Below are 56,446 nucleotides of genomic sequence, written 5' to 3'. Positions count from 1 at the left end.
GACGATCCCGCCGGGCACGTCGAGGGCCCGCCCCCAGGGGCGCAGCAGGGCGTCGCCGAGGTCGAGGACGGCGGGGCGGAAGACGCGCCGGTCGATGGTGGGGTCGCTGGTGGTGGTCACCCGCTCTTCCTATCGTCCGCTCGCCCGGGGCCGCCAACGATTAATCCGGTTCGGCGCCGGGCGGAGTGCACGCGCGCCGACGGACGGGGTGACCGCGCGGCGCAGGGCGCCGGGCCCCCGCGCCGAGCGGTCATGACGGCGGTTCAGATCCGGGCCAGGTAGCCGTTCTCCACCAGCCAGAGGACGTTCAGCCTGGCCGGGCCGGCGGGCAGCAGGGCCGCGTCGAGCTGGTACTGCAGGCCCCAGCCGGGCTGGTCGAACCAGGGCGCGATCGGGCCGGCGTGCACCGTGAACGCCTTGACCACCTTGTAGTCGTGGTAGTTGCAGGCGGCCGGCGGATTGCCGTCCAGGCTCTGCGGCGGTATCGCACGGTTGGCGTAGGGCAGGCCCTCGGGGGCGAGGAAGGAGCCGTACTCGCTGCCGTAGCGGTCGATGTTCTGGTTGGGGTGGAGCGTGATGTCGAACTCGATCGGGCTGCCGTCGGGCAGGGTGACGTAGCCGTCGGCGGGCGGGTAGATCCAGCCGCCCTTGCCGCCGTTGGCAGTCGCGTCGTAGTAGTGCGCGAGGAAGGCCTGCTCGCTCGCGCCGCCGGTGCGCCGGTAGCCGGTCAGTTGGCGGCCGACGCGGCCGGTGGTCGGCAGGTCCTGCGGGCCGAGGCGGGCGTCGTCGTGGTGGAAGGCGGCGGAGCACTGGTCGGAGGGGGCGGCTGACGGGGCGGCCGCGGCGGCGGGGATGCTCGGGGCGAGCACGGCGGCGGCCGCGGCGAGGGGTGCGACGAGCAGGCGAAGGCGAAGGCGCACGGGGTCTCCGTCGGACGGGTCGGCGGTCGGGTGGGAGCCGCGGAGGGGTGTGCGGAGGGGCGTTCCGCTCACTCTTCGTGGCTGATTCGACACCAGGCAATCGGATCACCTGATCATTCGTCAACATGACCCTGGCAGCAGCCCGTTCACCTCGGCCGATTCGACCGAACCCGTGACACGACGACCGCCCACCCGCGAGGATGGGCGGTTCGGCGGCCCCGCCGTCAGCGCCCCGGCGCGACCCGCCCGAGCAGGTGGAGCAGCCGGTCGAGGGAGTCCTTGGAGTTGGGCTCGGTCAGGTTGACCATGAGCCGGAACGCCACCTTCAGCAGCGCCGGGCGGCCGAGTCCGGCGGCCCCGGCGGCACCGAGCAGCTTGGGCCGCCCGAGCAGGTCGGCGGCCAGGCGGCCGAGTGCGAAGTAACCGGCGTAGGCGGAGTGCAGCGTCCGCGGGTAGGCGCGCAGGGCCAGCTCCCGGCCGCGGTCGGTGCGGCGGGCCAGGGCCTGGACGATGGTCTCGGCGGCGTAGCGGCCGGATTCCATCGCGTAGGCGATGCCCTCGCCGGTCCCCGGGCTGACCGTGCCGCCCGCGTCGCCGACCAGCAACAGGCCGTCCGCGTAGTGGGGCCGGCGGTTGAGGCCCATCGGGAGGGCGGCACCGCGGATCGGCTCGGTGACGCCGTCGGGGCTGTAGCCGTACCCGGGCGGCAGCTCCTCGCACCAGCGGCGCAGCAGCTCCCGCCAGTCCACGTCGGTGCCGGCGGTGTCCAGGACGCCGAGGCCGACGTTGGCGGTGCCGTCGCCCATGCCGAACACCCAGGCGTAGCCGGGCAGCAGGCGCCGGGTCGGGTCGCTCGGGTCGCGCAGGTCGAGCCAGGCCTCCAGGTAGCGGTCCTCGTGGCGCGGGGTGGTGAAGTACGTCCGGTAGGCGACGCCCATCGCGCGGTCGGTGCGGCGGTAGCGCTTCATGGCGACGGACAGCCGGGTGGAGTTGCCGTCGGCGGCGACCACGACCGGGGCCCGGTAGGCGACGGGCCGGCGGTCCTCGCCCAGCCTGGCGGTGACTCCGGTGATCCGGCCGGTCCGCTCGTCGACCAGGGGGCCCGCGACATTGGCGCGTTCGATCACCCGGGCACCGTAGGAGGCGGCCTTCTGCGCGAGCAGGTGGTCGAAGTCGGCGCGGCGGCGCACCAGTCCGTACCCGGGGAAGGCGGAGAGCTCGGGCCAGTCGAACTCCATCGAGCGCCGGCCGGCGATCAGCCGCAGGCCCCGGTTGTGCAGCCAGCCGGCCTCCTCGGAGACGTCGATGCCGAGGTCGGTCAGCTGCTTGACGACGCGCGGGGTGAGGCCGTCGCCGCAGACCTTCTCGCGCGGGAAGGCGGACTTCTCCAGCAGCAGGACGTCCAGGCCGGTCCGCGCCAGGTGGGCGGCAGCGGTGGAGCCGGACGGGCCGGCGCCGACCACGATGACGTCGGCGCTCTCCTCGGCGGTCTGCTCGGGGCCGGGCATCGCACTCTCCCACGGGTCGGCTCGGCTGCACGTGCAGCGGAGTCAGCGGACTGGGCGGTTCCAGACGGACGATAGAGAAACCTGGCGCCCGCCCGCCGCCCCGACACGCAGGCCGCGCCCGGGGACCGGTCAATACCGGCCACGTCGGTGTCACGGGTTCACCCGCCGGATCGGGTCCAGGAGTTGACCGGCGCCGACCGCCTCACCGACTGGAGTGCACACGATTCCATGACAACGGGGTGATCGGATCGTTGTAACGAACTAGTCGGGACCAACCGACCAGAGCAACGCATTTCGGCCAAACCTCCCTTGCGTCACGTTTCTCTCTGCGGGAACTTTTGTGCCCCTCGCGTCGTACGGCACCGGCTCCGGCCGAACGGCCGACCAGAGGCTCCCTCCCACCGCGCAGGTGCGTCCCGGCCTGCCGTACCCGATGGAACACCCATGCACATCCGCTCCACCGCCGCGCGCTCCCTGGTGGCCGTCCCGACCGCCGCCGCCCTGATGCTGCTCGCCCCCGCCGCCGCGCACGCCGTCGCCGGTGGCGGCGGCAAGGGTGGTGCCCCCGGCAACAACGGCACCGTCAAGATCCACGACGCCGCCACCGGGCAGGAGGACGTCCGCAACGAGCCCAAGGTCTGCACCTTCTACCTGGACTCCTTCGGCTTCGACGCCAACCAGGACGTGGTCTGGGCGATCACCACCGTCGGCGGCGGCCCGCACGAGAAGCTCGTCGCGTACGGCGACATCCCGGTCGACGGCCACGGCCACGTCCGCACCGAGGACATCCACCTGCCGGACGGCCACTACAAGCTGTACTGGCAGTCCGTCGAGCTGGTCGACGGGGAGCTGCCCGAGGACACCAAGCTCAACAACCCCAAGCAGAAGGTCTTCAAGGTCGACTGCGGCGGCGAGACCCCGGCCCCGACCGGCAAGCCCTCGCCGACCGGGACGCCGACCCCGACCAAGACGCCCACCAAGGCCCCGACCGGCAGCCCGACCTCCGTGCCGACCACGCCGGCGCACAGCCCGTCCGCTCCGGCCACGCCCTCGGCCCCGGCCACGCCGACCGCCACCGCGAAGCCGTCGGAGACCCCGACCGCCACGCCCACCACCCCGGCGGCCACCGCCCCGGCGACCGGCGAGCCGACCGCCGCCCCCACCGACGTCCCGAGCGCGGGCCCGTCGACCCCGCCGACCGCCACCGTGCCGGTGCACATTTCGACCACCGACACCCCGGTCAACCCGGACGCGCCGCTGCCGCTGCCCAAGAAGGTCAGCGTCCCCACCCCGATCCCGGGCGCCCCCTCGGACGGCAAGAAGCTGGCCACCACCGGTAGCGACGGCACCCTGCTGTACGCGGGCGCCGGCACCGTCCTGCTGGCCGCCGGCGCGGGCGCGGTGGTCTTCGCCCGCCGTCGCCGCACCTCGGCCTGAGGCACCTCCGCCTGGGCGCGCCCGTCCCCGGGCATGCCTCAGGCGGGGCGCCGGATGCCGGGCACTCGGTGCCGATGCACCTGGTGCCGGGGGCAGCTGTTGCCCCGTGACACCGAGCCCGCCCGGGGCGCTGACCCCGCCCCGGGCACCCGCCGCGTCTGAGCCGCGGCACCACGGAGCCCCTGACCCCGCGAGCAGCCGCGGGGCCAGGGGCTCCGTGTCGTACGGCGGCGCCCGTGGCCCGCGCGGGCCACGGCCGACGGCGTCGCCGACGACGACGAGGGCCCCGGATCACGGGGGTGGGACCAGGGGCCCTCGATCTGATCGACGGCCGGCCCGCCGCCCGGGGTTCACCGCCGGCACCACGAATGCCACGGCGTTACGAACGCCACGGGCTCCACGGGCTCCACGGCCACGGTTCCGGAGGGCGGAAGCCCCCGGCCCCATGGGGGAACCGGCCAGGGGCTTCCGCCCTCCAGAACGGACGACCTGCCGCCGGCGGTTCACCGCCCGGTCCGCCCGCTCAACCGACGCCGACGCCGGCTCCGGCTCCGGCTCCCGCTCCGGCTCCGGCTCCGAAAGACCGGAAGCCCCTGGCCCACGGGGGAACGGGCCAGGAGCTTCCACCCCGGACTACGGCCGACCGGCCGTCACGGGTTCACCGCCAGCACCACGTACCCCGCCAGCACCGCCAGGTGCACCGCGCCCTGCAGCGGCGTCGCCCGGCGCGGGATCACGGTGAGGATGCCCACCACGACCGTCAGCGCCAGCAGCACCATGTGCGCCGGGCCGAGGCCCAGGACGAGCGGGCCGGACAGCCAGGCGGAGGCGATCGCGACCGCCGGGATGGTCAGGCCGATGCTGGCGAGCGCGGACCCCAGGGCCAGGTTGAGGCTGGTCTGCACCCGGTTGCGGACGGCCGCGCGCAGCGCCGCGATGGTCTCCGGCAACAGCACCATCATGGCGATCACCACGCCGACGACGGAGTGCGGGAGTCCGGCGTCGTCCACCGCCTTCTCGATGGTCGGCGAGACGCCCTTGGCCAGGCCCACCACCGAGACCAGCGCGACGGCGAGCAGCAGCAGACTGACCCCGGCGGCCCGGAGGGTGGGCGGGCTCGCGTGGTCCTCCTCGTCCAGCACCCGGCCCTCGGGGGTGACGGCCAGGAAGTAGTCCCGGTGCCGCACCGTCTGGGTGGTCACGAACAGTCCGTAGAGCACGAGCGAGGCGGTGGCCGCGTACGCCAGCTGGGTGGTCGAGAACTGCGGCCCCGGCGAGCTGGTGGTGAAGGTCGGCAGCACCAGGCTGAGGGTCGCGAGGGTGGCGATGCAGGCCAGTGCGGCGCCGGTGCCCTCGGCGTTGAACACGGCGGTGCGGTACTTGACCGCGGCGACCAGGATGGACAGGCCGAGGATCCCGTTGCAGGTGATCATCACGGCGGCGAACACGGTGTCCCGGGCCAGGGTGGCGGACTTGTCCCCGCCGTCGGCCATCAGCGTCACGATCAGCGCGACCTCGATCACGGTGACCGCCACCGCGAGCACCAGCGATCCGAACGGCTCCCCCGACCAGTGCGCGATGACCTCGGCGTGGTGCACGGCGGCCAGCACGGCGCCCACCAGGAAGCAGGCCACCACGCCCACCACCCAGCCGGGCAGGTCCTCGTGCCAGGTCAGGGCGAGGACGACGAACGACACCACCGGAACGACGACGGTCCATTGCACGGCAGCCGCGCGGAGCTTCGTGATCATGCCGCGAGGATCCCAGACCGCCGGCCGCTCGCCCGGGTGCCCGCGCCGGATGCGTATGGATGTGGCACAACTCGTCCCGGCCCGCGCCCTCACCCTCCGTAGTCGGCGAGGTAGCGGAGCACTTTGTCGACATGGGCGCGGACCCGGTCCGGGACTCCCCCGGCCGACTCCACCGTCTTGTCGCTGGTCCGGTAGGCGGCCGAGATCAGCGCGGGCAGGTCGCGGGTGAACCCGGCCCGTTTGAGCTGCTGGTCCAGCCAGCAGACGTAGTTGCCCATCGCGGCGATGGCGTCACCCGGGTCCAGGTAGGACTTGGGGCCGGCGTGGGTGGCCGCCTTGGCCCAGGCGTCGAAGACGGCGGGCGTCCACATGGCGATGCCGTACTCGCCGGTCTCCGGGCGGGCGGCGTTCGGGTCGAAGCCGCTCTCGGCCTTCAGCATCGCGGCCAGCAGCACCGGGGTGACCTCCCGCTCGGGGCAGCGGCGGGCGGCGTTCAGGATCATGTCCCGGTAGGCGACCGGGACGTCCGAGTCCGGCGGGATCGCGCCGGGCAGCGGCGGCGGGCCGCGGTGGGCGCCCGGGCCGGCGGGTTCCGGCCCCCCGGTCAGTGCGAGGACGGTGAACGCGCAGGCCAGCGCACCCGCACCGGCCCGCAGCGCGGCGCGGCGACGCCGGGCCGGACCGGCGGTCGCCCGGGCGACCAGCGCGGCGAGGTCGACGCGGGCCCGCTCCTCCCGCCCGGGGGCCAGGCAGGCGGCGACCACGGGCCGCCAGGGTGCGGGCAGCGCCTCGTCCAGCCGCAGCGGCGCGGCCCCGCGCGCGTACGCCTGGGCGGCCAGCGAGCGGGCCCGGGCGGTGGCGCCGAGGAAGGGGTGCAGCCCGCCGGTGAGCAGCTGGTGGGCGATCACCCCGAAGGCCCAGACGTCGGCACTGGGACGCACCGCGACCCCGCGCGCGCCGGTGCGCTGGGACCACCACTCGGGCGGGACGTGGTCGGGCGAGCCGAGCGGCGGGGCGTACGCGTGGGTGCCCTCCAGCTCGGCGGTGAGGCCGAAGTCGGCGATCCTGGCGCTGCCGTCGGGCATCAGGAGGATATTGGCCGGTTTCAGGTCCCCGTGCACCCAGCCGGCCCGGTGCATGTGGGTCAGCCCCGCGCAGACCTCGGCGAGGACGCGCTCGGCGCCGGGCACCGCCGTGCCCGGTCGGGCGGCGCCCAGCACGTCCTGGAGGCTGCGGGCGGCACGCTCCATGACCAGGGCGACGGCACCGTCCAGGGCCGGGTGGTCCGGGTCCTCGACGGTGACCACGGCGAGGGTGCGGATCAGGTTCGGGTGGTCGGCGCGGCGGCTGAAGCGCTGCTCGCTGCGGGCCATCTGGGCCACCGTCCGACGCTGACCGGGGCTGAACCGGGCGGCCCCGAGCAGTTTGACGGCGGCCCGGGTGCCGTCCGGGCCCTCGGCGGCGTGGACGCTGCCCCAGGCGCCCGCGCCGAGGAACGCACCGAGGCGGTAGCCGGCGATCGGGTAGCCGTCCGGGACGTCGAAGGGCGCGCCGCCCTCCGGCCCGCGGCTCTCCGGCCCACGGCTTTCCGGCGGGCGCGCCTCCGAGGGCTCGGGCCGTTCGGACGGCTCCTGCGTCCCTGGCCGCTCGGACGGCTCCTGCGTCCCGGACGGCTCCGGCCCGGGCCCGGCGGCGGGCTTCACGGCCGGGCGGCCGCGCGCCGGGGCGGGAGCAGGGCCAGGTGCTCCTCCCGGACGAGGTCGAACTTCAGTGCCAGGGCGGCGAGTTCCTCGCGCTTGCCGCCACCCGGACCCTCCTCGTACGGCTCGCGGAGCCGCAGCTTGGTCTCCACGAGGTAGTCGATGTGGTAGTTCACCGCCGAGCGGGTCAGCCCGCGGCAGGAGGGCAGGGCGCGCAGCCGGGCCAGCACCTCGGTCACGCCCGGGACGACGGCGGCGGAGGGCGAGCGCAACCGCGGCTCGCACAGCGCGAGCAGCACCAGGAAGTACTTGGCGGTCGGGTCCAGGGCGAAGGGGCTGACGGTGTGTTCGCCGTCGGCGCCGCCGGGCCGGCCGTCCAGGTAGGCGTGCTGCGGGGCGAAGACCTTGAAGGAGGCGGGTTCGCCCAGCGCGGGCAGCAGCACCCGGGAGAGCTCGAACGGCACGGGCGCGCCGAGCCGGCCGGGGGCGACCTTGATGTGCTCGCCCGCGCCCTCCAGGTTCTCCACGACGTAGGTGGCGGAGCCGCTGAAGTTGGACAGCCGCCAGTAGTCCTCGGCCGCGACCACCTCGCCCGCTCGGCGGGAGACGCCTTGGTCGGGCAGTGGGATGGCGACCGGCCGGCCGGGCTCGCCGCGGCCGAACACCGCGGCCTCGCCGGGGCCCATCCGCACCAGACCGGGCGCTTCTCGGGGCGCCATCTCGGGCCCCGGACAGGGAAGTTGCACGATGACCGTGTCCACGCAGCCACCTCCGTGGGATCGGATCGATGGTATCCGCCCGATTCGCCCCGGAGGCAAACCGCCACCCGGACGAGTGAAGGGACACCGCCAACCCCGCCCGGCCCGCCAGGAGTTGCCGCCCATCTCACCGCGAGGAGCAGGCCGGCGACGCGCTCCGGCGACCGTTTCGGGGGCCCTGCCGCGCCGGGCACCCACGTGACCACAGAGGCAAAGGGTGATCCAAGAGACGGTCAAGGAGGCGTGGAGGACACGCCGATCCGCCGCCGTCCGGACCGCACGGACCCCTTCGGCAGCACGGGCACCGCGTCCGTCCACCCCCGCACGGCAACCCGGACGCCTTCCGGGCGCGACCCGGGACGACCCGCGGACCGCGAAGCGTCGGGCAACGGTTTCGGCCGGGCGATCCCACGCCGTTCGCCCGGGAAAACCGGTGCTGAGCTGGGGAGATGCCGCACGTCGGACCGGCACCCCGGCACCCCGGACGGCGGGGCGGAGGCAGAACGCCGGGCGGTGCCATCGCGCACGAACTGATCATCCGTCAGATCGGCAGCTGTCCGGATACCGAACACTCGGTGAATGGTTGCAGCATGTAGTTGAATGGTCACCATGAGTGTGACGCAACGCACACACGCGACGTCCACAATGTGTGCAACACTCATCCCAAGGAGTGAGATTCCCTTAATTTCCAAGGAGGTTCGCATCATGCGCACTCGGATCGCAGCTGTGATGATGACGGTGGCAGGGATCGCCGGGCTGACGGCGGGCCCGGCCCTGGCTGCCACGGCAACGTCCGAGACCGACGCCGTGGCCTGCGTCACGGTGCTCAACCGCCCCTGCGTCTCGCACCAGACCGACGGCGAGGGCTTCGTCGGCGTCGCCCAGGTCACCGCCGACCCGGGCCAGTTGACGATCGTGAAGGTCGAGGTCCGCACCCAGGCCGCGTGGGGCAGCCCGTGGGAGACCGCCGCCTCGGCCACCACCGTACGGTTCGGCTCCGCCAAGGCCGTCACCCCGCGCGTCGTCACCACCGACCTGCACATGATCTGCGCCACCGCCGGCCCGGCGCTGGACGCTGCCAAGCAGGTCACCACCTGTACCAACCCGTTCTGATCACGGGGCCCTTGACGGGCAGCACGCGCGCCGCCGCCGGCACGACCGAACGGCAGCGGTGACGACAGGACGAGCCGGGGCGCCGCCCCGCTCGGGGCCGGTCGCCGGGACCCCCGTTCCCGGCGACCGGCCCGTCGGCGTTCGGACCCGTCGGCATTCGGGCCCGTCCGACGCCCGGGCCGGGCCGACACACAGGCCCCGCGCCAGGACCCGGCCACCCACCGCCCGGCCACCGCCACCCGGAGTCCACACCCCGGAGTCCGGCGGGAGAACAGCAGGCCACGGACCGGCTCCGACCGGGCCCCGGGTGGACCTGGGGCACCCGTTCACGGCAAACTGGTCTAGACCTCGGAGGTCTAGACCTCAGACGCGCCTCAGAACGGTGGACCCAGTATGGAAATCGTGATCGTCCCAGACGCCCGGGCGGCCGGCGAACTCATCGCCGCGGCGATCACCGATCTGCTGACCGACAAGCCCGACGCCCTGCTCGGCGTGGCGACCGGTTCGACCCCGCTGCCGATCTACCAGTCCCTCGCCGCCCGGGTCGGCGACGGCCGGCTGGACGCCTCCCGGGCGCGCATCTGCCAGCTGGACGAGTACGTCGGCCTGCCGGCCGGCCACCCGGAGTCCTACCGCTCCGTGGTGCTGCGCGAGGTCGTGGAGCCGCTCGGCCTGACCGAGGACTCCTTCCTGGGCCCGGACGGCAATGCGGCGGACATCGCCGGCGCGGCCGCCGCCTACGACCGCGCGCTCGCCGAGGCGGGCGGCGTCGACCTCCAGCTGCTCGGCATCGGCACCGACGGCCACATCGGCTTCAACGAGCCCTGCTCCTCACTGGCCTCCCGGACCCGGATCAAGACCCTGACCCGGCAGACCCGCGAGGACAACGCGCGCTTCTTCGACAGCATCGACGAGGTCCCGCACCACGTCATCACCCAGGGCATCGGCACCATCCTGGAGGCCCGCCACCTGGTGCTGCTCGCCACCGGCGAGGCCAAGGCCGAGGCCGTCGCCCTCGCCGTCGAGGGCCCGCTGTCCGCCGTCGTCCCCGCCTCGGCGCTCCAGCTGCACCCGCACGCGACCGTGGTGGTCGACGAGGCCGCCGCCTCCCGCCTCAAGCTCGCCGACTACTTCCGCGACACCTACGCGGCCAAGCCGTCCTGGCAGAAGCTCTGAGCGCTCCCGCGGCGCAGCCGCGACGGCCGGGGCGCCGGCCACCGATCCCCTCGGTGGCCGGCGCCCCGGCTCGTTCGCGCGCGCGGGCGCCGGCGCCGGGGCACGAGCCGGTCAGCGCTTGCGGAGCCAGCCGGCGAAGGCCTCCAGGGCCGGGCCCGGGTCGCGCCGGCCGATGCCGAGGCGGAAGCGGTCGGTCGGGGTGGGCGTCAGTTCGGAGCGGAAGGTGCTCGCGGGCAGCAGGATGACGCCCGCCTCCTCGACCAGCCCGGCGCAGAAGTCCTCCACGCCGTCCGCCCCGAGGTAGCGCGGGAAGGCGACGCAGCCGCCGTCCGGCGCCCGCCACTCGAAGAGGTCGGCGAACTCGGCGAAGAAGGCGTCGAAGAGCGGCAGGTTCTCGGCGATGATGCCGCGGTTGCGCACCAGGATCCGCTCGCGGGCGGTGATCGCGATCCGGGCCAGCACCTCGCTCGGCGCCGAGTTGCAGATCGTGGTGTAGTGCTTGGCCCGTTCCAGGCGGGAGCGCACCTCGCGGTCCCGGCAGGCGATCCAGCCGATCCGCAGGCCGGGCAGGCCGAGCGACTTGGAGGTGACGTTGAGCGAGAGGGCCTGCTCGGAGAGGTCGGCGGCCTGCGGCAGGGTGCGGGCCGGATCCTGCTCCAGGCCGCGGTAGACCTCGTCCGAGAAGAGCCGGATGCCGCGCTCGTCGCAGAGTTCGACGAGCCGGGTGAAGTCGGCGGCGTCGATCAGCGCGCCGGTGGGGTTGTTGGGGAAGTTGACCGACAGCACCCTGGTGTTCGGGCGCAGCGCCGCCTCGACGGCGTCGAGGTCGAGCGCCCAGTCCCTCCGGTCGTCCAGGGCGACGCCGGTGACCTCGCACAGGGAGAGCGGGACGGTCTCGGCGGACTGGTAGCCGGGGGTCACCACCACCGCGTGGTCGCCCGGTTCGAGCAGCACCTGCATGGCGAGGTTGAGCCCCTCCTGGGCCCCGGCGAAGCAGATCAGGTCGTCCTCGTCGACCCGCTCGTACGTCCCGGCGATCGCCCGGCGGAGCCCGGGGTCGCCGAAGGTCTCGGTGTAGCCGAGGGCGAGGGTGTCCCAGGCCTCGCGGTCCTCGGGGCCGGCCAGGGCGAGCAGCTCGGCCATCGTCATGGTCTGGGCGTCGGAGGCGGTGAGGTGGTGGGGGACGGTGAACTCCCAGCGCGAGAGGTGGGTTTCGAGCCGGAAGTCGGGGAGCTGGGGCATGGAGGCCGTTCCTTCCTGGGGCCTGGGGGTGCTGCGGGGCCGTCGGGCCTTGCGGTCCTACGGCCTTACGGGCCGGCGGGGTGCTTGAGCTCGGCGAGCAGGCTGTAGGCGGTCGAGCGGGATATCCGCAGCGCGGTGGCGACGACCGGGACGGCCCGGCGGACGGCGAACACCCCGGCCTGGTCGAGTTCGCGCAGCACGGCCAGCCGGTCCTCGCGGGTGAAGCGCTCCAGCGGGCGCCCCCGGGCGCGGGCGTGGCCGGCGATCACGTCGTTCATCCGCGCCGTCCAGTCGCGTTCGAAGAGCGGCTCGGGGCGCGGTGCGCTGGGGGCGGCGAAGCCGGCGAGGAGGGCGGCGGCCTGCTCCAGCGGGCCCCGGTCGAGGTTGACGCAGAGCACCGCCGAGGGCTGTCCGGCGTCGTCGCGCAGCACGGCGCTGACCGCGGAGAGCCGGCGGCCGTCGGGCAGCGCCTTCTCGTACGGGCCGTAGACGTCGGGGGCGGTGGGGTCGACCTCGTCCAGTTCGCCGAGCATCGACGGGTCGCCCGGGGCGCGGGGGGTCATCGGGTTCCAGATGGCGAGCACCCGGTCGGTGGCGATGTCGTGCAGCACCACCTCGGCGTACGGGCCGAGCAGCAGGGCCACCGCGCGGCAGGCCGAGGCGAAGGTCCGGACGCGCGGGTCGGGGTTCTCCGAGGGCATGTTCGGACTGTACGTCCGGCCCGGACACTTCGTCCAGGACCGCCGACGGCGGAGGCCCCGCCGGACGGTCCGGGGGTCCGGCAGGACTCCCGGGTTCCGGCGGGGCCTCCGCGCCGCGGTTCGACGGCGGGTTTCAGGTACAGGCGGGTGCCAGGTACAGGCTGGTGCTACGTGCAGGTGATCGACAGTCCGAGGACGGAGGAGCAGCTGCGCGTGTCCCGGCTGGTGGTGGGCGACGGGTCGGCGGGGGTGCCTGCGGTGCGGGCCATGGTGACGTCCCAGCTGCGGATCAGCGAGAGCACTCCGACCTGGATCGTGAAGTGCCGGGTGACGGTCGCGCCCTTGGCGAGCGGGGCGGCCAACGTGCAGGTGAGCTTCCCGACGGCCACGGTGCAGTCGGTGGAGGTGGTGGTCAGGCCGCTGGGCAGGCCGGCGGTGACGGTGGCCGCGGTGATCGGGTCGGGGCCCTGGTTGGTGAGCGTGACCGTGTAGTCGACGCGGCTGGCGAGCAGTTGGGTGACCGGGGTCGCGGTGAGCGCCACGGCCAGGTGGGCACTGGGCGCGGCGTAGGTGAAGCGGTCGGCGGCGACGGCCGCGCTGGTGCCGCCGGGCGTGGTGACCCGGACGTCCACCGGGCCGGTCACGGTGGTGGCGGGGGCGGTCGCGGTGCAGCTGGTCCTGGTGCAACTGAACGCGGTGGCCGGGCCGGCCGCGCCGAAGGTCACCGCGGTGGCCCCGTTCAGGTCGGTGCCGGTGATCGTCACCACGGTGCCGCCCGTCCCGGAGCCGCTGCTCGGGGCGATCGCGGTCACGGCCGGTACGGGCAGCGGGAAGTTCAGCACCTGCACGGCGTTGCCGGCGAAGTCGGCCAGGTAGCCGTGCCGCCCGTCGGCGGCCAGCGCCAGGGTGTACGGGCTCGCGCCGACCGGGACGGTCGCGGTGACGGTGCGGGTGGCGGTGTCCACCACGCTCAGCGTGTTGTCGGCGTAGTCGGACACGTACGCGGTCGCACCGTCGGGGGCGACGGTGACGGCGTACGGGCCGGATCCGACCTGGACGGTGCCGAGGAGCGTGTTCGCCGCGGTGTCGATCACGGCGGCCGTGCTGTCGTCGCCGTCGGCCACCCAGAGCCGGCTGCCGTCCGGGGCGAGTGCCAGGCCGAAGGCACTGTGGCCGACGGGAACGGTGGCGCTCACCGCGCTGCCCACGGTGTCGACGACGTTCACCGCCTTGTCGCCGGAGGCCGCGACGTACAGCCGCTTGCCGTCGGGGGAGAGGGCCAGCCCGTGCGGCTCGGCGCCGACCGGGACGGTCGCGGTCACGGTGTTCGAGGAGGTGTCCAGCACGCTCACCGTGTTGGCGGAGGCGTTGCTCACGTAGGCGCGCGAGCCGTCCGGGGAGATGGCGAGGCCCCAGGGCTGGGTGCCGACCGGGACGGTCGCGGTCACCGTGTTCGTCGCGGTGTCCACGACGCTGACCGTGTTGTCCAGGTGGTGCGTCAGGTAGGCGCGGTGCCCGTCCGGCGAGAGGGAGACCGCGTAGGAGCCGGTGCCGGCGGTGAAGCTGCCGGACACCGTGTTGTTCGCGGTGTCCAGAACGCTCACGGTGCCGCTGCTCTGGCTGGTCACGTAGGCGTGGCCGCCGTCCGGAGCCAGGGCGACGCCCGCCGGGTAGGGGGCCACCGGCACCTGGGCGGTGACGGCCGGCGGCGGTGCGGCGGCCCCGGCGGTGGTGGCGGGCAGGGACAGCAGTGCGGCCGTGGCCGCGGCTATCGCGGTCACGGCCGTCGGGGTTCGACGGGGTGCTCGGCGTGTTCTCACGGTCTCTCCGTTCGGTCGGCGGTCGGCGGTCGGCGGTCGGGGTGGCGCTCGGTACGGGCGGTGCGGTGCGGCACGGGCCGTGCTGCTCGGTACGGGTGGTGCGGTACGGGTGGTGCGGCTGTGCCGTGCGTCACGCGCGGGGCGGGCCCAGGGCCGCACGAAGCGTAGAAGCCGCTCTGACCACCCGTCAGGGAGTGACCGCTAATGTCGCCAACTGTTCAGATTCGACCGGTTCTTCGGGCAGCCTCCGGACCACCCCGGTCAGGGTCGTGCAGAAAATTGGAATTGTGGAGTCGCATTCGATAGCGTTTCGAACGTGAGGCTGACCAAGAGCACCGACATCGCCCTCCGCATCGCCATGCGGCTGGCGGTCCTCGGCGAGGGCGACACCCCGACCACCCGCGACGTGGCCGAGTCGGTCGGCGTGCCGTACACCCACGCGGCGAAGGTGGTCAGCCGCCTGCAGCACCTCGGGGTGGTGGAGGCCCGGCGCGGTCGCGGCGGCGGGCTGATGATCACCTTCGCCGGGCGGACCGGTTCGCTCGGACTGCTGCTGCGGGAGCTGGAAGGCGTCGGCGACGTGGTCGGCTGCGAGGACGACCCGCCGTGCCCGCTGCGGGCCGCGTGCCGACTGCGCGGGGTGCTGCGCAACGCCCAGGAGGCGTTCTTCGCCACGCTCGACCCGTACTGCATCGACGACCTGGTGGCCGCCCCCACCGGACCGGTCCTGCTCAGCCTCACGATCCGCCCCACCGACTGACCCGCCCCACCGACCGATCCACCCCACCGACCGGTCCGCGCCCCTGCGGCCGCTCGGTACCGTATGGCCTTAAATGCGAATCTCAGATACCAGTTAGGAGCCCGACCGATGCTGTCCGCGAAGTCCGCCGAGGTCATCGAAGCCACCCTGCCCGCCGTGGGCGCCGCCATCGGCGACATCACCCCGCGCTTCTACGACCGGCTGTTCGCCGCCCACCCCGAGCTGCTGCGCGACCTCTTCAACCGCGGCAACCAGGCCAACGGCACCCAGCGTCAGGCGCTGGCCGGCTCGATAGCCACCTTCGCCACCGCGCTGCTCGCCCACCCGGACCAGCGCCCCGACGCGATGCTCGCACGGATCGCCCACAAGCACGTCTCGGTCGGCATCGCCGACGATCAGTACGAGATCGTCCACGAGCACCTGTTCGCCGCGATCGTGGAGGTCCTCGGCGAGGCCGTCACCCCCGAGGTCGCCGCCGCCTGGGACGAGGTCTACTGGCTGATGGCCAACGCGCTGATCGCCGTCGAGGACCGGCTGCGCGCCGAGGCCGCCGCGGGCGGCGACCCGGCCGACCTGTGGCGCCCCTACACCGTGGTCACCCGCTACCAGGAGACCGACAGCGTCACCAGCTACCTCGTCCGCCCGGCCGACGGCCACCCCGTGCCGACCTCCCGCCCCGGCCAGTACGTCTCCGTGCGCACCGAACTGCCCGACGGCGCCCGCCAGATCCGCCAGTACAGCCTCTCCGGCGGGGCCGACGGCGCGCTGCGCTTCACCGTCAAGCGCGAGGCCGGCGGCGAGGTCTCCGGCCACCTCCAGGACCACCTGCGCACCGGCGACACCGTCGAGCTCTCCGCCCCGATGGGCGACGTCTTCCTCGCCGAGGGCGACGGCCCGGTCCTGCTCGCCTCGGCCGGCATCGGCAACACCCCGATGACCGCGATGCTCGACCACCTCGCCGCCACCGGCTCCACCCGCCGGATCGTCTCGGTGCACGGCGACCGCGACCAGCTCAGCCACGCCTTCCGCGCCGACCTGGAGCAGCTGACCGCCAAGCTGCCGAACGCCACCGCCCACGTCTTCTACGAGCAGCCGCTCGGCGAGTGGCCGGCCGAGCGCACCGGGCTGGTGAACCTCGCCTCGGTCGAGATCCCGGCCGGCACCACCGCCTACCTCTGCGGCCCGCTGCCCTTCCTGCGCGCCGTGCGCGAGCAGCTGCTGACCGCCGGAGTCCCGGCGGCGGACATCCACTACGAGGTGTTCGGCCCGGACCTCTGGCTCGGCGCCTGATCCCGGGAACCCCGGCCTGACCGGGCTCCCCGCACCGGCACCGGTCCGCCCGTACGACGACGGGCGGGCCGGTGCCGCAGTGCTGCGGGTTCCGTACGGCTGCGGGTTCCGTACGGCTGCGGGTCCCGTACGGCATCAGGCCCTACCGGGCCGGTTCACGCGGGGACCGGGGCCGGCCTGAGCTCCAGGGTGCAGCACTTGGCCCCGCCGCCGCCCTTCAGCAGCTCGGAGACGTCCACCGGGATCGGCTCGTAGCCGTGGTCGGCGAGCCGGCCCGCCAGGTTCTTGGCCGTCTCCGGCAGCAGCACCCGGCGGCCGTCCGAGACCGCGTTGAGCCCGAACGCCTCGGCGTCCGCGCGGTCGGCGAGGACGGCGTCCGGGTAGAGCGTGCGCAGCGCGGCGCGGCTGTCGGCGTCGAACGCCTCCGGGTAGTACATGACGTGGTCGTCCGCGAGCACGGCCAGCGCGGTGTCCAGGTGGTAGAAGCGCGGGTCGACCAGGGTCAGGCTGACCACCGGGACGCCGAACAGCTCGCCCGCCTCGGCGTGCGCGGCGCGCGAGCTGCGGAAGCCCGTCCCGGCGAGCACCCGGCGGCCCACCACCAGGTGGTCGCCCTCGCCCTCGTTGACCTGCCCGGCGCGACGCACCTCGCGGTAGCCGCGCGCCCGGAACCAGGCCTGGTAGGCGTCCGACTCGGCGGCGCGCTGCGGGTGGCGGAAGGTCGCCACCAGCACCCGGCCGTCCAGCACGGTCGCGCCGTTGGCGGCGTAGACCATGTCGGGCAGGCCGGGCAGCGGGTCGATCAGCTCGACGGTGTGGCCGAGGCGGCGGTACGTCCAGTACAGCCGCTCCCACTGGCGGAGCGCGAGCGCGGTGTCGGTGGGCTGGGACGGATCCATCCACGGATTGATCGCGTAGTCCACGGTGAAGTGCGTCGGCCTGCACATCAGGTAGCGCCGCGGCCGGGCGGTGCGCTCCGGGGTCTGCGTGGGCATGGCTCAACCGTCCTTGGATCGCGGGGAGCTCGGGGTTCCGCCGGTACGGAACACCTCGCTGTTGCAGAGGCGGCTGCCCCGGCGGCACCGTTCGCACACCAGCGCGGGCGCCCCCGGTGGACGCACGCCCCCGCGCACCCGGCGCGAGCACCGGCGCACGGGTCCTCCGGTGCTACCGGCGGGTCCGCGCGCGGACCGCGGTCGGCGCGGCGCCTCGGGGCCCGCTACCAGCGGACCGCGGCGAAGTCCACCGGCGCGGACCGCAGCTTGCGGCAGCGCTCGGCCAGCGAGCGCAGCCGGCGGTCCGCCTCCTCGGCCGGCATCCGGCGCCGCTCCCCGTGCCCGGGGAGCAGCCACTCGAAGCGGAGCACGCCCAGGCTGCGCTCCAGCGAGGCCGCCTGCTCCTCGATCGAGTACCAGGTGATGGCCTCGTGCACCTCCACGTCCCCGGTGGTGCGGGACCAGTACAGGCTGTCGCCGCTGAAGCAGTACCGCTCGTCGGCGACGAACAGCACGCTGCCGCGGGTGTGACCGGGGAGCGGGTGGGCGACCAGGCCGGGACCGACCTCCACCGGCTCGGTGCCGCGCAGCACCCGGTCCGCGTCGGGGGCGGCGTCGACGTCGCCCTCGTGGATCCAGAGCCGGGCGCCGAGCCGGTCGGCGTACTCCCGGCCGTGCCGGGCGTGGTCACGGTGGGTCAGCAGGACGTCGGTGACCGGGCCGAGCGCGGCGTAGCGGGCGGCCAGCTCCTCGCTGTAGCGGGGCGTGTCGACCATCACCCAGCCGGTGGGGCGGCGGCAGAGGTAGGAGTTGGCGCCCGCCGTGAGGCGGGAGTTGTGGCCGAGCAGCAGCACGCCGTCGTCGAGGGCGAGCGGGAAGGGGTCGTCGGCCGGGTCGAGCCGGCCGGAGGCGGGGCGGACGGAGCGGGTCGGGCAGGCGTGGGCGGCGGCCAGCAGCTGTCGGCGTTCGGCCTCGTCGCGCGGCTGGCGGACCAGCTCGGAGCGGCCGGCGCGCTCGCGGACCAGGTCGGGGGCGAGCTGGCGGGCGACGTCGCAGTTGGTGCAGCGGTCGTCGATCGACCAGTTCTCGGGCACGTCGGAACGCGGGTTCGTGGCCATGGATGTCTTCCCCCAGAAGGACGGCGGCCGGGGCGGCCGCTCCCTCGAAGCATCGGCCGCACGGGCCCGAAAGCGGAAGGGGGGACGGTCCTTGTGCTTTGCCGGGCACGGCGCTCTGCGCCGCCGCGCGGGGCCGACGAGGGTACGTGGTCCATCTCACGTGCCGCCACGGTCACCTACGGTGGCGTAGGTCACTTGATTAGGTGAACTATCTCTTTCATGCCGAACCTCCAGGAGACCCTCGACCTCGATTCGTACGCCGCCCTCGGGGACAGCTTCACCGAAGGCCTGAACGACCCCGGTGCCGACGGCAGGTTCGCCGGATGGGCCGACCGCCTGGCCGCGATGCTCGCCGACGGACGTCCGCCGGGCGACTTCCGCTACGCCAACCTCGCGGTGCGCGGCCGGCTGCTGGACCAGATCACGGCCGAGCAGGTGCCGGAGGTCCGTCGCCTCCAGCCCGACCTGGTCACCTTCTGCGCCGGCGGCAACGACATCCTGCGGCCGGGCGCCGACCCGGACGAGGTCGCCGAGCGCTTCGAGGCGGCCGTCGTCCAACTCACCGAATCCGCCGGGACGGTGCTGATCTGCACCGGCTTCGACACCCGCGACGTTCCGCTGCTGAAGCACCTGCGCGGCAAGATCGCCACCTACAACGGCCACATGCGGGCCGTCGCCGACCGCAACGGCTGCAAGGTGGCCGACCTCTGGTCGCTGCGCGCGGTGCAGGACCGCCGTGCGTGGAGCGAGGACCGCCTGCACCTGTCCCCCGAGGGCCACCAGCGGGTCGCCCTGCTGGCCGCCCGCTCGCTGGGCCTGGCCACCGGGCAGGACCCGGAGGCGCCGTGGCCGGACGCCCCCGTGCTCACCTCCGCCGACCAGCGGCGCGAGAACATCCAGTGGGCCCGTGAGCACCTGATCCCATGGGTCGGCCGGCGCCTGCGCGGCGAGTCCTCGGGCGACCACGTCGAGCCCAAGCGGCCCGACCTGATGCCGCTCTGACGGATCGTCATCCCTGTCGGGCCGCTCCACCGGCCGCCGCGGGACGCACGCCCCGCGCCGCCCGGTGGAGCAGCGCGGCACCGGCCGCGCCGACCAGGTACCAGAGCAGGTCCGGCGGGTTGAACGTCGAGCCGAGGACGAGCCGGGCCAGGACACTGCGGCGGCCCCACGCGTCCGGCAGGCCGGTGAGCTGGAACAGCTCCACCGCCCAGCTCAGCCCGGCCGCCCACGCGGCGGCCCGGACGGGGCGCATCCGCGGCGCGGCGAGCAGGACCAGGCAGTACAGCAGGACGGTGTAGAGCGCGTCCCCCGCGTACTTGGTGACGTCCCCGTCCGCCACCGCCCGCACGCCCAGGCCCGCGGCCACCGTCGTCACTGCTGCTGCGCCTGCGGCCGTACGCGCACGCAGGTTCCCCCGAAGATCGTCCATCCGGCCCACGCTACCGGCCGCCCGGCCGGGCGCCGCACGCACCACCCGGCGCGCCCGGGCCCGGCGGAGCGGGCAGAGCAGGCAGAGCAACCGGAACGCGTCGGGTGCGGCCGCCGGTCCGGGGGCGAGACCAACCCCACCCGCCCGTCCGGAACCACCGCGCGGCCCCGGACGTCACTCCCCCCGATGAATCACCATCCGCGCAGGTCGCGGGCGGGTAAGGACCGGAAGGGACGGGCGGGGCGCGGTGGCGCGGATGACCGAGGCAGTGGACGGGGCGAAGCCGGGAGCAGCGACGGGGGGCCGGGGCGGGCTGCCGGGCGTCGTGGCGCAGCGCAGTGCGCCTGGTGCGGGCGGCCCGGAGGGGCGGGCCCGGCGCGGGTTCTCGGTGGCCGGGTTCGCCCCGGCCCAGGACGGGCAGGCGCGGGAGCGCGGCAAGGAGCTGCGGGCGCGGATGCCCCGGGAGCGGCACGCGGAGTTCGCCGTCACCGCCGGGCGGCCGACGGCCGTGGAGGCGCTTGAGGCGTCGAACGCCGGCCGGATCGCCGAGTTGGTGGCGATCCGGGTGGGGCGGATGGCCGCCACGCCGTTCGCCTTCCTGCGCGGATCGGCCGGCCTGATGGCGGCCGACCTCGCGGGCACGCCGGTGACCGGGGTCGGCGCCCAGCTGTGCGGGGACGCGCACGCCGCCAACTTCGGGCTGTACGGTGACGCGCGCGGCCAGCTCGTCATGGACATCAACGACTTCGACGAGACCGTGCACGGCCCCTGGGAGTGGGACCTCAAGCGGCTCGCCGCCAGCCTGGTGCTGGCCGCCCGGGAGACCGGCGCGCGCGAGAGCACCGCGCGCGAGGCCGCCGAGCACGCGGCCGGCTCCTACCGCCGGACCATGCGGACGCTGGCCAAGCTGCCCGCCCTGGACGCCTGGAACGCCGTCGCCGACGAGCAGTTGGTGTCCTTCGCCGAGGCGCACGACCTCGCGGACGTGCTGCGCAAGGTCGGCGCCAAGGCGCTCGGCAACACCAGTGCGAAGTTCGCGGCGCGCAGTACCACCCGCACGCCGGACGGCGGTTGGCGCTTCACGGCCGCTCCCCCGGTGCTCACCGAGGTGCCCGACGCGACCGCCCGGGCCGTCGCCCACGCGCTCGGCGCGTACGTGGAGACGGTGCCCGCCGAGGTGCGCACGCTGCTGTCCCGGTACCGCGTGCAGGACGTGGCGTTCCGGGTCGTGGGCACCGGCAGCGTGGGCACCCGCTCGTACGTGGTGCTGCTCACCGACCACCGGGACCAGCCGCTGGTGCTGCAGGTGAAGGAGGCCCGCCCGTCCGCGCTGCTGCCGTACCTGCCGCAGGCGGAACAGGACGGCCACGAGGGCCGCCGGGTGGTGCTCGGCCAGAAGCACATGCAGGTGGTCAGCGACACCCTGCTCGGCTGGACGACCGTCGACGGACTCCCCTACCAGGTGCGGCAGTTCCGCAACCGCAAGGGCAGCGTCGACCCGGCCGCGCTGCAGCCCTCGCAGCTGGACGACTACGCGCGGATCACCGGCGCGCTGCTGGCCCGGGCGCACGCCCACACCGCCGACCCCGGTCTGCTGGCCGGGTACTGCGGCAAGGGCGAGGCGCTGGACGAGGCGGTCGCGGCCTTCGCCGTCGCCTACGCGGACCGCACCGAGGCGGACCACGCCGACCTGCTCACGGCGGTGCGCAGCGGGCGGCTGCCCGTCGAGCACGGCGTGTAGCCGCCCCGACCGGTCGCGCGACCGTTCCGGCGGGACGGGTAGCCGCCCCGAGCGGAGGCGTGGACCGCACGTGCGGTCCACGCCGGTGGTCACTCCGACAGGAACGGCGCCACCACGGCGACGAACTCCTCGGGCCTGGCACCGTGCACCAGGTGCCCGGCCTCGATCGTGACGAGGCGGCAGTCCGGGATCCGCCGGGCGAGTTCGGCGATCCGCTCCTGGGGGACGTGGCTGGCCGCGCCGCCCGCCACCACCAGGGTGCGGGCGGTGATCCCCGCCAGCCCCTCCCGCCAGGCCGGGTCGGGGTCGTCGAGCTGGGCCCGGACGGCCCGGACCATCGCCCAGTCGAAGTGGACGTCCTCGTCCGGCTCGTCCGGCAGCGCGCTCGCGGGGCGCGGGTACAGGGCGGGGATGTCCTCCAGGACGAGCCGGTGGACGCGTTGCGGCGCGGCCTGGGCGAGGAGGTACGCGACGGCCCCGCCCATCGAGTGGCCGACCAGGTCGACGCGGGCCAGCCCGAGCGCGTCGAGGAAGGCCAGCACGTCGTCGCGCATCTCCGGCAGGCCGTAGGCGCCCGGCCGGCCGCTGTCGCCGTGGCCGCGCAGGTCGAGCGCGTGGACGTGGTGGCCGGGGGCGAGAGCGGGCAGCACCACGTCCCAGTCGGAGGCGCGCTCGCCGAGCGCGTGCAGCAGGACCAGCGGCGGGCCGTCGGCGGGCCCGCTCTCACGGTAGGCGAGCGTCACACCGGGCAGGTCCACGGTCCGTTCGTCGGTCATGGCGACCACCGTACGGACCGCGGGCCGGTCAGCGGACCGGCGTTCGCTCCGGGCGCAGCGCGACCGGCTCCTCCCCGTGCCGCTCGTCCTCGTGCTGCTCGTCCTCGTGCCGCTCCCGCGCGGTGGCGCGGCCCGCGAGGACCGAGGCCAGCACGGCGACGCCGGCCACCGCCGCGCAGACCGTGCTCGCGGTGAGGTAGGCGGCGCGGTGCCCGCCGCCCCCGGCGGTCTCCCGCAGGTAGACGCCGGACAGCGCCGACACGGCGACGGCCGCCGCGATCCGCTGCGCCATCTGCAGGATCGCCCCGCTCACCCCGGCCGCCTCGGCGGGTGCGTGGCGCAGAACGAAGGCCTGGTTGGTGGATCCCATCAGGCCGATCGAGGCGCCGCCGAGGAGCTGCAGCAGCGCCAGCAGCCAGGGCAGGACGGCGGCGGACGCCCAGTGCGCGACCAGCCCGCCGGCGAGCATGGCCAGGGCGGAGCCGGTCATGCCGACGGTGACGGTGCGTCGGCCGAAGCGCTGGACGACCCGCCAGGCGAGCGCGGAGGCCACGCCCATCGCGACGGCGGAGGGCAGCGCGACCAGCGCGGCGCCCATCGGGGAGAGTCCGAGGCCGTCCTGGAGGAACATGGTCAGGACCAGTGACGCCGCGAGCGAGGAGCCGAACTGGGCCATCGCCGTCGCCGTGCCGAGCGCGTACGGGGCGGAGCGGGTGAGCGCGGGGTGGATCAGCGGGTGGCCGCCGGAGCGGGCGTAGCGGCGCTGCCACCCGGCGAGCGCGCCGAGCAGGAGGACGGCGGCGGTCGCGAAGGCCGCCCAGCCGGTCCAGCCGGGGGGCCGGACGAACGGCAGCATCAGGGCGAGGGTGAGCGCGCCGACCAGCAGCAGTCCGACCAGGTCGAGATCGGCGTGCCGGGTGCTGGGGCGGGGCCTGGGCAGGTGGCGGGCGGCCAGGGCGACGGTGGCCAGGCCGAACGGCATGTTGAGCAGGAAGGTCAGCCGCCAGCCGTGCTCGGGGCCGGCCGCCGCCAGCACCGCGCCGCCGATCGGCGGGCCCAGGGCGAAGGCGAGCCCTCCGGTGACGGCGTACATGCCGAGGGCGCGGGCCCGCAGCTGGCCCTCGAAGACGTCCTGGAGGGTGCCGATCATCTGGGAGTTGACCAGGCCCGCGCCCGCTCCCTGCACCAGCCGGGCGGCGATCAGCACCGCGGGCTCGGTCGCGGTCGCCGAGACCAGGCTGACCAGTGTGAACAGGGCGAGCCCGGAGACGAAGAACCACTTGCGGCCCTTGACGTCGCCGAGCCGCCCGCCGGGGATCAGCGCCAGGCCGAAGGCGAGCGAGTACCCGGCGACGATCCACTGCAGGTCGGCGGGCCCGGCGTGCAGGCTCTCGCGCAGCGCGGGGATGGAGGTGTTGAGCACGGACTGGTCGAGCAGCGTGGTGAAGCCGCCCGCGACGCAGACCAGCAGGACGCGGCGCCCGGCGGCGTCGAAGCGCTGCGCGGCTGTCGGGCCGGTGGCGCTCACGGCTCGACCACCACCAGGGCGTACCGGGCGTCGCCGGGGCCGAGGCTGCGGAAGCGGCTGGTGGCGCCGACGTAGCGCAGGCAGTCGCCGGGGGCGAGCAGCTGCGCCGCGCCGTCCACGGTCAGCTCCAACGCCCCCTCGAACAGCCAGAGGTGGTGCTCCCGGCCGGGCGTGCAGGCGCGGTCGTACGCGATGTCGGCGCCGGCGGGCAGCCGCCCCTCGATGATCTCGGCCCGCAGCGAACCGTGCGGCGGCGAGACCGAACGGCGCACGAAGCCGGTGCTGTCGTCCCGCCACACCTGCTGCTCCCCGGCCCGCACCAGCCCGGCCGGGCCCGCCGCCTCCACCTCGGCGAGCAGCCGCGACATCGACCGCCCGTAGACGGCGCACAGCCGCCCGAGCAGCGCCGCCGTCGGGCTGACCTCCGCCCGCTCCACCCGCGACAGCGTCGAGCGGCTGATGTCCGCCAGCCGCGCCAACTCCTCCAACGTCCACCCTCGTTCGAGCCTCAGCTCGGCGAGCCGTTGCGCCAGCCGCTCGTCGACGGCCGTATCGATTCCCATATTCGCGATGCTATCCCGGATATGAGATCCACTCCCCCGGATATCCCGGTTCCGATCGGCGACGCGGCCACGCCGGTCCCGTACTCCCGCCCGTACTCCCGCCCGTCCGACCGGCCCGGGACGCCGCCCATCTTTGTGGCTTCGACCAGTACGGCGCCCTGGCGGGCGTGCGGTTGACTGCCCGCCAGGGGCAGCGACCCGTCCCGACGACGCGGCCGCGACCACGGATCCGACGGAAGGACGACGCGATGGGCGTGCAGCAGTACGACGGGATCGGCGAGGCGTTCGAGGGCTTCAAGTCCCTGCCCCTGATGCGCTTCGGCGAGGTGCCGAGCGTCCTGGGCATGGTCGGGGACGTGCGCGGCAGGTCGGTCCTCGACCTGGCCTGCGGCACCGGCTTCTACAGCCGGGAGTTCAAGCGGCGCGGCGCCGCGGAGGTGTTCGGGGTCGACATCTCCGGCGAGATGATCGCCGCCGCCCGGGGGATCGAGCAGCGCGACCCGCTGGGCGTGGGCTACGAGGTCGGGGACGTCGCCGAACTGCGGCCGCTCGACCGGCGCTTCGACGTCGCCCTGGGCGTGCAGTGCCTCAACTACGCGGGCTCCGTCGCCGAGATGGAGCGGATGTGCCGCAACGTCCACCGGAACCTGGCGCCCGGCGGGGAGTTCTTCCTGCTCGCCCAGAACCCGGACTACCGGTTCGATTGTCCGTCCCTGGAGACGTACGGGTTCCGCTGCGAGCCGCTCGGCGAGGAGAGCGAGACGGGCCCGCGGATCCGGGTCACGGCGCTCCTCGCCCCGCGGCCGATCAGCATCGTCGCCACGGCCCCGCGCCGCGAGGTCTACGAGCAGTCGCTGCGGGCCGCCGGGTTCGGCGGGCTGGAGTGGGTGCCGCTGCAGGTGTCCGAGGCCGGACTGCGCGAGTACGGCGAGGACTTCTGGGCGGACCTCCTCGCGTACCCACCGCTGGAGATGCTGCGCTGCCGCGCCTGACGACCGCTCGGACCGCCCGGAGCGCCGGGAGTACCGGGGCACCCGGAGTACCCGGCGAACCCGGAGCTCGCGGAGCTCCCGCCGGCACGATCGTCCCCGCCGGGGAACCGGCCACCCGCCCAGGGGCCTCCTGATCCCCGGGGCTCGGGCCTCGACCGGGGTCCGGCCTCGTCGCGGGCTCGGCCCAGGCGCGCCCCTGATCATATGATGTGCGGCGAATCGTGGCCGGTCAGCGGCCACGGCGCGAGGGGGACGGGGACGATCGTGTTCGGCATCATCAGACCGTGCAAGCACCGGCTGTCGGAACGGCTGCAGACCTCCTGGATGGCCCACCTGTGCGGGCTCTGCCTCGCACTGCGCGACGACCACGGACAGCTCGCCCGGACCGCCACCAACTACGACGGTCTGATCATCTCCGTCCTGGTCGAGGCCCAGGCCGCCCGGGAGGACTCCTCCTGGCGACGCACGGCCGGTCCGTGCCCGCTGCGCGGCATGCGGACCGCCTCCGTCGCCAAGGGCGAGGGCGCCCGGCTCGCCGCCGCCGTCTCGCTCGCCCTCGCCTCGGTGAAGATCCGCGACCACGTCGAGGACCGCGACGGCGTCTTCGCCCGCCGCCCGGTCGCCGCCGGGGCCCGCGCGGTCACCCGGCGGTGGGACCGGCAGAGCGCCGGCAGTGCCTCGACGGTCGGCTTCGACACCGCCGTCCTGCTCGAAGCGGCTTCCCGGCAGGGCGAGTTGGAGCGCTCGCTGCAGCCCGGCGGGTCCGTCCTGCTGGTCACCGAGCCCACCGAGACGGCCACCGCCGCCGCCTTCGCGCACACGGCCGTGATCGCCGGACGCCCCGGCAACGCCACCCCGCTCGCCGAGGCCGGGCGGCTGTTCGGCCGGCTGGCCCACCTCCTCGACGCCGCCGAGGACCAGGCCGCCGACGCCGACGCCGGCGCCTGGAACCCGCTCACCGCCACCGGCACCGACCGCGCCGAGGCCGAACGGCTGTGCCGGGACGCCGTCCACGGCATCCGGCTCGCGCTGGGCGAGGTCGAGCTGAGCGACCGGGCACTGGTCCACGTCCTGCTCGCGCACGAGACCGAGCAGGCCGTCGACCGGGTCTTCGGAGCCCGGCACGCGGCGAGCTGCCGCACCAAGGCCGGCACCGGACACGACAAGGACCACGGCACCGGGCACGGCACCGGGCACGGCACCGGACACGGCAAGGACCACGGCACCGGGCACGGCCCGACCGGCGGCGCCGTGGCCGACCACCCGCACCAGGCGCCGCCCCACCAGGCACCGCCCGGCCAGGACCCGGGCGCACCGATGCCGCCGTGGGTGCCGCAGGGCCCCGGCTTCACCCCGCCCGGTTCGAAGCCGCCGCACCCGCGCAACCTGCTCGCCGGGTGCGCGGTGTGGGCACTGATGGCCTGCACGTGCCAACTGCTCTGCTGCGACCACAACGACCCGTTCAGCCGCGAGCGCCGCAAGGGCTTCTGCGAGCGGCACGACTGCTGCGACTGCTGTGACTGCTGCAGCGGGTGCGACGGGTGCGGCGACTGCTGCAGTTGCTGTGACGGTTGCGACGGATGCGACTGCGGCTGCGACTGCTGACCCCCCCGTCAGCCGACCTCGGCCGCGGCGCCCGCCGCCCCCTCCTGATCGACCGACGTCGGCCCGGGGTGCCCCCGCAGCACCCCGGGCCGGTCCACGCCCTCGCGTTCCGCCCGCTCACCCCCGCCCTCGCCGCGCCGCCACAGCGGAACCACCGCCACCGGGCGCCACTCGGCGAGCTCAGGCATCGCGCCCCGCCGCCTCCCGGTCCGCCGCCAGCGAGTGCTCCAAACTCGCCAACAACTGCCGGAACCGCTCGGTGTCCTGCTCCGTCATCCGCCCCTCGGGCGCTGCTCCCGGCCACTCGGCCGTTCTGTCGTCCATGCGCCCGAGGCTAGGCGGCGACGATCAATGGCCGATAAACGTCCCCTGGAGCCGGACCCGGCCCCACCCGGGGGCCCGTGGCCCGTTCCCGCCGAGGCGACCGGCTCAGCCCGCGAGGGCCGTGTCCAGCAGCAGCCGGGCGGCCTCCTTGGCGTCGGCGGCGGCCGTCGGGTCGCCGTGGACGGCCGCGGTGGTGATGGCCCCCTCGGCGAGCAGGGTGAGGTGCACGGCGGTGGCGGGCGGGGCGCCGGCGGCCTCGGTCAGACCGGCGAGGTAGCCGGCGAACTCCTCCTTGTGGTGCCGTGCGACGGCCGCCACCACGGGCGTGGTGGCGCCCAGTTCGCCGAAGGAGTTGACGAACGCGCAACCGCGGAAGTCGGGTTCGGCGAACCACTGGCCGAGCCAGTCGAAGACCGCGAGCAGCTGGTCCCGGGGCGGTTCGCCGGCGTGGGAGACGTACGCGGCGAGGCTTTCCCGCCAGCGGCCGTCGCGGCGCAGCAGGTAGGCCTCGACCAGGTCGTTCTTGGACGGGAAGTGCTGGTACAGGCGGCGCATCGTCATGCCGGAGGCGGTCCGGACGGCGTCCATGCCGACCGCCTGGATGCCCTGCCCGTAGAACAGCTCCTCGGCCGCGTCGAGGATGCGGGTCCGCGGGTCTTCGTGCTCCATCTGCCGTGCCCTTTGCGCGAGAACGATAGTTCTCCTATCGTAACCACTGACGCGAGAACGATCGTTCTCACCCGTCGAGTACCCGTCCCCTGGAGTACCCGCCCCGAGGAGTTCACGCATGGCCGACCAGCACGACGGGCAGCGCCCGCCCCTGCCCCCGTTCACCGAGGAGACCGCCCGGCAGAAGGTCCGGGCCGCCGAGGACGCCTGGAACACCCGCGACCCGCAGCGCGTCGCCCTCGCCTACACGCCCGACAGCCGCTGGCGCAACCGCGCCGAGTTCCTCGCCGGCCGCGAGCGGATCGCCGAGTTCCTCACCCGCAAGTGGCAGCGCGAGCTCGACTACCGGCTGATCAAGGAGCTCTGGGCGTACGACGGCGACCGCATCGCCGTCCGCTTCGCCTACGAGTGGCACGACGACGCCGGGCAGTGGTACCGCTCCTACGGCAACGAGAACTGGGAGTTCGCCCCGGACGGACTGATGGCGCACCGCCACGCCTCCATCAACGACCTGCCGATCACGCCCGAGGAGCGCCTGTTCCACTGGCCGCCCGGCCGCCGCCCCGACGACCACCCAGGCCTCACGGCGCTCGGCCTCTGAGGCGCACACCCGGGCCCTGACGGCCCTGCCGGGCCCTCGGCCGGGGGCTGCTGACGCCGCGTCGGCGGCCCGGCGCAGCAGCCCCGGCAGGGCATCGGGGCGGCACGGCGCAACAGGGCGTCAGGGCCTCCGGCCACACTGTTCCACGGCTGTGACACACCGCGAACCGGTCATTGACCTGGCCCTGGGACGCTTCCTTCTCGTAAGCGAACAGCACCCGAGGGGGACCTGGAATGTCCGTGCGCAACAGATTCGGCACCGCCGCCGCGATCGCCCTGATGACCACCGTCGGCGCGGTCCTGCTCTCCGCCTGCGGGCCCGACAGCTCGGACTCCGCTCCCACCGCGGCCCCGACCGGCGCCGCCCCCGGTTCGGCGGCGCCGGGGACGGCTTCGCCCGGGACGGGCTCCCACCCCGGCAGCCCCGCGCCGGGCGGCAAGGAGGTCAACGGCACCTCCGCCGCCAACCACCTCACCATCAGCACGGGCACCCAGACCGTCGCGATGAACGGCGCCACCGTCGACTTCGGCACCACCGTCCGCGACCTCGCGTGGTCCCCCGACGGCAAGAAGGCCGCGTTCGTCAACGGCAACGGCGACCTGGTGACCGCCAACCCGGACGGCACCGGGAAGGTGACCCTCGCCAAGAACCCCGGCGGGGAGACCTGGTCCCACCCCACCTGGCAGCACGCCACCACGGACCCCAGCGTCACCACCGTCCCCGGCGCCCTCGACCGCTTCGACACCATCGTCTTCGCGAGCAGCAAGGGCGGCGCGCTGAAGCTGGAGAAGGTCCCCACCAAGACCCCCGGCGCCACCCCCGAGGTGCTCACCCCGCACAACTCCGAGGGCGGCTCCGAGGACATGCCGCAGCCGCCGCAGACCGGCAACACCTGGGCCAACGCGGGCGGCCACCGGGGCGAGATCGCCTACGCCAACACCCCGGCCGGCGAGGTGTACATCTACGACGACTACATCCGACCCGCGACCCGCGACCTGGGCAAGGGCTCCCAGCCCGCCCTCTCCCCCGACGGCGAGCACCTGGTCTTCGTCCGCTCGGTGAACGGGCACGACCACCTGTTCACCCGCTCCACCCAGTTCGACCAGAAGGCCGAGAAGGACCTCACCCCCTCGGCCACGACCGACTACACCGAGCCCGCCTGGTCCCCCGACGGCAAGACCATCGCGGCCCGCACCCCGGACGGCGTCAGCACGCTGCCCGCCGACGGCTCCGCCGCGCCGACCCAGGTCTCCACCATCAAGGGCCTGCCCGCCTTCCGGCCGTGAGCCGGGCCCGGTCGCGAGCGGGAGCGGGAGCGGGCAGCGGCGATCACCCGGTCGCCGGCCCCGCTCCCGGCCGCCGCACCCGGCCGGGCTGCGCCAACTCGGCGCGCAGCTCGGCCAGGTGCTCGTCGGCCGACTCGTGCGGCAGGTACTCGACCAGGTCGAGGAAGCGGAACAGCACCCGGCTCTCGGTGACGGCGTACTCGTAGTCGCCGAACCCGACCACCGCGCCCAGCCCGCCGCGCGCCGCCCCGCGGACGGCGGCCGACGTCAGCGCGTCGGCCGTGTCCTCGGCGGTCACCCGCCGGCGGGCGTTCGGGCGCGCCAGGTAGGGGCAGACCATCGACGCGTAGAGCATGCAGGCGCGGTGCCCGGGGCCCTCCATGGTCGGCGCGAGGTTCCGGTACGGGCGCCCGTCCGCCAGCGCCCCGGCGATCGCGGCGCTCTCGGCGGGCCCCACGACCCGCCACACCGGTCCGCGCTCCATGAACCCGCCGCACACCGAACAGCGGCGCTCCAGCGCACAGTCGGCGCTGCGCCCGTGGTCGGTCAGCGCGAACTGGGGCTCACCCCCGTGCCACGGCGTGATCGCCGGCACCGGGTACCCCCGCCCGTCCCGGGGCCGCGCCCCCACACCGTCCGGCATCGGCACAAGTTCGAATCGCACGGCCCTATCGATACCAGGCCCGGGCCCGCCGGGTCGACCCCCGGGCCGGGACCGGCGCAGGGACCGAAGCCGAGCCGGGGCCGGCGCGGCGGGCCCTAACCCTCCCCCGCCTCCTCCTGGACCAGCATCACCTTCCGCAGCAGGTCCGCCAGCGTGCGCCGCTCGTCGGCGGAGAGCACGCCGAGCAGTCGGCGCTCCTCCCGCCCGACCACGTCGAGGGCCTCGTGCCAGGCCGCGCGACCGGCGTCCGTCAGCTCGATGTCGACCTTCCGGCGGTCCGCCGTCGAGGGCGTGCGCACGACGAAGCCCCGCCGTTCCAGGGTCTCCAGGCGGCCGGTGATCGACGCCGGGGCGAGGTTGAGGTCGGCGCGGAGGTCGGAGGGGGCGGCGTGGCCGCCGAGGCCGGCGAGGACGTGCAGGGTGTCGAACTCGTGCTTGTGCAGGCCGTAGTCGGCGACGCCCTGTTCGCGGACCCGGCCGAGGTGACGGGTGAGCCGCGACATCCGGGTGACGGCGGCCTCGATGTCCGGGTCGAGGTCGGGCAGCACCGGCTGCCAGCGGTCGACGTGGCCGTCCGTCCAGTCGCGGGGCGGGGTGTCGTGCTGGTGGAGGTGTTCGGCCATGTCAGGAGTCTACAAACCCTCAGGCAACGGGTAGGCACCAAAATATTCGTTGCCAAAATTTCGGTACCGAAATACAGTGCGCCGCGTGATCGAACACCCCTTGCGCCTGCCCGGCTTCCGCCTGCTCTTCCTCGGCCGCACGATCTCCACCCTCGGCGACGCCGTCGTCCCCGCCGCCCTCGCCATCGCCGTTACCCGGGCCACCGGTTCCTCGGCCGCGCTCGCCGTGGTGCTGGGCTGCGCGATGGTGCCGCGACTGTTCCTGCTGCCGTTCGGCGGCGTGGCCGGCGACCGCTTCGACCCGCGCCTCGTCGCGCTCACCACCGACCTGGTGCGGGCCGTCGCCCAGCTGCTCGTCGGCCTGGAACTGCTCGGCGGGCACCCGAGCCTGCCGCACATCGCGATCGCCTCCGCCGTCGGCGGCGCCGCCTCCGCCTTCGCCATGCCCACCGCCTCGCCGCTGGTCGCGGCCACCGTCCCGGGCGAGCACCGGCTGCGGGCCAACGCCCTGCTCGGCACCGCGAGCGGCGCCGCCCGCCTGGCCGGCCCGGCCCTCGCCGGGGTGCTGGTGTACACCGCGGGGCCCGGCTGGGCGTTCCTGCTGGACGGCGCCTCCTTCGTGCTCAGCGCCGCACTGCTCACCCGGCTCACCGTCGAACCCGCCGACAAGGCCGGCGCGGCCGACGAGACCGACCGCACCCCGGGCGGACCGCGCTCGCTGCGCCGGGACCTCGCCGAGGGCTGGAGCGAGGTGCGCGCCCGGGACTGGTACTGGACCAGCCTGATCGCCCACGGGATCTGGAACGGCGCCAGCGCCGTACTGCTCACCCTCGGCCCGCTGATCGCCGCCACCCGCCTCGGCGGCGACGGCGCCTGGGTGGCGGTGACCCAGGCCGGGGCGGTGGGCCTGCTGGTGGGCTCGCTGATCGCCGGACGGCTCCGCCCGCGGCGCCCGGTGCTGGCCGGCAACCTCGCCCTCGCGCTGTACGGGCTGCCGCTGCTCGCGCTCGCCGTCCCGACGCCGGCGCCCGTCGTGGTGGCCGCGCAGGCGGTGGCGATGGCCGGGCTGGGCTTCCTCAACCCGGTGTGGTCGACGGTGGTGCAGCAGGACTTCCCGGCCGCGACCCTGGCCCGGGTCACCTCGTACGACTGGCTGCTCTCGCTGGGCGCGGCCCCGGTCGGGTACGTCCTGGCACCGCTGGCCGCCGACGCCTGGGGCAGCCGGGTGCCGCTGCTGGCGGCCGCGGCGCTGGTGACGCTGGTCTGCGCGGGCACGGCCGCCGTGCCGGGGGTCCGCCGGCACGGCACGCGGCCCGTTGCCGAGCCCGTGTCCGGGAACGGCAACGGGAACGCAGCCGGGAACGGCAATGCGGCCGCAACCGCGCCCGGGCCGGCGGCCGAACAGCCACCGGCCCGGGTTCAGGATCAGGTTCAGGATCGGGATCAGGCACAGGCCCGGATCACGCCCTGACCGCCGCCGCTCAGTTCCAGATGCCGGTGATGTCGCTCGCGGAGGCCGCGTTGCCCGCGTGGCTGCCGGTGCCGGCCAGGTCCTCCAGGGTGCGCAGCACGTTGTAGTGGTTGTAGGTGGTGGCGGAGCTGCTGCCGGGGGTGACGTGGGCGCCGTAGACCACGGTCGGGATCCGGTTGCCGGAGAGGCTGTTGTCCTCGTCGAAGGTGACGACCAGCAGGCTGTTGTGGGTCTGCGCCCAGGTGGCGTAGGCGCCGAGGTTGTTCTTGATCCAGGTGTCGCCGGTGCTGACCGAGCAGTCGTGCATGTCGCTGCAGAGGTTCGGCACCACGAAGGAGACGTTCGGCAGGGTGCTGTAGTCGGTCGGGAACTGCGCGAAGGTCTTGGCGCTGCTGAGCGGGACGTTGCCGAAGCCGAACCACGGGTTGTGCTTCTGCGCGTACTTGCCGCTGCTGCAGACGGTGCTGCCCTGGCTGGGCAGGGTCTCGTTGTAGCTGGCCCAGGTCTTGCCGGTGGCGATGACCTCGGAGGCCAGGTTGGCGCTCTGGAAGCCTCCGACCTTCACGCAGCTGTCGTCGACGCGGCCCTGGGTGGAGCCGGAGAACAGCGCGTAGTAGTTCGGCTCGCTCGGGTGGGTGATGCCGAAGGACTGGGTGAGGTTGGCGCCGCCCGCCTTCAGGGAGTTGAGGTACGGGGCACTGCTGCTGCCGATGACCTGGGTGTAGGCGTGGTTCTCCATCACCACGACGATGATGTGGTCGGGCGTGGGCAGGGCGGCCGCCTGCGCGGTGGTGGCGGTCGCGGCCCACAGGCCGGCGGAGGCGGCGACCAGGGCGACGGCGGAGCCGATCGCGGTGGCGGTGCGGCGGGAGCGGGGGCTCTTGGGCTTTGTGGACGAAGTCATGACAAATCCTTGGGTGAGGAGCGGCCCGGCGAGCCGCTCGGCCTGGGGGGGGTGGGAACGTCTCCCGTACGGCGGGTGCGCGCAGCGCTGCCGGCGCAACCGCCCGCGTGAGGACGGCTGGTGACGGCTAGTACGGCCTGCCGTTCGCGAAGTCGCGGGCGACGGTCGACTCGATGGTGTCGAGCACCCCGGAGTCCGTGGTGATCAGGCCCAGCTCGCGGTTGTGGTTCAGCGAGTTGTCCGAGAAGTTCTCCGAGCCCGCGAACACCTTGGCCGAGGCCGTGCCGTAGTCGGCGACGATCGCCTTGGCGTGGACGTACAGACCGGTGGTCGACGAGTAGGTGACGACCGCGCCGCCCGCCGCGGTCACCTGGTCGAAGTCGTCGGCGTACGAGCTCGGGTTCATGCCGACCACGCGCACCCTGACGCCGCGCGCGGCGGCCGCGGCGACGGCGTCCACCAGGGCAGGGTCGCCGAACTCCAGCTGCTCCAGGTCGAGGCTGGTCCGCGCGCCGTTGATCAGGGCCGCCAGCCGGGACTGCGAGTCGGTGGGCGACCAGACCAGGTTGTCGCCGTCGGTCGGGGTGACGGCGGTCTTCGCGTAGTCGGCGGCGAAGACCCGCTCGATCGCGGCGACGTCGTTGGCGTCGGTGTCGACGACGCCGTAGTCGCGGTCGTTCGCGTAGTAGGTGGAGTCCAGGTTGCCCGTCATGATCAACGACGTGGCGCCGTCCACCGTCACGGTCTTCTGGTGGGTGTAGACGAAGGCCGTGGAGGAGTACGTCACGCCGACCCCGGCGGCCCGCAGGGCCGAGAAGGCGGAGCCGTTGACGGAGGTGTGCGCGCCGTCCAGGATCACCCGGACCTTCACCCCCGCCCACTGACGGGCGATCAGCGCGTTGACGGCGGTGGTGTCGCGCAGCTCGTACATGGTGACGTCGACGGACCGGGTCGCCGAGTCGATGAGGTTGTCGACCACGGTGTGGTCCTGGTCGGGGAAGACGATCGCGGTGAACCCGGCGGAGGCCGTGGTGGCCGCGTGGGCGTTGCCGGACAGCGGTATCAGACCGGCGGTGGCGAGCAGCAGGGCGCCGGCGCGGCGCGCCAGGGAGGACAGGGGCATGGGGAAGCTCCGTGGTCGACGAGGGGCTGGCGAGCGGAAGCTGGGCGGGGCAGGGCGGCGCTGGGGCGGGGCGTCGGGTGAGGGGTTCCGGCGGGCAGGGGGCCGGCGCGGGGAGCGCACCGGAACGCGCGTCAGGCGCCCGAACAGCATGATGTGCAGCCGTCAACGCGGGTAGACGACAGCAGGTGAAACCTTGGCCCCGGAGCGGGAAACGAACGGTGCGGCCGACACGCCGGTGTCCGTAACGGGCGATGCGGGCGAACCGGTTCACGTTGCCTTCGACCGTCCCGGCCGGTGATAGTGATCTTCGATCGGCGCGGCCCGACGCCGCGTCAGCTGACGAGAGAACCGAGGAACATGGCGAAGACCAGCCTTCTGCGTCCCCTCGCGGTGGCCGCCACCGCTGCCGTCCTGGTGGCGACCGGTGCCGCCCACGCCGTGGCCGCCGACCGGGGCACCGCCGACGCGCCCGCCTCCGACGTCCCCGGCGTGCTCGCCGCCCTCCAGGCCACCACCGGGGCCGGCGCCCCGGGTGCCTTCGCGGTGATCCGCGACCACGGCGGCAAGGAGAGCACCCGCTCGGTGTCGGTGGGCAAGGCCGACCTGGACGGGACCCCGATGAACTCCTCGTGGAGGTTCCGGGTCGGCAGCAACAGCAAGATGTTCACCGCCGTTCTCGTGATGCAGCTGGCGGAGGAGGGGCGGATCGACCTCGACAAGCCGCTGCGCGACTACCTGCCCGAGGGCACCCTGTCGGAGGGCTGGACCATGACCGGCCGTCAGGTGATGGAGCACCGGGCGGGCATCTACGACCACACCAACGACCTGCTGGAGCAGGCCGGTGAGGAGACCACCAGCGCGTTCGAGGCGCGCATCCGCACCAAGGAGTACGACCCGCGCGAGCTGGTGGCGATGTCGGTCAAGCACGGCCCGCAGTACACCCCCGGCAGCCGCTACTCCTACTCCAACACCGACTTCGTGCTGATGGGCCTGGCGGTCGAGCACCTCACCGGGCAGCCGTACGCCGAGGTGCTGAACGAGCGGATCATCCAGCCGCTCCACCTGCGCAAGACCTCCTTCGTGGTGCCCGACCAGCGGATCCAGGGAGCCCACGTCACCGGCTACCTGACCAACGACGACCGCAGCAAGCCGCTGCTGGACTCCACCGAGCAGACCGGCTCCTGGGTCTGGAGCGCCGGCGCCGTCATCTCCGACGCCGGGGACCTCGACCGCTTCCTCACCGCGCTGCTGGCCGGCGGCGCGGGAGGGCTGGTCTCGGACGACTCGGTGCGCCAGATGACCGCCGCCCTGCCGACGCCCACCGCGAAGATCTCCTACGGCCTGGGCCTGCGCCGCATCTCGCTGTCCTGCGGGGACGTGTACGGCCACGGCGGTATCGTGCAGGGCTTCCAGACCCAGTCCTTCGTGACCCAGGACGGGCGGCGCAGCGTGGTGGTCTTCGCCAACGCCTCCAACAACGGCGCGGTGACCCAGGGGCTTATGAACACGCTGGAGCCGGCCTTCTGCGGCAAGAAGCCGGCGGTCGCACCGCGGACGGCCTTCGCGCCGCGTGCCGACCTCCCGAGTGCCGACCTCCCGGCTGCCGACGCCAACGGTGCCGGTGCTCCGGGCAGCGCCCCGGTGGCGCAGCTGCCCGTGGTGGAGGACACCCGGATCTGACCCCGGATCCGACCCCGGATCCGACCCCGGCTGACCCCGGCGGCCCGATCCCCCGGGTGCCCGCTCACTCCGGGTGCCCGTTCCCTCCGACTGCGGGCAGGGAACGGGCGCTCGGGGTCAGTGCCGGGGCGGCGCCGGCCGCGGGCCGTCCGCGCTCAGGTCGGTGAGCGCCTCGGTGAGCAGTTCCCGGGCCTCCTCGGCGCGGCCCTGTTCGATCAGCGCGGTGCCGAGCTCGGTCAGCGTCTTGGTCATGCTGTCCGGCCGCCCGACGGCCTCGTAGTGCACCAGGGCCTGCCGGTAGGCCTTCTCGGCGGCCGGCCAGCGCTTCAACGCCGCGCGGTCCAGGCCCAGTTCGTGGGCGGTCATGGCCGCCAGCAGGTTCATCAGCGGCGCGGACCAGCGCTCCACCAGCTCCAGCGCACCGGCCAGCGCCCGCCTGCGGACGTCCACCGCCTCCTCGGCCCGGCCGGAGTCCCGCAGGCAGTTGGCGGCGCCGCGCAGGGTGACCAGCCGGCCGATCATCGCCGCGCGGCTGTCGAGCTCGGCGAAGGCGTCCGCCGCCCGGTGGAAGGCGTCGGTCGCCTCGCGGTGCCGCCGCAGGTAGCGCAGGCCGGAGGCCAGGTAGGTGAGCGCCCACCCCTGCTGCTCCCGGTCGCCCGACTCCTGGGCCAGCTCCAGCCCCTCGGCGGCCAGTTCGATGCCGCGCTGGTAGCGGTGCAGACAGGTGACGTACGTCCAGGCCAGATAGTTGACGTGTACCCCCTCGGCCCGCCGGTCGCCGAGCGCGCGGGCGGCGTCCACCGAGAGCTGGAACACCTCCGCCCAGATGCCCCAGCTGAGCAGCCGGTCGGAGAACCAGTGCATCGCCTCGGCGGTGTCGACCACCTCCCGGTACCGGCCGGCCTGCTCCGCCTGGTACAGCGCGGCCAGCCACTCCGCGTGCTCGTCCTCCAGCCAGCGGGCCGCCTCGGTGAGGTGCGCGGAACCGGCGGTCGCGGCTGCGGCCCCGCCGTGCTCGGGGTCGAAGCGCAGCCCGTAGCCGGCGGCCCGGTCGAGGATCCAGCGCCCGGCCCGGGTACGGGCCTCGGCCAGCTCCAGGGCCGTCTCGTCGACGGCCAGCCGCTCGCTCGCGTAGAGCCGCACCAGGTCGTGCAGGCGGTAGCGGTCCGGGGTGGCCGGCTGCACCAGCCCGGCGTCGACCAGCTGCTCCAGCACCAGCTCGGTGCGGCCCGGCGCCCGGCCGGCGTAGGCGGCGGCGACGACCGCCGTGAAGTCCGGGCCCGCGGTCAGCGCGCAGCGCCGCAGGACCAGCCGGGACTCGGCGGGCAGGCGGCGGTAGGACAGCTCGAAGGCCGGGCGGACCGCCAGGTCCCCGGTCTCCAGGAGGTCCAGGCGGTTCTCCTCGACGGCCAGCTGGCGCACCAGGTGGGCGACCGGCTGCTGCGGCCGGGCGACCAGCCGCTGCCCGGCGATCCGCAGCGCCAGCGGCAGGTAGCCGCAGAGCCGGGCCAGTTCGGCGGTGGCGTCGGGCGCGGCCTCGATCCGCTCCCGGCCGGCGATCCGGGCCAGCAGGCCGGCCGCCTCGGCCGGGGCGAGCACGTCCAGGCCCAGCCGGTGCACCGACTCCAGGCCGGGCAGCGCGTTGCGGCTGGTCACGATGGTCACGGCCGGTCCGGAGCCGGGCAGCAGCGGGCGCACCTGGCTCTCGTCGGCGGCGTCGTCCAGCACCAGGACCAACCGCCGCTCGCGCACCAGCGCCCGGTAGAGGCCGGCCCGCTCCTCCGTCCCCGCGGGCACCACCGCGTCCTCGACGCCGAGGGCGCGCAGCACCTGGCCGAGGGCGTCGCGGGCGGACAGCGGCTGCGCGGACATGCCGCCGAGGTCGAGGGAGAGCTGGCCGTCCGGGAAGCGCCCGGCCAGGGTGTGGGCGGCGTGCAGGGCGAAGGCCGTCTTGCCGAGGCCGGGCTGACCGCTGACCAGCACCACCCGGGGGTGGGCGGGCCGGTCGTCCGAGGCGAGGCCGACGAGGGCGGCCAGGGCGCCCTCGCGGGCCGTGAAGTCGGCGATGTCACGGGGCAGGGCGAGGGCGCTCTGGCCCCCGGCGCCGGGTGACGCCCGGTGGACCGGCTCCCGGGGCGAGGCCTGGGCCGGGACGCCCGCCCGGCCCGGCCGGACCCCGCGCGGGCGCCCGGACTGCGCGGCGCGGTCCAGCTCCTGCGCCTGCCCGCCGTCCAGCCCCAGGGCGACGGCCAGGGCCTGCACGGTGCGCCGCTGCGGCCCGCGGGTGCGGCCGCGCTCCATGTCGCCGAGGGCGCGCAGGCTGACCCCGGCCGCCGCGGCCAGCTCCTCCTGGGTCAGGCCGGCCGCCACCCGGTGCCCGGCCAGCAGGCGGCTGAACCCGCCCACGTCGGTGCCCGTCCCGTCGACCCCGGTCGCCATGCCCGCCACCTCACTCACTCGGTCCTGCCGGTCCTGCCGGTTCCGCACGTCCGCGCGTTCACGCGTTCGTACGTTCGCCCGTTCACGCGTCCGTGCGTCCGTGCGTCCGTGCGTCCGTGCGTCCGTGCGTTTCGCACTTCCGCCTGGCTCCCGCGCCCGACGGGAACCGCCGGGCAGAAGTACGGCCGGGCGGCAGAAATCCTCGCACCCGATCGTTCGTCGGCGTCCCACGCCGGTCCGGGCGCACTGCCCGGGGGCCGGACGGCCCGGTGCGCGGGCGGCTCCACCCGCCGGAACTGCCGGTAGTTCCGCCTGTGGTTCCGCTCCTTGGACAACGGCTCGACGGCGGGGCGCGGTTCACTCCGGGTTCCCGTTCCCCGCCGCCGGGCTGCCCGCCGGGCCGTCCGTCAGCTGCCGCCCGCCGTCGGCGGCTCGGCACGGCGCCGGGTCTCGGCGCCCTCCGCGCTGCGGCCCAGCTCGTCCAGCAGGTCCGCGAGCAGGCCGTACGAGCGGGCCTCCAGCGCCGGATCGCCCACGGTGCGGCCGAGGGCGACGGCGAGCCGGGCCGAGGAGAGCGCGGCATCGCGTCGGCCGAGCGCGTGCAGGGCGCGGGCGCGGCTGTGGGTGGCGAGGACGGCCGGGGCGCCGCCGGAGCGGGCGGTGGCCGCCCGGACGGCCTCGTCCGCGTGGGCGAGGGCCGGGCCCGGGTCGCCCGCCAGGACCAGGGCGTCGGCGAGGCCGGTGAGCGAGGGGACCAGCAGATGGTCGGTGGCCGGCGTCCGGGCGGCGGCCACCAGGTCGGTGAGCAGGGGCAGCGCCCACTCGTAGCGGCCGGCCCGCAGCAGTGCGGCGGCCACCCGGCTCCGGCAGTGGTGGCGCAGCGCCGGGTCGCCGGCCCGATCGGCCGCGGCGACGGCGAGGTCCAGTTGCTCGGCGGCCGTGCGGTGGGCGGCGCGGGCGATGTGCAGGACGGCGAGGTCGGTGCCGAGCCGCGCCACGGCCGACTCGTCCCCGTCGGCGTGCGCGGCGCTCAGCCCGGCCTCGACGACGGCCCGCCAGTGCCTCGGCTCGTGACCGGTGGCCTCGTACAACAGCGAGATCCGGTGGGCGAGTTGCCAGGAGCCGGTGGTCCGCCCGTACTGCTCGGCGCTGACCACGACGGCGCGCAGGGCGCTCTCCTCGCGGCGGAACCAGGCCGCCGCCCGCTCACCGGCGCCGGCCGTCGGGCACCCGGCCGCCGCGCACCCGGCCGTCCGGTCTGCGGTCACGTCCAGGTAGTGGGCGATCAGCCGGTCGAGCGCCACGAACCTTTCGTCGCAGGTGAGTTCGGCGGCCTGCCGGGCGGCGTGGCGGCGCACCAGCTCGCGCCGGGCGTAGCGGCCGGGGGCCGTCTCCTCCAGCAGGTGGACGGCGTCCAGCCCGGCCAGCAGGGTGCGGGTGGCGGCGGGCGGTAGGTCGGCGAGGGCGGCGGCGGTGTCGGTGTCGATCACCGCGCCGGGGTGCAGGCCGAGCAGGGTGAACAGCCGGCCGGCGTCGGGCGGCAGGGTCCGGCACGTCCGGTCCAGGGCGGCGATGAGGCCGATCGGGCCGCGCGCGGAGATGGCGCCGGTGCCCGCGAGCGTGGCCAACCAGGTTTCCTCACCGGCGAGTTCACGGGCGAGGTCGCCCGGGGACCAGTCGGGCCGGGCGGCCAGCCGGGCGGCCGCCAGGCGCAGCGCGAGCGGCAGGCGGTCGCAGTGCTCGGCCAGTTCGGCGAGTTCCGCGGCGGTGTCCGGGTCCTCCCCGGTCCGCTCCGGTCCGAGCGTGCGGGCGAGCAGCGCGGTGGCGTCCTCGCAGGTGAGCGGGCCCAGCGGCAGCGGAAGGCCGCCCTCGCGGACGAGCAGCCGCAGCAGGCGGCCGCGGCTGGTGACGACGGCGACGGGCCCGGGACCCCCGCCCTCGCGATCCGGATCCAAGCCGTCGGCCGCCTGATCCCCGCCCTCGGGCTCCGGATCCCCGGCGCCGAGCCCTGGCCTCCCGCGCCCGGGGTCCGCCGGCGGTGGCGGGTCGGGCAGCAGCGGGGCGAGCTGCTCGTAGGAGGCGGCGTCGTCCAGCAGGATCGCCATCCGCCGACCGGCGACCAACTCGCGGTACCGGCGGGAGCGTTCGGCGGTCGACGCGGGGAGGGCGTCCGGGGCGACACCCAGGGTGGTGAGGAACTCGCCCAGCACGTCGGCGGGTTCGCGCGGCCCGTCCGGGTCGAAGCCGCGCAGCTCGGCCCGGAGGACACCGTCCGGGAACTGCCCGGCGCCGTGCCGCGCCGCCCACTGCCGGACCAGGGCGGTCTTGCCGACCCCGGCCGGGCCGGTGACCAGGATCGGGCGGCCGGCCCGGGCGGCGGGCAGGGCCTCGTCCAGCCGGGCGAGCTCGGCGCCCCGGCCGACGAAGCGGCGGTCGACCGGGTCCGGCCGGGCCCCGAACGGCTCACCGGCGCGGCGCAGTTCCGGTCCGGGCGGGCCGGACAGCCGGGCCAGCGCGCGCTCGTACCGCTCGCGGGCCTCCGCGCGCCGCCCGTCCTGCTCCAGGCAGCGGATCAGCCGGGCGGTCAACGTCTGCCGGTGCGGGTGGGCGTCGGCAGCCTCGGCCAGTTCGGCGGCCGACTCGCCGCCGCGGCCCGCCCGCAGGCGCCCGTCGGCCAGCCGTTCCAGGGCGCGCAGCCGCAGGTCTGTGAGGTGCGGGAGGGCCCGCTCGCGCAGCCGGACGGAGCCGCAGTCGGCGAGCGCCGGGCCGCGCCACAGGTCCAGGGCGGCGCGCAGCAGGGGCAGCACCGGGTCCTCCGCGGCCGGTGCCCCGGGGGTTCCGGGCCCGGGCAGCAGCACGTCGGCCTCCTCGCAGAGGCGGACGAAGCGCAGCGCGTCGACCCGCTCCGGATCACCGGCCAGCAGGTACCCGGAGCCCCGGGTGTCCAGCACCAGCGCCGGGTCGTCCAGCAGGTGGCGCAGCGCCGCGACGTGCCCCTGCAGCGCGGCCCGCGCGGTGGGCGGCGCCGCGCCGTCCCAGACCAGCTCGATCAGTTCCTCGGTGGCCACCGTCTGGTTCAGCCGTACGGCCAGCGCGCTCAGCAGGGCCCGCCGCTTGGGGGCCGAGGGCGTCACCGCCGTCCCGTCCTCCCGCCGCACGAGCATCGGCCCGAGCAGATCGATGTGCACGCGTCCCTCCCCTCCCCCACCTGCGGACTCCGGTCCGAGGATAGGCCCGACGGCCGGCCCCGGCCGTTCATGCTCCGGCGGACCGGTCCGCCCCGCCGGGCGGGGCCCGGTGTTCCGACCAGGCCGGCCACGCGTCCGACTCCGGGCCCGGCTCCGGCCCGGCGAGAACCCGCACCGTGAACGGCGCGAACTCGTCGGCGGCGCCCCGGGCGGTGAAGCCGGCCGCGGACAGGATCGCCACGAACGGTCCGGGCCGGGACCGGGCCGGGGCCGGCGCCCCTCGTGGGCCCGGGATCGGCGTGGGCCGAGGAGTGGCGCCCCTCGACGACCGACGCAACCGGTCCAGGCCCCGACCACGTCAACCGGGGGCAGGGGCGACGACCTGCCGCGGACCGGACCGGTTCGCGCACTACACTGCTCCACCCCGAGCCCACTCCGGGTGGGGTGAGCGGCGATCGTGGGGGTACCTGGTGCGGATTCGGCTGCTCGGCCCGGTGGAGTTGCGGGCCGGGGCGGACGGCTTCACCACGTTGGCGGGGGCCCAGCGCCGGGCCGTCCTCGCACTGTTGGCGCTGGGGCTCGGACGCGTCGTCACCGTGGACCGGTTCTGCGAGGCGCTGTGGGGCGAGCGGCCGCCGGCCAGCGCGCGGGCGGCGGTGCAGGGGCACGTCGCCGCGCTGCGCAAGGTGCTCGCCGACACGCCGTTCGAGCTGCACACCCGGGCGTCCGGCTACCTGCTGACCGGGCCGGCCGACGAGGTGGACGCGCTGCGCTTCGAGTCGCTGACCGCCCTGGCCGCCGAGCACGCCGGGCACGCCGATGCCTTCGACCTCACCGGAGCCACCGGCACCGTCTCCGGAGACGCCGAGGCGATCGCCCTGCTGGAGGAGGCGCAGCGGCTGTGGCGCGGCGAGGCCCTGGCCGACCTGCCCGACACCCCGCTGCGCACCGCCGCGGTGGACCACCTGAAGCAGTCCGGCACCGCCGCCCTGCTGCGCTGGGCGTCGCTGCGGCTGCGCCAGGGCACTGGCGCGGCGGCGGTGCCGGTGCTGGAGCAGCACGTCCGGACGAACGAGCTGCGCGAGGAGCTGGTGGCGCTGCTGATGCGCTGCCTGCACCAGGCGGGACGCCCCGCGGACGCGCTGGCCGCCTACCACCAGGCGCGGCTGCGGCTCGACCGCGAGTTGGGGATCCGGCCCGGTCCGGCCTTGCAGGCGGCCCTGGCCGAGGTGCTGGCCGACGACGGACCGGCCCCGGCTCCCCTGCCGCCGACGGCCGCCGCCGCCCGTGTCCCGGAGCAACTCCCCCGCCGCATGGTGGACTTCGTCGGACGGCAGGCCGAGCTCGACCGGCTCGACGAGGCCTGCGCCCCGGACCGCGCCGCGGACGGCCCGGTCCTGGTGGTCGGCCCCGCCGGCGTCGGGAAGAGCGCGCTGGTCACCGCCTGGGCCCACCGGGCCGGTGACCGGTTCCCCGACGGCCGGCTGCACGCCGATCTGCGCGGCCTCGCCCCGGCCGGCCCGGCGCACCCCGACGCCGTCCTCGCCGACTTCCTGCACGCGCTCGGCGTCCCCACCGACGCCCTGCCCGCCGACCGCGCCGGACGCGCCGCGCTCTTCCGCGAACACACCAGGGACCGACGGCTGCTGGTGGTCCTGGACGACGCCGCCGACCCGGACCAGGTCGCCGACCTGCTGCCCGAGGGGACCGGCTGCGCCGCCGTCGTCACCAGCCGGGGATCGCTGGAGGCCCTGGTCGCCCTCGACGGGGCCACCCTGCTGCGGCTGGCCGCACTGCCCGAGGGCGACGCCCGGCACCTCCTGGAACGCGCCCTGACGCCCGCGCGGGTGCGCGCCGAGCCGGACGCCGCCGCCCGCCTCGTCCGCCGCTGCGACCGGCTGCCGCTCGCCCTGCGGATCGCCGCCGCCCGCCTGGCCGCCCAGCCGGAGTGGACGATCGCCGGGCTGGTCGCCGAACTCGACGACGAACAGCGCAGGCTGGCCGTCCTGGATGCCGGCGACGGCCTCGGCATCGGCCCGCAGCTTGATCTGACACATCGTCAACTCTCCTCGTCCGCCGCAGAACTGCTCACCGCCCTGGCCGTCCACCCCGGCGACGAGGTGGACGCCCTGGCGAGCGCCGCCCTGCTCCGCACCGACCCCGCCACCGCCCACCGGGCGCTCGGCGAACTGGCCGCCCACCACCTGCTCACCGGCACCGCCCCGGCCCGCTACGGCCGCACCGACCTGGTCCGCCTGTACGGCGTCGGACTGCTCGCCGAGCTGCCCGAGGCGCGCCGACGCCTGTTCCGCGAACGCCTCGCGGACTACTACCTCGCCGCCCTCCAGCGCTGCGGCCTCCTTCTCGACCCCGGCCAGGAGGACGCCGAGCCGCCCGTCCACGCACCGCAGGCCCTCCCGTCCGTCGGCGACATCCGGACCGCGCTCGACTGGTTCCGCGCCGAGGAACCCGCCGTCCGCGCGCTGGTCGACGCCACCGCCGTCACCGACCCCGCCCGCGCCTGGCGGCTCGCCCTGACCAGCGGCTCGCTCTACTACGGCGCCAGCCGCTTCACCGACTGGCTCGCCCGCGCCGTCGTGGGCCAGGAGGCGGCCGAGCGGTGCGGGGACCCGGTCGCGGTCGCGCTGCTGCACAACTGCCGGGCGCAGGCCCTCGTCGCGCTCGAACGGCGGCACGAGTCGGCCGAGGCGGCCCGGAAGGCGGTGGCCGCCACCGCCGCCATCGGTTCCATCGACTCCGCCGACTCCGCCGACTCCAACGAGTCCACCGACTCCGCCGACGGACCGCGGGCCGCGTCCGCGCGCGTCCGCTCGCTCGCCACCCTCGCGCTGGTCACCGCCATGCTCGGCAGCTCCGCCGAGGCCGAGCGGCTGGCGGCCTCCGCCACCGCCCTCGCCCTCGCGTCGGGCAACCGCCGGCGGCTCGTCGACGCCAAGGTCCACCAGGGCTGGGTGAGCCTGGCGACCGGCGACCGGGACGGCGCGCAGCGCCACTCCCGGGAGGCCCGCGAACTGCTGCCGCCCACCCCCGTCACCCAGGTCCACCTCTGGTCGCTGCTGACCGAGGCCCAGGCCCTCCCGCCGACCGTCCGCGACGAGACCGCCGACCTCGCCTGGCACCGGCTGCTCGCCGCCTGCGAGGAGGCCGGCCTGCTCTACCTGCACGCGCTCGCCGAACAGTCCTACGCCGCCCACCTGTTGGCCCGCGGCCGGCAGCGGGAGGTGAGCGGCCGGCTGCGCACCGCACTGGACCGCTTCCGCTCCCACGACCGGCAGGCGGGCTGCCGGAGCGAGTTCACCGCCGCCCTGGAGGAGCTCAGCCTCCGCTCGGCGGACTGGTCACCGGGGCGCTGAGACGCCGGACGGTCACCGGGTCGCCGAGGCGGCGCCGCTCTCCGCGGCCGCCGACGACGGGCTCCCGGCCGGGGCGTACCCGTGCTCCGCCGCCAGGACCGGGCGCAGCGCCCGGATCGCGTAGAAGTTGCGGGACTTGACCGTGCCCGGCGGCACCCCCAGCTTGGCCGAGGCCTCCAGCACCGACCGGTCCTTCAGGTGCAGTTCGACCAGCACGTCGCGGTGGTGTTTCTGCACCCGGCGCAGCGCCAGCGCGATGTCCCGCGCGGCCACGACCTGCTCGTACGGGTCCTCGGCGAGCGGGCGGTCCTCCAGCGGCTCGCCGATCACCTCCTTGGCGCGGGCGGCGGCCATCCGGTAGTGGTCGATCGCGATCCGCCGGGCCACCGTGAACAGCCAGGGCCGGCTCTGCTCCGGGCCGTTGCTCAGCGCCTCCGGGTGCTGCCAGGCCCGCAGCAGGGTCTCCTGCAGGATGTCCTCGGCCTTGCCGCGGTCCCCGCCGGTGGCCCGCAGCAGCGAGCGCAGCAGGTAGCCGCCGTGCAGCCGGTGGATCTCGGCGAGCGTGTCCGGGTCGAGGGTCGGACGGTCCTGGCGGTCCTGGCGGTCCTGGCGGGCGCGGCGGTCCTGGCCGTCCTGGCGCGCCTGGTCTGTGGCAGCCGCCGCCGCGTCCGACGGGCCCGCAGCGGGCTCGGTGACGGGCATGGGCTGAGCAACGAACGGCTTCGACACGCGCTACCTCTCAGGTCGGGCAGGGGGGGCGCGGTACGGGCAGGGCACCGCTGGGCGCCGACCGGACGGGCCCGGCGGCGACTGCAACAGCACACTGCCGGACCCCGCCAAGTCCTCGCCAACGATCCGCCAACGCCCCGCCCACGGCACCCGCGCCGCCCGCCGGTGCCACGTGGGGCGGTGGCACCGGCGGGCACGGAGCGAGGGGCAGGGTGCTGCCCTCGGAGGGCGCGTCCGTCAGGCGAGGCCGCCGATCCGATCGGTCGGGATGTCCGTCGGCAGCAGGAGGCCGAGTTCGTCCAGGTCCACCACGTCCACGCGGGACAGCCGGCCGGCCTGCCGGGTGATCATCGCCTCCAGCACCTGCCGGGCGAACCGGCCGTTGCCGAAGGAGCGGTCGCGCCGGGCGCCCCGGAACAGTGTGCCGAGCGCCGTGAGGGTCTCCGGGGTGCAGTCGTAGCCGGCCGCCTCGGCCTGCCGCCGGACGATGGTGACGAGTTCGTCGTCCGCGTAGTGCTCGAAGGTGATCTCGCGGGAGAAGCGGGAGGCCAGGCCGGGGTTGGAGGCGAGGAAGCCCTGCATCTCCTCCCGGTAGCCGGCGGCGATCACCACGACCTCGTCGCGGTGGTCCTCCATGAGTTTCATCAGGGTGTCGACGGCCTCCTGGCCGAAGTCGCCGACGGCGCCGTGGCGGGGGGTCAGCGTGTAGGCCTCGTCGATGAACAGCACGCCGCCGCGGGCGCGTTCGAAGGCGTCGCGGGTGAGCTGCGCGGTGTGGCCGATGTAGCGGCCGACGAGGTCGGCGCGGGCGACCTCCACGAGCCGGCCGCCGGGCAGGACGCCGAGTTCGGCCAGGAGTTCGCCGTACAGCCGGGCGACGGTGGTCTTGCCGGTACCGGGCGGGCCGGCGAAGACCAGGTGGTGGCCGATGGCGGCGGTGGGCAGCCCGGCGTCGGTGCGGCGGCGGGCCTGCCGGGTGAGGTTGAGCAGGTCCTCGACCTGTTCCTTGGCGGCGGCGAGGCCGACCATGGCGCGCAGCCGGTCGAGCAGGCCGGGCTCCCCGGGATCGGCCGCCCGGGCCCCGGCCGCGGCGGCCGGCCCGCCGACGTCGGCGGGCAGCAGCCGGGCGAGTGCGGCGTTGTCGAAGTGCTCCAGCCCGGCGAGGCGGGAGGCCTGCCGGTCGACCATCCCCTCGAACACCCTGCGGGCCGCCCGGCCGTTGCCGGAGGCGGCGCCCCCGGGCAACCGCTCGAAGTGCACGGCGATCGCCGCACGGGTGCCCTCGGCGAGTTCGTAGCCGTGGCCGGCGGCGGCGTGCTCGACGATCGTGGTGAGCTCGTCGACGCTGTAGTCGCGGAACTCGACGGTGCGGCTGAACCGGGAGGCCAGGCCGGGGTTGGCGGCGAGGAACCCGCGGATCTCGGCCTCGTGCCCGGCGACGATCACCACCAGGTCCTCGCGGTGGTCCTCCATCAGTCTGACCAGGGTGTCGATGGCCTCGCGGCCGAAGTCGGGGCCGGTCCCGACGCCGCCGGAGCCGGTGCCGAAGCCGAAGCCGGTGCCGCCGGAGAGGGTGTGCGCCTCGTCGACGAACAGCACGCCGCCGAGGGCCGCCCTGACCGCCTCGGTGGTCTTCAGGGCGGTCCCGCCAATGACCGGGGCGACCAGATCGGCGCGGGCGACCTCGACCAGGTGGCCGCTGCGCAGCACGCCGAGTTCGGCCAGGAGTTCGCCGTACAGCCGGGCGACGGTGCTCTTGCCGGTGCCGGGCGGCCCGGCGAAGACCAGGTGCCGGCTCATCGGGAGGGCCGGCAGGCCGGCCTGTTCGCGGCGCCGGGTCAGCTTGTTGAGGTTGACCAGGGTGGCGACCTGCTCCTTGACGCCCTCCAACCCGACCAGGGTCTGCAGGACGGCCTGCGGCCCCCCCGAACCCTGCAACCCCTGCTGCAGCCCCTGCGAACCCTGCGCCCCCGGTGCCCCCCGCGGTCCCGGGTCAGCGGCGGCATCGGGAACAGCAGCTGCCCCGGGAACAGCGGCGGCCCCGGGCGCACCACCGACCCCGGCGACCGCCGCCGGGCCGACGGCGTCGGGCGACCCGTTGTCCCGGCTGTCGAGGTCCTCGACCGCGAGCCGGTCGGTCGGCCCGGTCTGCCGCAGGCCCGCGCCCCGGTTCCCGGCGGCCAGACAGCCGGTGAGCCGGACGGGCTCCGCCGAGTCGCAGCGCAGCCCGTCCACGGTGTTGCCGGTGAGCCGGCAGGCCGTCAGCGCGGCGCGGGCGCCCGCCGCCAGGTGCAGCCCGTGGCGGCCGTTGGCCCGCAGCACGGCGCGGGTGGCGGTCAGTTCGCCGCCGCGTTCGACGCTCGCGCCGTCGAGGGCGTTGTCGGCGCTCTCGACGTCGCGCAGGGTGGCGACGCCCTCGGCGCCGACCGAGATGCCGCAGGCCCCGCTGCCGTGCACCCGGCTGCCGGCGAGGTGGGTGTCGGCGCCGTCGGCGACGCGGACGCCGTGTCTGCCGGAGTCGAGCACGATGGCGTCCTCGATCCGGCCGCGCCCGTCGCGCAGCACCTCGATCCCGTGGCCGCCCGCCGCGGTGACGGCGGTGCGGCGCAGCAGCGGGTCGGCGCCGTCGCGCACCACGATGCCGGTGCCGGCCGGGTCCCGGACCTCCAGCCGGTCGAACTCGGCGGCGCTCTCCCCGGTGAGTTCGACGCCGTCGGCCTCGGCGTTGCGCACCACCGTCCGGACCAGGACGGGACGGGCCGATTCGCCGACGTGGATGCCGGTCCCGGCGGGGGAGCTCACCTCGCAGTCCTCCAGGGTGCCCCGGGAGCGGCCCGCGATGTGCAGGCCGTGGCCCTGGGGGCGTACGGCGCGGCAGCGGCGCAGCAGCGGGTCGGTCCCGTCGGCGAGTACGTAGCCGTGGCCGCGGACGGCGGTGACGGTGCAGTCCTCCAGCACGACCCGGGCGCTGGACCCGACGTACACGCCCAGGGCGCTGTCGCGGATCTCGGTGCGCAGCAGGCGGGTGGTGCTCCGCTCCTCCAGGGCCACGGCGGGCCGGTCGGTGGCGGAGATCTCGCAGTCCTCGACGGTGCCGCGGGCCTCGCCGTTGGCGCACACGCCGTTGCCCCGGGCGTCGCGCAGCACGCAGCGCCGTACGGTCGGGTCGGCCCGCTCGCCGATCACCAGGGCGGAGGTGCCGAGGTGTTCGATGACGCTGTCCTCGATGACGCTGCCACCGGTGGAGGTCTCGACCAGCCCGGCGCCGACCGGGTTGACCACCCGGCAGCCGTGCATGGCGAGTTCACCCTGCTCGCGGGTGAGCACGGCGGCCCAGGCGTTGCCGGTCACGTCGCAGTCCTGCAGGGCGAGCCGGCCGCGCGGGACGTCCACGGCGGGCAGCTCGTCGTCCTGGCCGTGCAGCACCAGCCCGGTCAGCCGGACGTCGTCGGTGATCACGTGGACCACCGAGCCGTGCCGCGGACCGATCCGCACACTGCCCCGGCCGGCCTCGGCGGTGATGGTGACCGCCGTGGTGAGCACCAGGTTCTCGTCGTAGTGGCCGGGGCGTACCGAGATCACCGCGCCGCTGCGGGCGGCCTGGAGGGCTGCGCCGATCGTGCGGTGGGAGCCGGGCTCCCGCTGCTCCGCGCAGACCGTCAGCACCGGGCGCGACATGCCTGGGGTTCCCTTCGTCGTGGGGCGGGGTGGGCCCGGTCGGGGGACGCACCGGCGGCGCGTCCTCTCCGGTGCTACGGCCGTACGGGCCGGGCCGGTTCACGGGGGTGTCCGCCCGGCGGGAGCCCGCGCGCCGGCACGCCGTCTCCGGGGCGGGTTCCGCCCGGGAGCGGACGGACCGTCAGTCACTCTCGGACGAGACGCAGTGCTCTCGGCGGCAAACACCCGCGCACGCCCGGTCCTAGCGTGGGTGGCCCGGCGCAGCCCGCGCGCTGTGCCGGCAGACATCGGCACCACGAGCACGCAAGAGAGAAGGACCCCCATGCCGTTCATCACCGTCGGCCAGGAGAACACCACGCCCGTCGACCTCTACTACGAGGACCACGGCACCGGTCAGCCGGTCGTGCTGATCCACGGGTTCCCGCTGGACGGACGCTCCTGGGAGCGGCAGAGCGCCGCGCTGCTCGACGCCGGCTACCGGGTGATCACCTACGACCGCCGCGGCTTCGGCCAGTCCTCGCACCCGACCACCGGCTACGACTACGACACCTTCGCCGCCGACCTGAACACCGTGCTGGAGACCCTGGACCTGCGGGATGCCGTGTTGGTCGGCTTCTCGATGGGCACCGGCGAGGTCGCCCGCTACGTGTCCTCGTACGGCTCGGAGCGGGTCGCCAAGGTCGCCTTCCTGGCCTCCCTGGAGCCGTTCCTGCTCAAGACCGACGACAACCCGGACGGCGCCGCCCCGCAGGAGTTCTTCGACGGCATCGTCGCCGCGGTGAAGGCCGACCGGTTCGTCTTCTACACCGGTTTCTTCAACGACTTCTACAACCTGGACGAGAACCTCGGCACCCGGATCAGCGAGGAGGCCGTCCGCAACAGCTGGAACACCGCGGCCTCCGGCGGCTCCTTCGCCGCCTCGGCCGCACCGACCACCTGGTACACCGACTTCCGCGCCGACATCCCCCGCATCGACGTGCCCGCCCTGATCCTGCACGGCACCGGCGACCGCACCCTGCCCATCGAGAACACCGCCCGCGTCTTCCACCGGGCCCTGCCCTCCGCCGAGTACGTGGAGATCGAGGGTGCGCCGCACGGCCTGCTGTGGACCCACGCCGAGGAGGTGAACGCGGCGCTGCTGGCCTTCCTCGCGAAGTGACCGACGCGTCGTGACCCGGGGGCGGCCCGTCCGCCCCGGCACCGAGCCCCGGGCCTCCCCCCGTCCGGTGGGACGGGGGGAGGCCCGGGGCTCTTCCGTCGTCCCTGCGACCCCGCTCCACCGGCCGCGCCCGGTGCCCCGCCCGGCCGGTTCACTGGCGGACCGGAGACGGTGCACTGTGCGCCAACCAGCCGTCCCACCTGCGACTTAACGTTCTTTCAGGTGATCGGAGCGGAGCCGGGCCGGTGAGTCCCGGCCCCGCCCGGACGCCCCTCCGCCGCCCGAACCGGGGCGGCGGTCCGAACCCTCACAGGAGGCTGGAGCGGTGCCTGCAATGCCGGTCGGCGGGCTGGTCCCCCGCGCCGTCGAGAACGCTGCCGACGTCGTCGTCCGCAACGCGAAGATCCACACCGGGGACGCCCGCCGCCCACAGGCCGGCGCCCTCGCCATCCGCGAGGGCCTGATCACGGCCGTGGGGGACGACGCGGACGTCGCCCCGCTCATCGGGCCCGCCACCACCGTGGTGGACGCCCTCGGCCGGCGGGTGGTGCCCGGCCTCAACGACTCGCACCTGCACGTGATCCGGGGCGGCCTCAACTACGTCCTGGAGCTGCGCTGGGACGGTGTGACCTCGCTGCGCGAGGGCCTGGCGATGCTGCGGGAGCAGGCCGCCCGGACCCCGAAGGGGCAGTGGGTGCGGGTCGTCGGCGGCTGGTCGGCGGAGCAGTTCGCCGAGCGGCGGCTGCCCACGCCCGCCGAACTGAACGAGGCCGCGCCGGACACCCCGGTGTTCGTGCTCCACCTCTACCAGTCGGCGGTCCTCAACCGCGCCGCGCTGCAGGCCGTCGGCTACACCCGGGACACTCCCGACCCGAAGGGCGGCCAGATCGTCCGGGGCCGCGGCGGGGAGCCCAACGGCATGCTGCTGGCCGCACCCAGCGCGCTGATCCTCTACTCCACCCTCGCCAAGGCGCCGACCCTGGCGCCCGAGGAGCGCAAGTCGTCCACCCGGCACTTCCTGCGCGAGCTGAACCGCTTCGGGCTGACCTCCGCGATCGACGCCGCCGGCGGCTTCCAGAACTTCCCGGAGAACTACGCGACGGTGACCGAGCTCGCCCGGGAGGGCCTGCTCTCCCTGCGCATCGCCTACCACCTGTTCCCGCAGACCCCGGGCCAGGAACTCGACGACCTCACCCGCTGGATCGAGTCGGTCCGCCCCGGGGACGGCGACGAGTGGCTGCGGCTGAACGGCGCCGGCGAGAACCTCACCTGGGCCGCCGCCGACTTCGAGAACTTCGCCGAGCCGCGTCCGGAACTCGGCGGCTACGAGGGCGAGTTCGAGAAGGCCGTCCGGATGCTCACGGAGCACGGCTGGGGCTTCCGGCTGCACGCGACGTACGACGAGACGATCCGGCGGGACCTCGCGGTGTTCGAGAAGCTCGCCGCCGAGGGGCTCTTCCCGGCCGGGAACCGCTGGCTCTTCGACCACGCGGAGACCGTCTCCCGGGACAGCCTCGACCGGATCGCGGCGCTCGGCGGTTCGCTGTCCGTGCAGAACCGGCTCTCCTTCCAGGGCGAGGTGTTCACCCGCCGGTACGGCTTCGGCGCCGCCGCCGAGGCGCCGCCGATCCGCGCGATGCTGGACCGCGGGCTGACCGTGGCCGCCGGCACCGACGCCACCCGGGTGTCCTCGTACAACCCGTGGGTCGCGCTGCACTGGCTGGTCTCCGGCCGCACGGTCGGCGGGCCGGCGATCCGGCCGCCGCAGAACCGGGTGGACCGGACCACCGCGCTCGCGATGTACACCACGGCGGGCGCGGCGCTCACCGGCGAGCAGGACGTCAAGGGCGTGCTGCGGACGGGCTGTTACGGCGACCTCGCGGTGCTGTCCGACGACTTCTTCACGGTGCCCGAGCACGAGATCCCGCACATCGAGTCCCTGCTGACCGTGGTCGGCGGCCGGATCGTGCACGCCGCGGCGGAGTACGAGGGCCTGGACGAGGAGCTTCCCGCGGTCAGCCCGGCGTGGAGTCCGGTCGCCCGCTTCGGCGGCTACCGGTCCCACCGGAGCGGGGGCACCGGCGCCCGCCAGGCCGAACTGCTCGGCGAGGTCGTCGCCGAGTCCGAACTGCACCTCCGCTGGCGCGTCGGCCGCGGCCTGGCGACGGAGCAGGCCCAGCCGTTCGACCCCTGCTTCCTGCTCTGACGCGCCCCACCGGGTGCTCCGGCGGGCCGCCCGCCGGACACCCGGGTCGGGCCACCGGACACCCCGGTCGGGCCACCGGAGCACCCACCGCACCACCCACCCGACTTCCTCCGCGGATCACCGCGCGAAGGATCCACCGAAAGAACCCGAAGGGAACCCTCATGGTCGACGTCTCCCAGGTCAGCGCCACCCCCAGCCCCGACCTGCTGACCCCCGACAACGCCGTGGTGCTGTTCGTGGACCACCAGCCGCAGATGTTCTTCGGCACCGGCAGCGGCGACCGCACCGCCATCATCAACGCCACCGTCGGCCTCGCCAAGGCCGCCAAGGCCTTCGACGTCCCGACCGTGCTGACCACCGTCGCCGCCGAGTCCTTCTCCGGCCCGCTGCTGCCGCAGCTGGCCGCGGTCTTCCCGAAGGCCGAGGTCCTCGACCGCACCTCGATGAACGCCTGGGAGGACGAGGCGGTCGTCGAGGCCGTCAAGGCCACCGGCCGCGGCAAGGTCGTCATCGCCGGCCTGTGGACCGAGGTCTGCCTGGTCCTGCCCGTGCTGTCCATGATCGACCAGGGCTACGAGGTCTACGTCGTCACCGACGCCTCCGGCGGCGTCTCCCCGCAGGCCCACGAGCACGCCGTCCAGCGGATGATGCACTCCGGCGCGGTGCCGGTCACCTGGGTCCAGGTGCTGCTGGAGCTCCAGCGCGACTGGGCGCGCCAGGAGACCTACGGCGCCGTCATGAAGATCGTCAAGGAGCACGCCGGTGCGTACGGCCTCGGGGTCGTCTACGCGCAGGCCGTCATCGGCGAGCACGCCGCCGGCTGAGTCGGCGCACACCGACTCGGCATCAGCTACAGCGACCAGGGACAGGAACAGGAACAGGAACGATGGACACCGGACTGCTGATCCTCCGTGTGGTGGTGGGCCTGCTCGTCGCCGGGCACGGCGTACAGAAGGTGAGTTTCCGGCTGGGCGGCAACGGCCTCGCGGGCGGGACGGAGGAGTTCCGGCACGACGGCTTCCGCGGCGGGACGCTCACCGCGCTCGCGGCGGGCGCCGGGCAGGTCGGTTCGGGCCTGTTCCTGGCCCTCGGCGCGCTCACCCCGCTCGCGGCCATGGTCGCCATGGGCGTGATGACCGTGGCGCTGACGGTCAAGCTGCCGCACGGGCTCTGGGTGCAGAACGACGGCTACGAGTACCCGCTGGTGCTGGTGGTCGTCTCGGGGGCGCTCGCCCTCACCGGGCCGGGCCGGTGGTCCGCGGACCACGCCGTCGGCCTGACCGGCCGGCCGCTCTGGCTGTCGGTCGCGGCCCTGGTGCTCGGCCCGGCGAGCGGCCTGCTCACCCGGGCGGTCCTGCACCGCGCGCCCGCGCCGCGGGAGGAGGCGGCCGGTGCGCACCCTGCTGGCTGACGCCGGGCGGACGCTGGTCCCGCCGCGCGCGGACCGGCACGGCCCGCTGCCGCCGCTGATGCTCCTGCTGACGGTGGCCACGGGCCTGGTGGACGCGGTGAGCTACCTCGGCCTCGGCCACGTGTTCGTGGCGAACATGACCGGCAACGTGGTCTTCCTGGGGTTCGCCCTGGCGGGGGCCCCGGGGCTGTCGGCCACGGCCTCGCTGGTCTCGCTGGGGTCGTTCCTGGCCGGTGCGCTCGTCGGCGGACGGCTGGGCAGCCGGACGTCGGCCCACCGCGGGCGCCTGCTGGCCCTGGCGGCCGGCGCCCAGACGGTCCTGACGGCCGCGGCGGCCGCCACCGCCGCGGCCGGCGGGGCCGACCACGCCCTGATCGTCCTGCTGGGGCTGGGCATGGGCCTGCAGAACGCGGCGGCGCGGCGGCTCGGCGTGCCCGACCTGACCACCACCGTGCTGACCCTCACCCTGACCGGCCTGGCCGCCGACTCCACGGCGGCCGGCGGCGCGGCACCGCGCCCGGGACGCCGGATCCTCTCCGCGCTGGCGATGCTGCTCGGCGGCCTCGCGGGGGCGGCCCTGGTCCTGCACGGGCAGACCGCCACCGCCCTGGCCCTGGCCGCCCTGCTGCTCCTGGCCACGGCGGTGACCGCCCACCGGATCTCGGCCCCGGACGCCCACTGGGCGCCGCCGGTGGCCTGATCCGCACTCCTCCACCGACTCGATCGACCATCACGAACCCCGCACGCGCCCGGCCCCGCTCAGCGGGCGCCGGGCGCGCCGACGACCGGGAGGTCCCCGATGAACCGACGCTTCCTGCGACGCGTCGTCCCGCTGGTGGCGGCGATCGCCGCCCTGACCGCGGTCCCCGCCGCCTCGGTGGCCCAGACCACCCAGAGCACTCAGACGACGCAGGCCGCCCAGGCCGCCCCGACGTACGCCCACCGGCAGTTCGCCGTCGGCCCGCAGTACGACTCCACCCACGTCTACGTCGAACCGGGCACCGAGCAGGCGTTCGTCGCCTCCTGGGTGGCCACCTTCGGCGGGACGACGATCGGGCCCAACGCCACCCAGGTGACGCCCACGCCGAGCCGGACGCTCTCCGAGCTGGTGCTCTCCCCGGTCGGCACCCTGTCGGTGTTCGACTACACCACCCCCGTCCCGTCCCCGTTCGGCACCGAGCGCACCGGCTGGCTGGTGACCGACCTCGACCAGGCGGTCCGCGCCGCCCGGGCCGACGGCGCGGCCGTGACGGTGGCGCCGTTCGCCGACCCGATCGGGCGCGACGCCGTCGTGCAGTTCCCCGGCGGGATCAGCGCCCAGCTCTACGTGCACACCACCCCGCCGTCCTACCCCGCCCTGGCGAGCGTGCCGGAGAACCGGCTCTACCTCTCCCCCGACGCGGTCGGCGGGTTCCTGCGCAGTTACCTCGCCTTCACCCGGGGCCGGATCGTCTCCGACGACCGGCGGGCCGACGGCGCCGCGATCGGCCTGCCCGGCACGACGTACCGGCTGCTGACGCTCACCTCCGGCTTCGGCACCACCACCGTCGCCGTGACGGACGGCCACCTGCCGTACCCCTTCGGCCGGGAGCTCACCGGCTACGGCGTGCCGGACCTCGGGGCGACGCTGGAGCGGGCGAGGGCCGCCGGCGCGTCGGTGCTGTCGGGTCCGGTCACGGCGGGCGGCCGGGACACCGCGATGGTGCGCTTCCCCGGCGGCTACGTCGCGGAGGTCCACATGGCCCGATGAGCGACGCCCGATGAGCGACGCCTGGTGAGCGACGCCCGGCGAGGCGTCACCGGCACGGCGTGAACCGTGGCGAACGACCGGCCGTCCCGGTCGACCCTCCGGCGGGGGGGCCGGGGGCGCCCCCCCCCCCCCCGCCCCCCCCCGGGGGGGGGGCCCCCCGCCCCCCGGGGGGGCCCGCCGGGGGTGACCCCGGGGTGGGGGGGGCGCCCCGGGGGGCCCGCCCGGGGGGGGGGGGCGCGCG

47 protein-coding genes (1 of these 47 cut by a window edge) are annotated in these 56,446 nt (G+C 75.1%); 20 read left to right on the top strand and 27 right to left on the bottom strand.

The window, feature by feature from the left end; translation table 11 throughout:
* The 3 genes from ACIGG8_RS07120 to ACIGG8_RS07110 form a co-directional block, all read right to left on the bottom strand.
* A protein-coding gene (locus tag ACIGG8_RS07120; protein WP_396546229.1) for a GNAT family N-acetyltransferase crosses the window boundary here: on the bottom strand, positions 1-120 show its start. It extends 483 nt beyond the left edge of the window; 120 of the gene's 603 nt are visible here — the first part of the coding sequence; the start codon lies at positions 118-120; its stop codon lies beyond the left edge, outside the window.
* A gap of 143 nt (positions 121-263) precedes the next feature.
* The gene (locus ACIGG8_RS07115; RefSeq protein ID WP_396546228.1) at positions 264-920 is read right to left on the bottom strand and encodes a TNT domain-containing protein; all 657 of its coding nucleotides are present in this window, start codon (positions 918-920) and stop codon (positions 264-266) included.
* 224 nt (positions 921-1,144) lie between these two features.
* Positions 1,145-2,428, bottom strand: a complete 1,284-nt coding sequence (locus tag ACIGG8_RS07110; RefSeq protein ID WP_396546227.1) for a geranylgeranyl reductase family protein — start codon at positions 2,426-2,428, stop codon at positions 1,145-1,147.
* Between the two features lie 444 nt (positions 2,429-2,872).
* Here ACIGG8_RS07110 and ACIGG8_RS07105 point away from each other — a divergent pair, with 444 nt between their 5' ends.
* Positions 2,873-3,865, top strand: coding sequence for an LPXTG cell wall anchor domain-containing protein (locus tag ACIGG8_RS07105; protein WP_396546226.1), 993 nt, complete (start codon positions 2,873-2,875; stop codon positions 3,863-3,865).
* A 650-nt stretch (positions 3,866-4,515) separates the two neighbouring features.
* Here ACIGG8_RS07105 and ACIGG8_RS07100 read toward each other — a convergent pair.
* From ACIGG8_RS07100 to ACIGG8_RS07090, 3 genes are all read right to left on the bottom strand, one after another.
* The gene (locus ACIGG8_RS07100; RefSeq protein ID WP_396546225.1) at positions 4,516-5,616 is read right to left on the bottom strand and encodes a calcium:proton antiporter; all 1,101 of its coding nucleotides are present in this window, start codon (positions 5,614-5,616) and stop codon (positions 4,516-4,518) included.
* Between the two features lie 89 nt (positions 5,617-5,705).
* A complete protein-coding gene (locus ACIGG8_RS07095) occupies positions 5,706-7,319 on the bottom strand; it encodes a serine/threonine-protein kinase (RefSeq protein ID WP_396546224.1) in 1,614 nt (537 codons plus the stop codon).
* Positions 7,316-8,077, bottom strand: coding sequence for a serine/threonine protein kinase (locus ACIGG8_RS07090; RefSeq protein ID WP_350520954.1), 762 nt, complete (start codon positions 8,075-8,077; stop codon positions 7,316-7,318). The genes ACIGG8_RS07095 and ACIGG8_RS07090 overlap by 4 nt, the downstream gene beginning before the upstream one ends.
* A gap of 702 nt (positions 8,078-8,779) precedes the next feature.
* On the opposite strand from ACIGG8_RS07090, the gene ACIGG8_RS07085 reads away from it, so the two are divergent.
* On the top strand, positions 8,780-9,187 hold the full coding sequence (locus ACIGG8_RS07085; protein ID WP_350520955.1) for a hypothetical protein: 408 nt from the start codon (positions 8,780-8,782) through the stop codon (positions 9,185-9,187).
* 393 nt (positions 9,188-9,580) lie between these two features.
* Positions 9,581-10,363: a glucosamine-6-phosphate deaminase gene (locus tag ACIGG8_RS07080; RefSeq protein WP_396546223.1), complete on the top strand. Its 783-nt coding sequence runs from the start codon at positions 9,581-9,583 to the stop codon at positions 10,361-10,363.
* Between the two features lie 111 nt (positions 10,364-10,474).
* Here ACIGG8_RS07080 and ACIGG8_RS07075 read toward each other — a convergent pair whose 3' ends face one another.
* The 3 genes from ACIGG8_RS07075 to ACIGG8_RS07065 all read right to left on the bottom strand — a co-directional run bounded on the left by ACIGG8_RS07075 (position 10,475) and on the right by ACIGG8_RS07065 (position 14,087).
* Positions 10,475-11,605, bottom strand: a complete 1,131-nt coding sequence (locus ACIGG8_RS07075) for an aminotransferase class I/II-fold pyridoxal phosphate-dependent enzyme (protein ID WP_396546222.1) — start codon at positions 11,603-11,605, stop codon at positions 10,475-10,477.
* A 65-nt stretch (positions 11,606-11,670) separates the two neighbouring features.
* Complete coding sequence (locus tag ACIGG8_RS07070; protein ID WP_396546221.1) at positions 11,671-12,306, bottom strand: transcriptional regulator; 636 nt, start codon at positions 12,304-12,306, stop codon at positions 11,671-11,673.
* A gap of 167 nt (positions 12,307-12,473) precedes the next feature.
* Positions 12,474-14,087: a beta-propeller fold lactonase family protein gene (locus tag ACIGG8_RS07065; protein ID WP_396546220.1), complete on the bottom strand. Its 1,614-nt coding sequence runs from the start codon at positions 14,085-14,087 to the stop codon at positions 12,474-12,476.
* 355 nt (positions 14,088-14,442) lie between these two features.
* On the opposite strand from ACIGG8_RS07065, the gene ACIGG8_RS07060 reads away from it, so the two are divergent.
* Both ACIGG8_RS07060 and ACIGG8_RS07055 read left to right on the top strand, forming a co-directional pair.
* Positions 14,443-14,886 (top strand): RrF2 family transcriptional regulator, encoded by a 444-nt coding sequence (locus tag ACIGG8_RS07060; protein WP_396546219.1) that lies wholly within the window; start codon positions 14,443-14,445, stop codon positions 14,884-14,886.
* A gap of 108 nt (positions 14,887-14,994) precedes the next feature.
* Positions 14,995-16,176, top strand: a complete 1,182-nt coding sequence (locus ACIGG8_RS07055) for a globin domain-containing protein (RefSeq protein WP_396546218.1) — start codon at positions 14,995-14,997, stop codon at positions 16,174-16,176.
* Between the two features lie 155 nt (positions 16,177-16,331).
* On the opposite strand, the gene ddaH is transcribed toward ACIGG8_RS07055, so the two are convergent.
* Together ddaH and ACIGG8_RS07045 are read right to left on the bottom strand one after the other, a co-directional pair.
* On the bottom strand, positions 16,332-17,171 hold the full coding sequence (ddaH, locus tag ACIGG8_RS07050; RefSeq protein WP_396546217.1) for a dimethylargininase: 840 nt from the start codon (positions 17,169-17,171) through the stop codon (positions 16,332-16,334).
* 224 nt (positions 17,172-17,395) lie between these two features.
* Complete coding sequence (locus tag ACIGG8_RS07045; protein ID WP_396546216.1) at positions 17,396-18,289, bottom strand: MBL fold metallo-hydrolase; 894 nt, start codon at positions 18,287-18,289, stop codon at positions 17,396-17,398.
* A gap of 219 nt (positions 18,290-18,508) precedes the next feature.
* Here ACIGG8_RS07045 and ACIGG8_RS07040 point away from each other — a divergent pair, with 219 nt between their 5' ends.
* The gene (locus tag ACIGG8_RS07040) at positions 18,509-19,291 is read left to right on the top strand and encodes an SGNH/GDSL hydrolase family protein (RefSeq protein WP_396546215.1); all 783 of its coding nucleotides are present in this window, start codon (positions 18,509-18,511) and stop codon (positions 19,289-19,291) included.
* Positions 19,292-19,298: 7 nt separating this feature from the next.
* On the opposite strand, the gene ACIGG8_RS07035 is transcribed toward ACIGG8_RS07040, so the two are convergent.
* Positions 19,299-19,721 (bottom strand): DUF2809 domain-containing protein, encoded by a 423-nt coding sequence (locus tag ACIGG8_RS07035; RefSeq protein ID WP_396546214.1) that lies wholly within the window; start codon positions 19,719-19,721, stop codon positions 19,299-19,301.
* A 256-nt stretch (positions 19,722-19,977) separates the two neighbouring features.
* On the opposite strand from ACIGG8_RS07035, the gene ACIGG8_RS07030 reads away from it, so the two are divergent.
* Positions 19,978-21,462: a DUF2252 domain-containing protein gene (locus tag ACIGG8_RS07030; protein ID WP_396546213.1), complete on the top strand. Its 1,485-nt coding sequence runs from the start codon at positions 19,978-19,980 to the stop codon at positions 21,460-21,462.
* Positions 21,463-21,551: 89 nt separating this feature from the next.
* Here the strand turns inward: ACIGG8_RS07030 and ACIGG8_RS07025 are convergent, their stop codons facing one another.
* The 3 genes from ACIGG8_RS07025 to ACIGG8_RS07015 are packed head-to-tail and all read right to left on the bottom strand — an operon-like array spanning position 21,552 to position 24,329.
* Positions 21,552-22,238, bottom strand: coding sequence for an alpha/beta fold hydrolase (locus tag ACIGG8_RS07025; RefSeq protein WP_396546212.1), 687 nt, complete (start codon positions 22,236-22,238; stop codon positions 21,552-21,554).
* A gap of 28 nt (positions 22,239-22,266) precedes the next feature.
* A complete protein-coding gene (locus ACIGG8_RS07020; protein ID WP_396546211.1) occupies positions 22,267-23,766 on the bottom strand; it encodes an MFS transporter in 1,500 nt (499 codons plus the stop codon).
* Positions 23,763-24,329 carry a helix-turn-helix domain-containing protein gene (locus tag ACIGG8_RS07015; protein WP_396546210.1) on the bottom strand — a complete coding sequence of 189 codons (567 nt, stop codon included), beginning with the start codon at positions 24,327-24,329 and terminating at the stop codon, positions 23,763-23,765. The genes ACIGG8_RS07020 and ACIGG8_RS07015 overlap by 4 nt, the downstream gene beginning before the upstream one ends.
* 248 nt (positions 24,330-24,577) lie before the next feature.
* Between ACIGG8_RS07015 and ACIGG8_RS07010 the strand changes: the two genes are divergently transcribed.
* On the top strand, positions 24,578-25,321 hold the full coding sequence (locus ACIGG8_RS07010; RefSeq protein ID WP_396546209.1) for a class I SAM-dependent methyltransferase: 744 nt from the start codon (positions 24,578-24,580) through the stop codon (positions 25,319-25,321).
* A gap of 264 nt (positions 25,322-25,585) precedes the next feature.
* A complete protein-coding gene (locus tag ACIGG8_RS07005) occupies positions 25,586-26,926 on the top strand; it encodes a DUF5685 family protein (protein ID WP_396546208.1) in 1,341 nt (446 codons plus the stop codon).
* Between the two features lie 8 nt (positions 26,927-26,934).
* On the opposite strand, the gene ACIGG8_RS07000 is transcribed toward ACIGG8_RS07005, so the two are convergent.
* From ACIGG8_RS07000 to ACIGG8_RS06990, 3 genes are all read right to left on the bottom strand, one after another.
* Positions 26,935-27,114, bottom strand: coding sequence for a hypothetical protein (locus ACIGG8_RS07000; RefSeq protein ID WP_396546207.1), 180 nt, complete (start codon positions 27,112-27,114; stop codon positions 26,935-26,937).
* Positions 27,107-27,250: a hypothetical protein gene (locus tag ACIGG8_RS06995; protein WP_396546206.1), complete on the bottom strand. Its 144-nt coding sequence runs from the start codon at positions 27,248-27,250 to the stop codon at positions 27,107-27,109. The genes ACIGG8_RS07000 and ACIGG8_RS06995 overlap by 8 nt, the downstream gene beginning before the upstream one ends.
* Before the next feature lie 105 nt (positions 27,251-27,355).
* Positions 27,356-27,919, bottom strand: a complete 564-nt coding sequence (locus ACIGG8_RS06990) for a TetR/AcrR family transcriptional regulator (protein ID WP_396546205.1) — start codon at positions 27,917-27,919, stop codon at positions 27,356-27,358.
* 118 nt (positions 27,920-28,037) lie between these two features.
* Here ACIGG8_RS06990 and ACIGG8_RS06985 point away from each other — a divergent pair, with 118 nt between their 5' ends.
* Together ACIGG8_RS06985 and ACIGG8_RS06980 are read left to right on the top strand one after the other, a co-directional pair.
* Positions 28,038-28,520 (top strand): DUF1348 family protein, encoded by a 483-nt coding sequence (locus ACIGG8_RS06985; protein WP_396546204.1) that lies wholly within the window; start codon positions 28,038-28,040, stop codon positions 28,518-28,520.
* Positions 28,521-28,753: 233 nt separating this feature from the next.
* The gene (locus ACIGG8_RS06980; RefSeq protein ID WP_396546203.1) at positions 28,754-29,806 is read left to right on the top strand and encodes a hypothetical protein; all 1,053 of its coding nucleotides are present in this window, start codon (positions 28,754-28,756) and stop codon (positions 29,804-29,806) included.
* Positions 29,807-29,849: 43 nt separating this feature from the next.
* Here ACIGG8_RS06980 and ACIGG8_RS06975 read toward each other — a convergent pair whose 3' ends face one another.
* Both ACIGG8_RS06975 and ACIGG8_RS06970 read right to left on the bottom strand, forming a co-directional pair.
* Positions 29,850-30,470: a hypothetical protein gene (locus tag ACIGG8_RS06975; RefSeq protein WP_396546202.1), complete on the bottom strand. Its 621-nt coding sequence runs from the start codon at positions 30,468-30,470 to the stop codon at positions 29,850-29,852.
* Positions 30,471-30,565: 95 nt separating this feature from the next.
* Positions 30,566-31,093: a MarR family transcriptional regulator gene (locus ACIGG8_RS06970; RefSeq protein ID WP_350520978.1), complete on the bottom strand. Its 528-nt coding sequence runs from the start codon at positions 31,091-31,093 to the stop codon at positions 30,566-30,568.
* Positions 31,094-31,181: 88 nt separating this feature from the next.
* On the opposite strand from ACIGG8_RS06970, the gene ACIGG8_RS06965 reads away from it, so the two are divergent.
* Positions 31,182-32,564: an MFS transporter gene (locus tag ACIGG8_RS06965; RefSeq protein WP_396546368.1), complete on the top strand. Its 1,383-nt coding sequence runs from the start codon at positions 31,182-31,184 to the stop codon at positions 32,562-32,564.
* Between the two features lie 10 nt (positions 32,565-32,574).
* Here the strand turns inward: ACIGG8_RS06965 and ACIGG8_RS06960 are convergent, their stop codons facing one another.
* Together ACIGG8_RS06960 and ACIGG8_RS06955 are read right to left on the bottom strand one after the other, a co-directional pair.
* The gene (locus ACIGG8_RS06960; RefSeq protein ID WP_396546201.1) at positions 32,575-33,468 is read right to left on the bottom strand and encodes an alkaline phosphatase family protein; all 894 of its coding nucleotides are present in this window, start codon (positions 33,466-33,468) and stop codon (positions 32,575-32,577) included.
* A gap of 127 nt (positions 33,469-33,595) precedes the next feature.
* Positions 33,596-34,591: a phospholipase D-like domain-containing protein gene (locus ACIGG8_RS06955; protein WP_396546200.1), complete on the bottom strand. Its 996-nt coding sequence runs from the start codon at positions 34,589-34,591 to the stop codon at positions 33,596-33,598.
* A gap of 357 nt (positions 34,592-34,948) precedes the next feature.
* Between ACIGG8_RS06955 and ACIGG8_RS06950 the strand changes: the two genes are divergently transcribed.
* Positions 34,949-36,271, top strand: a complete 1,323-nt coding sequence (locus tag ACIGG8_RS06950) for a serine hydrolase domain-containing protein (protein ID WP_396546199.1) — start codon at positions 34,949-34,951, stop codon at positions 36,269-36,271.
* 117 nt (positions 36,272-36,388) lie between these two features.
* Here ACIGG8_RS06950 and ACIGG8_RS06945 read toward each other — a convergent pair whose 3' ends face one another.
* The 3 genes from ACIGG8_RS06945 to ACIGG8_RS06935 form a co-directional block, all read right to left on the bottom strand.
* Complete coding sequence (locus ACIGG8_RS06945; RefSeq protein ID WP_396546198.1) at positions 36,389-38,710, bottom strand: ATP-binding protein; 2,322 nt, start codon at positions 38,708-38,710, stop codon at positions 36,389-36,391.
* A 407-nt stretch (positions 38,711-39,117) separates the two neighbouring features.
* Positions 39,118-41,898 (bottom strand): BTAD domain-containing putative transcriptional regulator, encoded by a 2,781-nt coding sequence (locus ACIGG8_RS06940; RefSeq protein WP_396546197.1) that lies wholly within the window; start codon positions 41,896-41,898, stop codon positions 39,118-39,120.
* Positions 41,899-41,965: 67 nt separating this feature from the next.
* On the bottom strand, positions 41,966-42,139 hold the full coding sequence (locus ACIGG8_RS06935) for a hypothetical protein (RefSeq protein ID WP_396546196.1): 174 nt from the start codon (positions 42,137-42,139) through the stop codon (positions 41,966-41,968).
* 229 nt (positions 42,140-42,368) lie between these two features.
* Here ACIGG8_RS06935 and ACIGG8_RS06930 point away from each other — a divergent pair, with 229 nt between their 5' ends.
* Positions 42,369-45,272: a BTAD domain-containing putative transcriptional regulator gene (locus tag ACIGG8_RS06930; protein WP_396546195.1), complete on the top strand. Its 2,904-nt coding sequence runs from the start codon at positions 42,369-42,371 to the stop codon at positions 45,270-45,272.
* Positions 45,273-45,284: 12 nt separating this feature from the next.
* On the opposite strand, the gene ACIGG8_RS06925 is transcribed toward ACIGG8_RS06930, so the two are convergent.
* Positions 45,285-45,974, bottom strand: coding sequence for a sigma-70 family RNA polymerase sigma factor (locus ACIGG8_RS06925; RefSeq protein ID WP_396546194.1), 690 nt, complete (start codon positions 45,972-45,974; stop codon positions 45,285-45,287).
* Positions 45,975-46,238: 264 nt separating this feature from the next.
* On the bottom strand, positions 46,239-49,679 hold the full coding sequence (locus ACIGG8_RS06920; protein ID WP_396546193.1) for a right-handed parallel beta-helix repeat-containing protein: 3,441 nt from the start codon (positions 49,677-49,679) through the stop codon (positions 46,239-46,241).
* Between the two features lie 322 nt (positions 49,680-50,001).
* Here ACIGG8_RS06920 and ACIGG8_RS06915 point away from each other — a divergent pair, with 322 nt between their 5' ends.
* The 6 genes from ACIGG8_RS06915 to ACIGG8_RS06890 all read left to right on the top strand — a co-directional run bounded on the left by ACIGG8_RS06915 (position 50,002) and on the right by ACIGG8_RS06890 (position 56,205).
* Positions 50,002-50,838 (top strand): alpha/beta fold hydrolase, encoded by an 837-nt coding sequence (locus ACIGG8_RS06915; RefSeq protein ID WP_396546192.1) that lies wholly within the window; start codon positions 50,002-50,004, stop codon positions 50,836-50,838.
* Between the two features lie 334 nt (positions 50,839-51,172).
* A complete protein-coding gene (locus ACIGG8_RS06910) occupies positions 51,173-53,044 on the top strand; it encodes an amidohydrolase (RefSeq protein ID WP_396546367.1) in 1,872 nt (623 codons plus the stop codon).
* Between the two features lie 161 nt (positions 53,045-53,205).
* Positions 53,206-53,868 carry a hydrolase gene (locus tag ACIGG8_RS06905; protein WP_396546191.1) on the top strand — a complete coding sequence of 221 codons (663 nt, stop codon included), beginning with the start codon at positions 53,206-53,208 and terminating at the stop codon, positions 53,866-53,868.
* Positions 53,869-53,930: 62 nt separating this feature from the next.
* Positions 53,931-54,455 (top strand): DoxX family protein, encoded by a 525-nt coding sequence (locus ACIGG8_RS06900; RefSeq protein WP_396546190.1) that lies wholly within the window; start codon positions 53,931-53,933, stop codon positions 54,453-54,455.
* Positions 54,436-55,155 carry a YoaK family protein gene (locus tag ACIGG8_RS06895; protein ID WP_350520991.1) on the top strand — a complete coding sequence of 240 codons (720 nt, stop codon included), beginning with the start codon at positions 54,436-54,438 and terminating at the stop codon, positions 55,153-55,155. The genes ACIGG8_RS06900 and ACIGG8_RS06895 overlap by 20 nt, the downstream gene beginning before the upstream one ends.
* Before the next feature lie 99 nt (positions 55,156-55,254).
* The gene (locus ACIGG8_RS06890) at positions 55,255-56,205 is read left to right on the top strand and encodes a VOC family protein (RefSeq protein ID WP_396546189.1); all 951 of its coding nucleotides are present in this window, start codon (positions 55,255-55,257) and stop codon (positions 56,203-56,205) included.
* Positions 56,206-56,446 lie beyond the last annotated feature (241 nt).

The organism is Kitasatospora sp. NPDC085464 (genome assembly GCF_044541955.1).
Taxonomy (GTDB): Bacteria; Actinomycetota; Actinomycetes; order Streptomycetales; family Streptomycetaceae; genus Kitasatospora.
The sequence above is the reverse complement of the archived record's forward strand: the minus strand, read 5'-3'. Positions and strand labels throughout refer to the sequence as shown.

Excerpts from the sequence above, each read along its gene's own strand:
- ACIGG8_RS07110 (WP_396546227.1), bottom strand. The coding sequence starts at position 2,428 with ATGCCCGGCCCCGAGCAGACCGCCGAGGAGAGCGCCGACGTCATCGTG.
- ACIGG8_RS07105 (WP_396546226.1), top strand. The coding sequence starts at position 2,873 with ATGCACATCCGCTCCACCGCCGCGCGCTCCCTGGTGGCCGTCCCGACC.
- ACIGG8_RS07100 (WP_396546225.1), bottom strand. The coding sequence starts at position 5,616 with ATGATCACGAAGCTCCGCGCGGCTGCCGTGCAATGGACCGTCGTCGTT.
- ACIGG8_RS07085 (WP_350520955.1), top strand. The coding sequence starts at position 8,780 with ATGCGCACTCGGATCGCAGCTGTGATGATGACGGTGGCAGGGATCGCC.
- ACIGG8_RS07080 (WP_396546223.1), top strand. The coding sequence starts at position 9,581 with ATGGAAATCGTGATCGTCCCAGACGCCCGGGCGGCCGGCGAACTCATC.
- ACIGG8_RS07075 (WP_396546222.1), bottom strand. The coding sequence starts at position 11,605 with ATGCCCCAGCTCCCCGACTTCCGGCTCGAAACCCACCTCTCGCGCTGG.
- ACIGG8_RS07070 (WP_396546221.1), bottom strand. The coding sequence starts at position 12,306 with ATGCCCTCGGAGAACCCCGACCCGCGCGTCCGGACCTTCGCCTCGGCC.
- ACIGG8_RS07055 (WP_396546218.1), top strand. The coding sequence starts at position 14,995 with ATGCTGTCCGCGAAGTCCGCCGAGGTCATCGAAGCCACCCTGCCCGCC.
- ddaH (WP_396546217.1), bottom strand. The coding sequence starts at position 17,171 with ATGCCCACGCAGACCCCGGAGCGCACCGCCCGGCCGCGGCGCTACCTG.
- ACIGG8_RS07045 (WP_396546216.1), bottom strand. The coding sequence starts at position 18,289 with ATGGCCACGAACCCGCGTTCCGACGTGCCCGAGAACTGGTCGATCGAC.
- ACIGG8_RS07040 (WP_396546215.1), top strand. The coding sequence starts at position 18,509 with ATGCCGAACCTCCAGGAGACCCTCGACCTCGATTCGTACGCCGCCCTC.
- ACIGG8_RS07035 (WP_396546214.1), bottom strand. The coding sequence starts at position 19,721 with ATGGACGATCTTCGGGGGAACCTGCGTGCGCGTACGGCCGCAGGCGCA.
- ACIGG8_RS07030 (WP_396546213.1), top strand. The coding sequence starts at position 19,978 with ATGACCGAGGCAGTGGACGGGGCGAAGCCGGGAGCAGCGACGGGGGGC.
- ACIGG8_RS07025 (WP_396546212.1), bottom strand. The coding sequence starts at position 22,238 with ATGACCGACGAACGGACCGTGGACCTGCCCGGTGTGACGCTCGCCTAC.
- ACIGG8_RS07015 (WP_396546210.1), bottom strand. The coding sequence starts at position 24,329 with ATGGGAATCGATACGGCCGTCGACGAGCGGCTGGCGCAACGGCTCGCC.
- ACIGG8_RS07010 (WP_396546209.1), top strand. The coding sequence starts at position 24,578 with ATGGGCGTGCAGCAGTACGACGGGATCGGCGAGGCGTTCGAGGGCTTC.
- ACIGG8_RS07000 (WP_396546207.1), bottom strand. The coding sequence starts at position 27,114 with ATGCCTGAGCTCGCCGAGTGGCGCCCGGTGGCGGTGGTTCCGCTGTGG.
- ACIGG8_RS06995 (WP_396546206.1), bottom strand. The coding sequence starts at position 27,250 with ATGGACGACAGAACGGCCGAGTGGCCGGGAGCAGCGCCCGAGGGGCGG.
- ACIGG8_RS06990 (WP_396546205.1), bottom strand. The coding sequence starts at position 27,919 with ATGGAGCACGAAGACCCGCGGACCCGCATCCTCGACGCGGCCGAGGAG.
- ACIGG8_RS06985 (WP_396546204.1), top strand. The coding sequence starts at position 28,038 with ATGGCCGACCAGCACGACGGGCAGCGCCCGCCCCTGCCCCCGTTCACC.
- ACIGG8_RS06980 (WP_396546203.1), top strand. The coding sequence starts at position 28,754 with ATGTCCGTGCGCAACAGATTCGGCACCGCCGCCGCGATCGCCCTGATG.
- ACIGG8_RS06970 (WP_350520978.1), bottom strand. The coding sequence starts at position 31,093 with ATGGCCGAACACCTCCACCAGCACGACACCCCGCCCCGCGACTGGACG.
- ACIGG8_RS06960 (WP_396546201.1), bottom strand. The coding sequence starts at position 33,468 with ATGACTTCGTCCACAAAGCCCAAGAGCCCCCGCTCCCGCCGCACCGCC.
- ACIGG8_RS06955 (WP_396546200.1), bottom strand. The coding sequence starts at position 34,591 with ATGCCCCTGTCCTCCCTGGCGCGCCGCGCCGGCGCCCTGCTGCTCGCC.
- ACIGG8_RS06950 (WP_396546199.1), top strand. The coding sequence starts at position 34,949 with ATGGCGAAGACCAGCCTTCTGCGTCCCCTCGCGGTGGCCGCCACCGCT.
- ACIGG8_RS06945 (WP_396546198.1), bottom strand. The coding sequence starts at position 38,710 with ATGGCGACCGGGGTCGACGGGACGGGCACCGACGTGGGCGGGTTCAGC.
- ACIGG8_RS06925 (WP_396546194.1), bottom strand. The coding sequence starts at position 45,974 with ATGCCCGTCACCGAGCCCGCTGCGGGCCCGTCGGACGCGGCGGCGGCT.
- ACIGG8_RS06920 (WP_396546193.1), bottom strand. The coding sequence starts at position 49,679 with ATGTCGCGCCCGGTGCTGACGGTCTGCGCGGAGCAGCGGGAGCCCGGC.
- ACIGG8_RS06915 (WP_396546192.1), top strand. The coding sequence starts at position 50,002 with ATGCCGTTCATCACCGTCGGCCAGGAGAACACCACGCCCGTCGACCTC.
- ACIGG8_RS06910 (WP_396546367.1), top strand. The coding sequence starts at position 51,173 with ATGCCGGTCGGCGGGCTGGTCCCCCGCGCCGTCGAGAACGCTGCCGAC.
- ACIGG8_RS06905 (WP_396546191.1), top strand. The coding sequence starts at position 53,206 with ATGGTCGACGTCTCCCAGGTCAGCGCCACCCCCAGCCCCGACCTGCTG.
- ACIGG8_RS06900 (WP_396546190.1), top strand. The coding sequence starts at position 53,931 with ATGGACACCGGACTGCTGATCCTCCGTGTGGTGGTGGGCCTGCTCGTC.
- ACIGG8_RS06890 (WP_396546189.1), top strand. The coding sequence starts at position 55,255 with ATGAACCGACGCTTCCTGCGACGCGTCGTCCCGCTGGTGGCGGCGATC.